General features: G+C 63.5%; 51 protein-coding genes (2 of these 51 cut by a window edge). 31 read left to right on the top strand and 20 right to left on the bottom strand.

Annotation, left to right across the window (positions count from 1 at the left end; all coding sequences use genetic code 11):
• The 8 genes from HQ354_RS07090 to HQ354_RS07055 all read left to right on the top strand — a co-directional run.
• A protein-coding gene (locus HQ354_RS07090; protein WP_222634358.1) for an MFS transporter crosses the window boundary here: on the top strand, positions 1–497 show its final stretch. The gene continues 886 nt to the left of window position 1, outside the view; 497 of the gene's 1,383 nt are visible here — the last part of the coding sequence; its start codon lies off the left edge, out of view; its stop codon occupies positions 495–497.
• On the top strand, positions 494–1,684 hold the full coding sequence (locus HQ354_RS07085) for an FAD binding domain-containing protein (RefSeq protein WP_068423372.1): 1,191 nt from the start codon (positions 494–496) through the stop codon (positions 1,682–1,684). Before HQ354_RS07090 ends, HQ354_RS07085 begins: the two co-directional genes overlap by 4 nt.
• A gap of 21 nt (positions 1,685–1,705) precedes the next feature.
• Entirely contained in the window at positions 1,706–2,143 is a 438-nt protein-coding gene (locus tag HQ354_RS07080; protein ID WP_068423373.1) for a hypothetical protein, read from the top strand.
• Positions 2,140–3,123 carry an amidohydrolase family protein gene (locus HQ354_RS07075; RefSeq protein WP_068423374.1) on the top strand — a complete coding sequence of 328 codons (984 nt, stop codon included), beginning with the start codon at positions 2,140–2,142 and terminating at the stop codon, positions 3,121–3,123. The genes HQ354_RS07080 and HQ354_RS07075 overlap by 4 nt, the downstream gene beginning before the upstream one ends.
• A 237-nt stretch (positions 3,124–3,360) precedes the next feature.
• On the top strand, positions 3,361–4,479 hold the full coding sequence (locus HQ354_RS07070) for an NADH:flavin oxidoreductase/NADH oxidase (protein WP_068423375.1): 1,119 nt from the start codon (positions 3,361–3,363) through the stop codon (positions 4,477–4,479).
• Positions 4,480–4,596: 117 nt separating this feature from the next.
• Positions 4,597–5,805, top strand: coding sequence for an NAD(P)/FAD-dependent oxidoreductase (locus tag HQ354_RS07065; protein ID WP_254303453.1), 1,209 nt, complete (start codon positions 4,597–4,599; stop codon positions 5,803–5,805).
• Positions 5,806–5,827: 22 nt separating this feature from the next.
• Complete coding sequence (locus tag HQ354_RS07060; RefSeq protein WP_068423377.1) at positions 5,828–6,886, top strand: Dyp-type peroxidase; 1,059 nt, start codon at positions 5,828–5,830, stop codon at positions 6,884–6,886.
• Entirely contained in the window at positions 6,883–7,692 is an 810-nt protein-coding gene (locus HQ354_RS07055) for a family 1 encapsulin nanocompartment shell protein (protein WP_068423378.1), read from the top strand. Before HQ354_RS07060 ends, HQ354_RS07055 begins: the two co-directional genes overlap by 4 nt.
• Here HQ354_RS07055 and HQ354_RS07050 read toward each other — a convergent pair.
• Positions 7,627–8,919: a sensor histidine kinase gene (locus tag HQ354_RS07050; RefSeq protein ID WP_261768521.1), complete on the bottom strand. Its 1,293-nt coding sequence runs from the start codon at positions 8,917–8,919 to the stop codon at positions 7,627–7,629. The two genes, HQ354_RS07055 and HQ354_RS07050, sit on opposite strands and share 66 nt — an antisense overlap.
• 162 nt (positions 8,920–9,081) lie before the next feature.
• Between HQ354_RS07050 and HQ354_RS07045 the strand changes: the two genes are divergently transcribed.
• Positions 9,082–9,468 carry a response regulator gene (locus HQ354_RS07045; RefSeq protein WP_157105252.1) on the top strand — a complete coding sequence of 129 codons (387 nt, stop codon included), beginning with the start codon at positions 9,082–9,084 and terminating at the stop codon, positions 9,466–9,468.
• Here HQ354_RS07045 and HQ354_RS07040 read toward each other — a convergent pair.
• From HQ354_RS07040 to HQ354_RS07030, 3 genes are all read right to left on the bottom strand, one after another.
• A complete protein-coding gene (locus tag HQ354_RS07040) occupies positions 9,440–10,099 on the bottom strand; it encodes a response regulator transcription factor (RefSeq protein WP_068423379.1) in 660 nt (219 codons plus the stop codon). The genes HQ354_RS07045 and HQ354_RS07040 overlap by 29 nt on opposite strands.
• A 58-nt stretch (positions 10,100–10,157) precedes the next feature.
• Entirely contained in the window at positions 10,158–11,468 is a 1,311-nt protein-coding gene (locus HQ354_RS07035; protein ID WP_068423380.1) for an MFS transporter, read from the bottom strand.
• A 99-nt stretch (positions 11,469–11,567) separates the two neighbouring features.
• On the bottom strand, positions 11,568–12,284 hold the full coding sequence (locus HQ354_RS07030; RefSeq protein WP_167674243.1) for a YoaK family protein: 717 nt from the start codon (positions 12,282–12,284) through the stop codon (positions 11,568–11,570).
• 183 nt (positions 12,285–12,467) lie between these two features.
• Between HQ354_RS07030 and HQ354_RS07025 the strand changes: the two genes are divergently transcribed.
• Positions 12,468–14,816 (top strand): FdhF/YdeP family oxidoreductase, encoded by a 2,349-nt coding sequence (locus HQ354_RS07025; protein ID WP_084423624.1) that lies wholly within the window; start codon positions 12,468–12,470, stop codon positions 14,814–14,816.
• Positions 14,817–14,859: 43 nt separating this feature from the next.
• On the opposite strand, the gene HQ354_RS07020 is transcribed toward HQ354_RS07025, so the two are convergent.
• Both HQ354_RS07020 and HQ354_RS07015 read right to left on the bottom strand, forming a co-directional pair.
• The gene (locus HQ354_RS07020) at positions 14,860–15,270 is read right to left on the bottom strand and encodes a hypothetical protein (protein WP_157105253.1); all 411 of its coding nucleotides are present in this window, start codon (positions 15,268–15,270) and stop codon (positions 14,860–14,862) included.
• 182 nt (positions 15,271–15,452) lie between these two features.
• A complete protein-coding gene (locus HQ354_RS07015) occupies positions 15,453–16,916 on the bottom strand; it encodes a DHA2 family efflux MFS transporter permease subunit (RefSeq protein WP_068423383.1) in 1,464 nt (487 codons plus the stop codon).
• A 445-nt stretch (positions 16,917–17,361) separates the two neighbouring features.
• Here HQ354_RS07015 and HQ354_RS07010 point away from each other — a divergent pair, with 445 nt between their 5' ends.
• The 6 genes from HQ354_RS07010 (at position 17,362) to HQ354_RS06985 (ending at position 22,345) form a co-directional block, all read left to right on the top strand.
• Positions 17,362–18,447: a hypothetical protein gene (locus tag HQ354_RS07010; protein ID WP_068423384.1), complete on the top strand. Its 1,086-nt coding sequence runs from the start codon at positions 17,362–17,364 to the stop codon at positions 18,445–18,447.
• Positions 18,432–19,286, top strand: coding sequence for an SDR family oxidoreductase (locus tag HQ354_RS07005; RefSeq protein WP_084423625.1), 855 nt, complete (start codon positions 18,432–18,434; stop codon positions 19,284–19,286). Before HQ354_RS07010 ends, HQ354_RS07005 begins: the two co-directional genes overlap by 16 nt.
• On the top strand, positions 19,283–19,699 hold the full coding sequence (locus tag HQ354_RS07000) for a hypothetical protein (protein ID WP_068423386.1): 417 nt from the start codon (positions 19,283–19,285) through the stop codon (positions 19,697–19,699). The genes HQ354_RS07005 and HQ354_RS07000 overlap by 4 nt, the downstream gene beginning before the upstream one ends.
• An 82-nt stretch (positions 19,700–19,781) precedes the next feature.
• Positions 19,782–20,135 (top strand): UBP-type zinc finger domain-containing protein, encoded by a 354-nt coding sequence (locus HQ354_RS06995; RefSeq protein WP_084423626.1) that lies wholly within the window; start codon positions 19,782–19,784, stop codon positions 20,133–20,135.
• Between the two features lie 35 nt (positions 20,136–20,170).
• A complete protein-coding gene (locus tag HQ354_RS06990; RefSeq protein ID WP_068423387.1) occupies positions 20,171–20,992 on the top strand; it encodes an alpha/beta fold hydrolase in 822 nt (273 codons plus the stop codon).
• Positions 20,993–21,088: 96 nt separating this feature from the next.
• Positions 21,089–22,345, top strand: a complete 1,257-nt coding sequence (locus tag HQ354_RS06985; protein ID WP_068423388.1) for an NAD(P)/FAD-dependent oxidoreductase — start codon at positions 21,089–21,091, stop codon at positions 22,343–22,345.
• Positions 22,346–22,357: 12 nt separating this feature from the next.
• Here the strand turns inward: HQ354_RS06985 and HQ354_RS06980 are convergent, their stop codons facing one another.
• Together HQ354_RS06980 and HQ354_RS06975 are read right to left on the bottom strand one after the other, a co-directional pair.
• Positions 22,358–24,970, bottom strand: coding sequence for a LuxR family transcriptional regulator (locus tag HQ354_RS06980; RefSeq protein ID WP_068423389.1), 2,613 nt, complete (start codon positions 24,968–24,970; stop codon positions 22,358–22,360).
• A gap of 180 nt (positions 24,971–25,150) precedes the next feature.
• The gene (locus tag HQ354_RS06975) at positions 25,151–28,045 is read right to left on the bottom strand and encodes an AAA family ATPase (protein ID WP_222634359.1); all 2,895 of its coding nucleotides are present in this window, start codon (positions 28,043–28,045) and stop codon (positions 25,151–25,153) included.
• Between the two features lie 452 nt (positions 28,046–28,497).
• Between HQ354_RS06975 and HQ354_RS06970 the strand changes: the two genes are divergently transcribed.
• The gene (locus HQ354_RS06970; RefSeq protein ID WP_068423391.1) at positions 28,498–29,703 is read left to right on the top strand and encodes a cupin domain-containing protein; all 1,206 of its coding nucleotides are present in this window, start codon (positions 28,498–28,500) and stop codon (positions 29,701–29,703) included.
• Between the two features lie 212 nt (positions 29,704–29,915).
• A complete protein-coding gene (locus tag HQ354_RS06965) occupies positions 29,916–30,434 on the top strand; it encodes a hypothetical protein (protein ID WP_068423392.1) in 519 nt (172 codons plus the stop codon).
• A gap of 424 nt (positions 30,435–30,858) precedes the next feature.
• On the opposite strand, the gene HQ354_RS06960 is transcribed toward HQ354_RS06965, so the two are convergent.
• Positions 30,859–31,044 (bottom strand): hypothetical protein, encoded by a 186-nt coding sequence (locus HQ354_RS06960; protein ID WP_068423393.1) that lies wholly within the window; start codon positions 31,042–31,044, stop codon positions 30,859–30,861.
• Between the two features lie 115 nt (positions 31,045–31,159).
• Here HQ354_RS06960 and HQ354_RS06955 point away from each other — a divergent pair, with 115 nt between their 5' ends.
• A complete protein-coding gene (locus HQ354_RS06955; protein ID WP_068423394.1) occupies positions 31,160–31,624 on the top strand; it encodes an SRPBCC family protein in 465 nt (154 codons plus the stop codon).
• A 7-nt stretch (positions 31,625–31,631) separates the two neighbouring features.
• Here HQ354_RS06955 and HQ354_RS06950 read toward each other — a convergent pair whose 3' ends face one another.
• The 4 genes from HQ354_RS06950 to HQ354_RS06935 form a co-directional block, all read right to left on the bottom strand.
• On the bottom strand, positions 31,632–32,570 hold the full coding sequence (locus HQ354_RS06950) for a TAXI family TRAP transporter solute-binding subunit (protein WP_068423396.1): 939 nt from the start codon (positions 32,568–32,570) through the stop codon (positions 31,632–31,634).
• Positions 32,571–32,580: 10 nt separating this feature from the next.
• Complete coding sequence (locus HQ354_RS06945) at positions 32,581–33,951, bottom strand: MFS transporter (RefSeq protein WP_068423398.1); 1,371 nt, start codon at positions 33,949–33,951, stop codon at positions 32,581–32,583.
• Positions 33,952–34,078: 127 nt separating this feature from the next.
• Complete coding sequence (locus HQ354_RS06940) at positions 34,079–35,497, bottom strand: HAMP domain-containing sensor histidine kinase (RefSeq protein ID WP_222634360.1); 1,419 nt, start codon at positions 35,495–35,497, stop codon at positions 34,079–34,081.
• A gap of 1 nt (position 35,498) precedes the next feature.
• The gene (locus HQ354_RS06935) at positions 35,499–36,158 is read right to left on the bottom strand and encodes a response regulator transcription factor (RefSeq protein WP_068423401.1); all 660 of its coding nucleotides are present in this window, start codon (positions 36,156–36,158) and stop codon (positions 35,499–35,501) included.
• 120 nt (positions 36,159–36,278) lie between these two features.
• Between HQ354_RS06935 and HQ354_RS06930 the strand changes: the two genes are divergently transcribed.
• Entirely contained in the window at positions 36,279–37,271 is a 993-nt protein-coding gene (locus HQ354_RS06930; RefSeq protein ID WP_167678204.1) for an isopenicillin N synthase family oxygenase, read from the top strand.
• Between the two features lie 36 nt (positions 37,272–37,307).
• Here the strand turns inward: HQ354_RS06930 and HQ354_RS25500 are convergent, their stop codons facing one another.
• The 3 genes from HQ354_RS25500 to HQ354_RS06915 form a co-directional block, all read right to left on the bottom strand.
• The gene (locus HQ354_RS25500) at positions 37,308–37,487 is read right to left on the bottom strand and encodes an SPW repeat protein (protein WP_308115135.1); all 180 of its coding nucleotides are present in this window, start codon (positions 37,485–37,487) and stop codon (positions 37,308–37,310) included.
• Positions 37,488–37,748: 261 nt separating this feature from the next.
• Positions 37,749–39,491, bottom strand: a complete 1,743-nt coding sequence (locus HQ354_RS06920) for a GAF domain-containing sensor histidine kinase (RefSeq protein WP_167678206.1) — start codon at positions 39,489–39,491, stop codon at positions 37,749–37,751.
• A gap of 60 nt (positions 39,492–39,551) precedes the next feature.
• The gene (locus tag HQ354_RS06915; RefSeq protein WP_068423407.1) at positions 39,552–40,181 is read right to left on the bottom strand and encodes a response regulator transcription factor; all 630 of its coding nucleotides are present in this window, start codon (positions 40,179–40,181) and stop codon (positions 39,552–39,554) included.
• Between the two features lie 188 nt (positions 40,182–40,369).
• Here HQ354_RS06915 and HQ354_RS06910 point away from each other — a divergent pair, with 188 nt between their 5' ends.
• Complete coding sequence (locus HQ354_RS06910) at positions 40,370–41,374, top strand: hypothetical protein (RefSeq protein WP_308115134.1); 1,005 nt, start codon at positions 40,370–40,372, stop codon at positions 41,372–41,374.
• Here the strand turns inward: HQ354_RS06910 and HQ354_RS06905 are convergent.
• Positions 41,371–42,276 (bottom strand): universal stress protein, encoded by a 906-nt coding sequence (locus HQ354_RS06905; protein WP_167678208.1) that lies wholly within the window; start codon positions 42,274–42,276, stop codon positions 41,371–41,373. The two genes, HQ354_RS06910 and HQ354_RS06905, sit on opposite strands and share 4 nt — an antisense overlap.
• 161 nt (positions 42,277–42,437) lie before the next feature.
• Between HQ354_RS06905 and HQ354_RS06900 the strand changes: the two genes are divergently transcribed.
• Positions 42,438–43,811, top strand: coding sequence for a serine hydrolase (locus HQ354_RS06900; RefSeq protein WP_068423411.1), 1,374 nt, complete (start codon positions 42,438–42,440; stop codon positions 43,809–43,811).
• Here the strand turns inward: HQ354_RS06900 and HQ354_RS06895 are convergent.
• Positions 43,801–45,795, bottom strand: a complete 1,995-nt coding sequence (locus HQ354_RS06895) for a hypothetical protein (protein WP_068423413.1) — start codon at positions 45,793–45,795, stop codon at positions 43,801–43,803. The genes HQ354_RS06900 and HQ354_RS06895 overlap by 11 nt on opposite strands.
• 41 nt (positions 45,796–45,836) lie before the next feature.
• Entirely contained in the window at positions 45,837–47,078 is a 1,242-nt protein-coding gene (locus HQ354_RS06890) for an acetyl-CoA carboxylase biotin carboxylase subunit family protein (RefSeq protein WP_068423415.1), read from the bottom strand.
• Positions 47,079–47,171: 93 nt separating this feature from the next.
• Between HQ354_RS06890 and HQ354_RS06885 the strand changes: the two genes are divergently transcribed.
• The 4 genes from HQ354_RS06885 to HQ354_RS06870 all read left to right on the top strand — a co-directional run bounded on the left by HQ354_RS06885 (position 47,172) and on the right by HQ354_RS06870 (position 50,710).
• On the top strand, positions 47,172–47,633 hold the full coding sequence (locus HQ354_RS06885) for an NUDIX domain-containing protein (protein ID WP_167678210.1): 462 nt from the start codon (positions 47,172–47,174) through the stop codon (positions 47,631–47,633).
• Between the two features lie 130 nt (positions 47,634–47,763).
• Entirely contained in the window at positions 47,764–48,963 is a 1,200-nt protein-coding gene (locus tag HQ354_RS06880; protein ID WP_114330346.1) for an acyl-CoA dehydrogenase family protein, read from the top strand.
• Positions 48,960–49,982 (top strand): phosphotransferase family protein, encoded by a 1,023-nt coding sequence (locus tag HQ354_RS06875; protein ID WP_068423420.1) that lies wholly within the window; start codon positions 48,960–48,962, stop codon positions 49,980–49,982. The genes HQ354_RS06880 and HQ354_RS06875 overlap by 4 nt, the downstream gene beginning before the upstream one ends.
• A complete protein-coding gene (locus HQ354_RS06870) occupies positions 49,979–50,710 on the top strand; it encodes an SDR family oxidoreductase (RefSeq protein WP_068423422.1) in 732 nt (243 codons plus the stop codon). Before HQ354_RS06875 ends, HQ354_RS06870 begins: the two co-directional genes overlap by 4 nt.
• A 73-nt stretch (positions 50,711–50,783) precedes the next feature.
• Here HQ354_RS06870 and HQ354_RS06865 read toward each other — a convergent pair whose 3' ends face one another.
• Positions 50,784–51,656 carry an LLM class F420-dependent oxidoreductase gene (locus HQ354_RS06865; protein ID WP_068423424.1) on the bottom strand — a complete coding sequence of 291 codons (873 nt, stop codon included), beginning with the start codon at positions 51,654–51,656 and terminating at the stop codon, positions 50,784–50,786.
• A gap of 240 nt (positions 51,657–51,896) precedes the next feature.
• Between HQ354_RS06865 and HQ354_RS06860 the strand changes: the two genes are divergently transcribed.
• The 5 genes from HQ354_RS06860 to lpdA all read left to right on the top strand — a co-directional run.
• Positions 51,897–52,838 carry an alpha/beta hydrolase family protein gene (locus HQ354_RS06860; RefSeq protein WP_068423426.1) on the top strand — a complete coding sequence of 314 codons (942 nt, stop codon included), beginning with the start codon at positions 51,897–51,899 and terminating at the stop codon, positions 52,836–52,838.
• A 219-nt stretch (positions 52,839–53,057) separates the two neighbouring features.
• The gene (gene pdhA, locus HQ354_RS06855; RefSeq protein ID WP_114330352.1) at positions 53,058–54,161 is read left to right on the top strand and encodes a pyruvate dehydrogenase (acetyl-transferring) E1 component subunit alpha; all 1,104 of its coding nucleotides are present in this window, start codon (positions 53,058–53,060) and stop codon (positions 54,159–54,161) included.
• A complete protein-coding gene (locus HQ354_RS06850) occupies positions 54,158–55,162 on the top strand; it encodes an alpha-ketoacid dehydrogenase subunit beta (protein ID WP_068423430.1) in 1,005 nt (334 codons plus the stop codon). The genes pdhA and HQ354_RS06850 overlap by 4 nt, the downstream gene beginning before the upstream one ends.
• Positions 55,159–56,358, top strand: a complete 1,200-nt coding sequence (locus HQ354_RS06845; RefSeq protein ID WP_167678212.1) for a dihydrolipoamide acetyltransferase family protein — start codon at positions 55,159–55,161, stop codon at positions 56,356–56,358. Before HQ354_RS06850 ends, HQ354_RS06845 begins: the two co-directional genes overlap by 4 nt.
• On the top strand, positions 56,355–57,671 hold the 5' portion of the coding sequence (lpdA, locus tag HQ354_RS06840; protein WP_167678214.1) for a dihydrolipoyl dehydrogenase. It continues 24 nt past the right edge of the window; the window shows 1,317 of its 1,341 coding nt (coding positions 1–1,317); its start codon is at positions 56,355–56,357; its stop codon lies beyond the right edge, outside the window. The genes HQ354_RS06845 and lpdA overlap by 4 nt, the downstream gene beginning before the upstream one ends.

Raw genomic sequence — 57,671 nt, 5'->3', positions numbered from 1 at the left:
TGCTGTTCAATGCCGGCGGCATCATCGGGTACGCCAGTTGGGGTTTCCTCGCCGACGCTATCGGTCGCCGCAAAGCCTTCCTCGTCAGTTTCGTGGTGTCGGGTCTCAGTATCGTTTACCTATTCCCGTTCGAGCACTCCTACACGACATACCTATTCGTCATACCCATTGTCGGTTTCGGACTTTTCGGCGCTTTGTCCGGCAACTTCGTCTACGGTCCGGAGATGTTCTCGCCGAGCATGCGGGCCAGCGGAATTGCGCTCGCCAACAGCATCGGCCGCTACATCACGGCAGCCGGCCCGCTCGTCGCGGGAGTCATTGCCACCTCGTGGTTCGGAGGCAACCTCGGGATCGCGACGGCAGTGCTCGCCTCGACGGGAATCATCGCGATCATCGGGCTGTACTTCGCTCCTGAAACTCGTGACGCAGCACTGCCTTCCGAAACGTTTCATACAGAACACCCCGCAACGACAACCGTGGAAGGAAAACCGGCATGAGCATTTACGCTGGATCGAAAGCAGTGGTCGTCGGAGGGTCGATCGGCGGCCTGACCGCGGCGCTACTCCTGAAAGATCTCGGTTTCGAGGTCGACGTGTTCGAGCGGACCCCATCCGATCTCGACGGACGCGGAGGCGGAATCGTTCTCCAACCGGACACCCTCCGCTGGTTCCGTGAACGTAGCGCGCAAAGGCCGGAGGATGTCAGCACCACCACGGATTGGGTGCAGTACATCGGCAAGGACAACGACGTGCTCGATCGTGACGAACGGTCGTGGTCACATACATCGTGGGGCACCTTCTACCGCGCGTTGCTCGCCGACTTCGGGCGCGAGCACTACCACCTCGGCGAGTTCGCCTGCGGGTTCGACCAGGACGACGATTCGGTGACAGTGAGGTTTGTCAGCGGCCGCCGCGAGAAGGCCGACCTACTCGTCATCGCAGACGGCGTGACCTCCGCGAACCGGACGCGGATCGACCCAGACGTGGAATTGATCTACTCCGGTTACATCGGCTGGCGCGGCACCGTCGACGAAGCCCTGCTGACCGCCGAGACCGCCGAGTTGCTGCGTAATTCGATCACGTACAACATCGTGCCGAACTCGCAGATCACGATGTATCCCATTCCGAGCGAGCGCGGTACTGCCGTCGGAGACAGATTGATGAATTACGTCTGGTACCGAAACGTCGCGGAAGGACCGGACCTCGACGAGATGCTGACCGACAAACGCGGATTTCAGGGCAAGGTGTCCGTTCACCCCCATCAGGTCCAGGACCGCTACGTCGACGAGATGCGCGACGCTGCATCGCGAATGCTCGCACCCGCTGCAGCGGAAGTCGTCACCTCAACCGAGGCACCGTTCATCCAGGTCGTCTGGGATTCGAGAGCGTCGAAGATGGCGGATGGCCGGGTCGCTCTCATCGGAGACGCAGCCTGCGGCGCAAGGCCACATGCGGCGGCGGGAACGGCCAAAGCGGCGGCCGACGCGTGGGCGCTGAGCGAGGCGCTGACCGCAGCGGCGGGCAACGTCGCGGAGGCTCTCGAGAAATGGGAGCCCGGCCAGCTCGAGTTGAGCAGCAACCTGTTGGCGAGGGTGAAGGCCATGGGTGAGCGATCGCAGTTCACCAACACCTGGACCCCAGGAGATCCAGATCTTCGATTCGGGCTGTACGGGCCCGGCCGGTAAGAACACACGAAAGGAATTGGCATGACCAAGAACGGCTTTCTGAGTGATCTTCCCTTGGCGGGAACCCTCGTCGGTGAGAACTTCGAGGGATGGTCCGACGAGTTGCGTGCTGAATTCGACACTCACGCTTTCGACGGCGAGGTGGGCTCGCGGTTACTGAGCGCGAACGACCGGGTTCGGGTCTGGGAGATCCGCCTGGCGCCAGGTGAGCGCTGGCATGCGCACCGGCACGTGCTGGACTACTTCTGGACGGCAGTCAACGCCGGCACCAGCAGACAGCACACCTTCGACGGAACGACACGCGACGTCTCCTACTCGGCCGGCGAGACACGCCACTTCCATTTCGCAGCAGGCGAATACCTATTGCACGACATCGAAAACATCGGCGACGGTGAACTGGTGTTCACCACCGTCGAGCATCTCGACTCCGACAACTCGCCACTGGAGGTTTCGTCGTGAGTTCGGATTTGGTCGACGTCCACGCCCATTGGTTGCCGACGGATCTTTTCGGGCTTCCACCGAACTCGCCGTTCGGCGCCATGCACGATCGCGACGGTGAACTGTTCCTCGGCGACGTGCCTCTGTCGATCCGGACGGAAGCCATGTCCGACGTGGATGCGATCGTCGCCGACATGGATGCATCGGGCATCGCTGTGCGGGCGCTGTCCCCGCCTCCGTTCGCTTTCGCGGTCGACGCCGAGGAGCCCGCCGGTGAGTACACCGATTCGTTCAATGATGCTCTCGCCCATATCGTCTCGGACTCGAATGGGCGAATCGTAGGCCTCGGCTCCATCCGGTTGGACGACGCCGAAGCAGCCGAGCAACAGATACGCGCTCTGGCAGCGCAGAACGTACTCGCCGGGATTGCCATACCCCCGGTACTGCGCGGTGCCTCCCTCGACACGGGCGTACTACGCGCAGTGTTGCAGTCGGCGTCGACACATCGGATGGCGGTGCTGGTACATCCGATGCAGCTACCCAGGCCGGAATGGGCGCGGTACTACCTGGCGAACCTTGTCGGCAATCCGGTTGAAACTGCGACAGCAGTCGCGTCGAGCATTCTCGGCGGCGTACTCGAGGAACTACCCGAACTGCGCCTGTGCTTCGTACACGGAGGCGGCTGCGCCCCAGACCTTCTGGGTCGTTGGCAGCATGCGTGGGAGGCGCGCGCCGACGTCCGGTCGGTTAGCGCTACTTCTCCCCGGGAACTGTTTCGCGCACCGTATTTCGATACCGTCACCCACGACCACGCGGCACTGGATCTCCTTCGGACACACGCGGGCGACAATCGAGTCGTGTGCGGCACCGATTACCCGTTCGACATGGCGGAGTTCGACGTCGCAGGCTTCATCGGGCGCTCGGGCCTCGATCGCTCGACGATCGCCGAGAACGGACGGGCTTTCCTCGCCGCGAAGGTGCCCGCGGATATCGCGTCGTGAGCGCGTGATTCGAGTCGAACACGGTTCCTCAGGATACCGGCTACCGGTACTACGCGGCGGCGGGAAACCTGCCCCGCAGCTGGGTGCCAGCAGCGGCGAAATTCGACCTTCCGCGGACGAGAGTCATCTATACACAGCCCGCAGGGAACGATTTTTCGGACACCCGCTTTGCGGCCCGAGGGACAAGGACATTGACATGACCGATCTGTTCATCGATCCGACCGAGGCGGTGGCGTCGTGAGCGCACTGTTCGAACCGATCACGCTCCGCGAGTTGACTGTTTCGAATCGAATCTGGATGTCGCCGATGATGCAATACGCGGCGGAACCCTCGGGACCCGCGACGGGAGCGGCCACGGACTGGCACTTCCAGCATTTTGCTGCTCGCGCCATCGGGGGAGTCGGACTGGCAATGGTCGAAGCGACTGCGGTCGCACCGGACGGCCGGGCAAGCGAGTTCGATCTCGGGTTGTGGAACGGTGTACAGGCTCGCTCTCATCGCCGTACTATCGACTTCCTGCACGCGCAGGGAGCTGCTGCGGGGATTCAGCTGGTCCATGCAGGTCGCAAAGGGTCGACGGGTCGCCCGTGGGGCGACGGTTCGCATGTGGAACAGCAGTGGGGCACCGTGGCTCCCAGTCCGGTTGCATTCGGCGACATGCCAATTCCGTCCGAGCTCTCGGTCGATGAGATCGCGGAAATCGTGGCGGCGTTCGCGTCGAGCGCTGGCCATGCGCGGGACGCCGGATTCGACGTTCTGGAATTGCATGGAGCCCACGGGTACCTGATCCACCAGTTCCTGTCACCGGCCACCAACCATCGCACGGACAGTTACGGAGGGTCGTTGCCGAACCGAATGCGGTTCGCCCTCGAAGTCGTCGACGCGGTCCGATCGAAATGGCCAGCGGAGCGTCCGTTGTTCTTTCGCGTCTCGGCCACCGATTGGTTGAGCGGAGACACCGACGATTCACGCCCAGGCTGGACGGTGGACGACACCGTTGCCCTTGTCGAGGCGCTGTCGACTCGCGGCGTCGACCTCGTCGACGTCTCCACCGGTGGAATCGTCCCGGACGCACGGATCCCCGTTGGGCCGGGCTATCAGACCCGATTCTCCGCCGAGGTGCGACGCAGAACAGCGTTGCCGACGGCCACCGTCGGTCTGATCACCGAACCGACCCAAGCTGAATCGATCATCGAGTCCGGTGACGCCGACGCGGTGTTCCTCGCGCGCGAGCTGCTTCGTGATCCGTACTGGGCACACCGCGCCGCACTCGAGTTGGGCGCGCCACTGCGCTATCCACCCAATTACGCGCGTGCGTTCTCGCGCAGACGTGTGGCTGCGACCGCTCGCAGCTGAAGACGAGGACCGTTCGTGCCTTGGGTGCGGGCTCGTAGGAATAGGAAAGCTGACATGCAGATGTCCGACCATGCGGTGAGGGTTTACGGCCGCAGTCATTCTCGACACGCTTTCGAAGTGCGAGACTTTCTCAGCCGCAGCGTCGTGCACTTCACGTGGATCCCGATCGACAGCGACGCTGCCTGCGTCTCCGCATTCGGCCGTCCCATGGAGGACGTCGAGTTTCCCGTCGTCGCGCTACCCGGCGCCGAGAACATGTACGGACCGTCGCTCACCGAGATCGCCAACCGTCTGGGTTGGGTCAAACAGCCGAGTCGGAAAGAATATGACGTCTCTATATTCGGAGCGGGACCGGCGGGCCTGTCGGCCGCGGTGTACGCGGCATCGGAGGGACTGAGCGTGGTCCTGCTCGAACGCGAGGCCGTGGGCGGGCAAGCCGGTTACAGCAGTCTTATCGAGAACTACCTCGGATTTCCCGGTGGCGTCTCGGGTGGCGAGTTGGCGGAACGGGCACGGCAACAAGCAGTCTCGTTCGGTGCGGAGCTGCTGCTCATGCGTGGCGGTGGCATCGGAGCCGAGTTCCGTGACGGGCGCATTCATGCTCAGCTCACCGACGGAACGACGATGGTCGCACGATCCAACATCTGCGCGACGGGCGTGAACTGGCGCAGGCTCGGCCTCGCCAGAGAGGGCGAGTTCATGGGCCGCGGCCTCTTCTACGGCGCAGGAACCAGTGAGGCTCCGAACTGCGCCGACCAAGAGGTGTTCGTCGTCGGAGGCGGCAACTCCGCGGGCCAAGCGGTGATGAACCTATCCGCCCATGCCCGGCACGTCACCATGCTCGTGCGGGGCCGACGGTTGGCCGATACGTTGTCGGACTATCTGGAGCAACGCATCCGAGTGCAACCGAACGTCGACATCCGCTTGTGTTCGCAGGTGTCCGCGCTCGACGGTTCCGACGGGTTACAGTCCATTCGAATCGTCGATTCGACCACCGGGCGCGTCGAATCGGCCGATACGGGACACCTGTTCGTGTGCATCGGGGGACAGCCGGATACGCACTGGGCCGAGGGCACAGGCATCGTGCGAGACTCGGCGGGTTTCCTCGTCACCGGACCCGACCTCGACGGCAACAACTCGAACTGGCCCCTCGATCGGCCGCCGTTCTACCTCGAGACGTCGGTGCCCGGCGCTTTCGCGGCAGGCGACGTGCGTCGAAATTCGGTCAAGCGTGTCGCATCGGCGGTAGGAGAAGGGGCGATGGCGGTGACCTTCGCGCACCGCTTCCTCGCCGAGCAGAGCGACTCGGTACCTGCTAGCAGGTAGTAGTGAGTTCACGGAAGCGTCAATGCCAATCACATCGCAATCTGTGAGGCTGAATCTTGTGACCCAGCAACCAGTTTTGTCCCCGCTGACCACCGCCGCGATCTTTCTCGTCGTCACCATCGACGACGGCGGTGAAGACACAGTACGAGACCTTCTCGCCGACATTCAAGGTGTGCAACGTTCGGTCGGGTTCCGGGTACCAGAGGGGAAGCTGGCGTGCGTGGTGGGGATCGGTTCGACAGCGTGGGACAGGCTGTTCGACGGCCCACGTCCTGCCGGACTGCACCCGTTCGTTCCGGTCCGCGGTGAAAAGCACAGTGCGCCCGCAACACCGGGTGATCTGCTGTTCCATTTTCGCGCACAGCAAGCCGATTTGGTCTTCGAGATGGCGACTCGAATAATGAGGGCGCTCGATGGTTCCGTCACCGTCGTCGACGAAGTGCACGGGTTCAAGTACTTCGAGATGCGCGATCTGATGGGGTTCGTCGATGGCACCGAAAATCCGACGGGCGACGACGCAGCCGAGGCCGTGACGGTCGGCGACGAAGACGCGGAGTTTCTCGGAGGCAGCTATGTCGTCGTACAGAAGTACTTGCACGACATGGATTCATGGAATTCACTGTCTACTGAAGCGCAGGAGAAGGTCATCGGGCGGAGCAAGCTCGACGACATCGAGATGGCCGACCACGTCAAACCGTCGAACTCGCACATAGCGCTCAACGTCATCGAGGACGACGACGGCAATCAGTTGCAGATCCTGCGCGACAACATGCCTTTCGGGACCATCGGGACGAAGGAATTCGGTACCTATTTCATCGGCTATTCCGCGACGCCGACCGTGATCGAGAGAATGCTGCGCAACATGTTCGTCGGGAATCCCATCGGCAACCACGATCGCATTCTCGACTTCTCCACCGCCGTGACAGGCTCGCTGTTCTTCGTCCCCACCGTGGATTTCCTCGAGAATGCGCCCACCAACCCACAAGCACCGAAATCGTCGGAGCGGGAAACTGTATCGGACGGTTCACTCGGAATCGGTAGTCTCGCAAAAATTGTCGGAAAGAAAGTAACTGTCCTATGAGTAATCTGCATCGCGAACTGGCACCCATCTCGGTATCGGCGTGGGCCGAGATCGACGAGGAAGCCAGGCGCACGTTCGAGCGCAACGTCGCGGGTCGGCGCGTGGTCGACGTCGAAGGCCCTGCGGGGCCCACGCTCGCAGCGGTGGGTACCGGACATCTACGGCGCATCGAACCGATCTTCGACGGCGTGTTCGTCCACGCGCGCGAGACGAAACCGATAGTGGAGTTGAGGGTGCCGTTCACGGTCAGCAGACAGGCCGTCGACGACGTCGAGCGCGGCGCGAGCGACTCGGACTGGCAGCCGGTGAAAGATGCTGCGACGCTGGCCGCATTCGCGGAGGATCGTGCGATCTTCGAGGGTTACGCCGCCGCGGACATCATCGGCTTGCGGGTCGCGACGGCCAACCTCGAACTCGAGCTTCCCGCCGACATTCGGGGGTATCCCGAAACCGTCAGCCGCGCAATCACGATGCTGCGTCTGACCGGAGTCAACGGCCCGTATTCACTGGTCCTCGGAGCCGATGCGTTCACTGCGATCAACGAGACCTCCGATCACGGCTACCCGATCAGCGAGCACCTTCGACGTGTGCTCGACGGCGACATCGTCTGGGCGCCTGCAGTTCCCGGTGCGTTCTTGCTGTCCACACGCGGCGGAGACTTTGCGTTGCACCTCGGGCAGGACCTGTCCATCGGTTACTCCTCCCACGACGCCGAGAAGATCGAGCTGTACTTCCAGGAGTCACTGACCTTCACCGCGTACACGAGCGAAGCCGTCGTGTCCCTCGGCGCGCCCTCTGGGAGGTGACGGAGGCCGGCCGGCTATGCGGACGGTCAAGGTGGTTCCGGAGTCCGGCGTGCTCCGCAACGTGAGTGTTCCTCCGACGGCGGCTACTCGGTCGCGTAGGCCGATCAAGCCGGAACCCGAAGTGAAGTCGGCTCCACCGCAACCGTCGTCGGAGACAATCAGGTCGAACACCGCGGTGGTTGATTCGGCCGAGATCGTCACCTCCGTCGCACCCGAGTACTTTGCGGCATTGGTCAAGGCCTCGGCGACGACGTAGTAGGCAGCAACTTCGATAGCGTCTGGCAAGCGTGCGGGAATGTCGGTGTTCAACGAGACTGGAATCGAACTCCGCCGAGCGAGAGTTTTCAACGCGGGTGCCAGGCCGCCACGGGTCAGGATCGCCGGGTGGATGCCGCGGGACAGTTCGCGTAGGTCTTCGTGTATTCGGGTGAGCGTTTCGATGCTTCCGTCAACGCGTTGTCGAAGCTCGGGCAGTTGTTCCGGTACAGCGGCCTGGACAGATCGCAGTTGCAGGCCGAGGGAGACGATATGTTGCTGTGCCCCGTCGTGCAGATCACGCTCGATTGTTCGGCGTGCGTGGTCACTTGCGGCTACCACTCGTGCCCGCGATCTAGTCAGTTCATGCCGAGTCTCCTGAGCCTGAAGTGCAGCAGTGAGAAGGGATTCGAGTGCCGGCACGATCCGGCGTACTCGCCTCGTGTCAGCAGCTTGTAGCCCTCGCGGTACGAGGAGCGCGCCGATCACAGTCGGACCGTCGGTAAGGGCGATTGCCTCCCGGTCGGCGTCGAGTGATGGCGCCGGTCCGAGCACGATGCACGTGTGCGGTCGTGGTAGATCGAGTTCGGAGGTGAGGCGCTCGCCGGCATCGTCGAGCATTTTCCTGATGTCGGAGGTCATGAGCATCGACCGCGCAAGCCGTGCGAGGAGGTCGGCTTCCTGTCTGCGTTGCTCGGATTCGACTGCACGTAGTCGTGATTGGCCGACGAGGACATTGGTGACCAGAGCGAGCACGGTGAAGACGAGCACCGCGGGGACGAGGCTGATGCTGTCCTCGGAAGCATGAATGTAGGCGTAGGCGGCAGCGCTGGCGACGGAGGTTGCAATCGAGATGCGAAAGCCCCACCCAGCCGAGACGATCAATACACCGAACATGAACACCGCACCGAACGAGTTCTCTGGCGCAATCTGCTTCAGTTGCAGGACCACTGTCACTTCGACGGCGATCAAACACAGCGAGAGAACAACACCCCAAGTTCCGGCGGGAGTGCTGGGTCGCAGCACCCTTCGAATGAGGCGTTCGTGGAATGGGACGGTCGTCACGACGATGCTCGTCTGATTTTCCGGGTAGCGGGAATGCCACCGATCTTGTCTTCTGACAGTCTCGATACCATGCTCTTCTCGGATTCTCGCTGCTTGATCGTCGACGACAGTGCTGCCTTCTGCGCTGCTGCGAAGACGGTGCTGTTCGAGGCCGGTGCCGCAGTCGTCGGGACGGCCGCGACGTCCGCGGACGCAGTGGTGGTTGCCAACACGATTTCGCCGCAACTGATTATCGTCGACATCGACTTGGGCGCAGAGAGTGGTTTCGACGTCGTAGAGATGCTGAGTACCGGTGACCGGGACCCGCAGCCGGCGATCGTGTTGGTATCCACGCATGATGAGACAGACTTCATGGATTTGATCGATGTGAGTTCGGCAGTCGGGTTTCTTCCGAAGTTCGAGTTGTCCGCGACGTCGCTTCTGCAGCTCATGAACTCACCGAGTCGAGATACATGATCACGGCGCGGACACGTCGGTGGTCGTCGGGTGCGTCGGGCAGATTCAGTTTCGTGAGAATGCTCCGAACATGCTTCTCGACGGTTCCCTCGGTGATCCACAATCGGCGCCCGATTCCGGAGTTCGACAGTCCTTCGGCCATGAGAGCGAGTACGTCGCGTTCGCGTGCGCTCAAGGCATCGAGTGGATTGTTCTTCTTGTTCGCCGACAGTAGTTCGTAGACCAGCGCCGGGTCGATGACCGAGGCTCCGCCGGCGACTCGATCGATGGCATGGAGGAAATCCTCGAGGTCGGTGACCCTGCTCTTGAGCAGGTATCCGGTCGACTTGCCGCCTTCGAGTATTTCGAGCGCGTGGTCGATTTCGACGTGCGCGGACAGTAGTAGTACTGCCACGTCGGGATGTTCCGACCGAATTCGTGCCGCGGCGTCGAGTCCTTCGGCGGTGTACGTCGGTGGCATTCGGATGTCGATGACGGCGAGCCGTGGCTGAGTTGTCTCGACTTCGCTGAGTAACTCGATCGGATCGCCAGCTTGAGCGACAACGTCGTGCCCTGCGTGTCTGAGCACGCTGACGACACCTTCGCGCAGCAGCACATCGTCGTCGGCGACGACCACGCGTACACCGGTCATGAGTTTCCTTCCACGAGTTCAGCTGGTGAAAGCGTCTCGGACGAACGCACCGCCGGCATCAGTCGTCTGACTCGAACCAGACGGATGAACCGGCAAAAGGGCCCGAAGGCGTGCTGTCGGAACTCACAGCGTGGCGTGGGACGCGGTGTCGGTTCCGAGATTCGACCGTCAGCAGGACGAAGGCGAACGTTGCCAGTAGAGCGACGACTGCAGCGAAGACGATGCCCGCCGTGATCAGACCCGACTGCGTCGCCAATGCTCCTGCGCCGATGACCGGTAGCGAGAGGGCGATGTAGACCACGACGAAGAACGCCGAGGTCACATCGGCCCGGCCGTGCTGGGGCAGCTCGCTGGTGATGCTTGCGATGCCGCTCTTGAAAATGAATCCTTGACCGGTGCCGCAGACGATCGCTGCGGCCAGTAGGAGGGTAAGCGAGCTCACCCAGAGCGACAGCGCCAGAACGGCAACGCCGACAACCAGGACGACGCAACCGCGGCGCTGCGCGGTGAGGTGGTTTCGGCCGCGCAACACGCCCTGGGCGAGCGCCGAGGATGCGAAAACGACGAAGACCACCGCTCCGGTGACTGCGTGGTTGGAGATGCCGAGCACACCTGCGACGAAGCCAGGGGAGATCGCGCTGAAGAGCCCCATGACCGCAAAGCCGGCGAATCCGGCGACCGACGCGCGGATGAAATCGCTGCGCACCGCCGACGGCACGGACAGCCACTGCAGGCGTGGCCGGACACCCGGTGCAACCACCACCGTCTCGGGCGCACGATAGACGACAAGTGCCGCTATCACGAGCAGCAGTGCGTGCACGACGTATGTCACCTGGGTCGGGTCTGGAAGATATTGCACGAGAACACCTGCCATCAACGGGCCGAGTCCGAGGCCACCGATGTTCGCTGCGGTGGCCACTGCCGGAGCAGCACTTCGCCACTTCTCCGGCGCCATTTCGAGCAAGGTTACGGTAGCGGTCCCGACAAAGGCCCCAGCCGATATCCCGGAGAGCACCCGGCCGATCAACAGTGTCGTCAGGGAATCGGCGAACACGAAAACAACCGCGCTGAGGATACCCATGATGATCGCGGCGATCAGCATCGGACGCCGGCCGACAGCGTCCGACCATCGTCCGAACGCCAGGAGCGCTCCGAGAACGCCGAGGGCATACATGGCGAATATCACCGTGATGATTAATTCCGAGAAGCCGAATTGCGCTTCGTAGAGCGAGTACTCCGGCGCAGGCATGGTTGTCCCCATCATGACTACGATGAAGGCGTAAGCGACCCCGACGAACGCCGTCGCCGACGATAACGGCTGACGTCCACGCCGGGGTCGATCGTGTTCTGCGCCTGCGAGTTCGGTCATCGTATGTCCCCTGTCATCGGCCGTCGGAGGACGGTCGAACGTAGTATCGGCGGGTGGGTTCAGCGTGGCCGACTGCGGCGGTGGCGGTATCAGGTCGAGTCATACCGTTGCCGGCGCGGTTCGTTGTATGTGTGTACCCATGTGGGCGTTCAAAGTGATCAGGTAGGCAGTCAACCCTGCCAGCGCGGGAACGAGCGGTGCGGCTATCGGAGCGACGAGCACGACGACCGCCACCACGAGCGCACCGAATACCAGGGTTGCGATCGACGCTGCCCTGATCCAGACGTACTCCCGTCGTCCGGAGGCCACGTCGTCGAGCAGCGACACCATCGTTCCGGTGACGAACGTCGTGGTCAGCGCGCCCGGAGCTTTCATACGGCGGGCGACGACGGTCTGTACCGCCATGGCCACAGCGGACAGACAGATCAACATGAGTACGACTTGCGGTCCAGCGTTGTCGTGGGCCACCGACCACGTCACCATGATCGCGATCTGAGCTGCAGCACCCACAGCCAGCAGTGAAATCGATTTACGTTCAACATGTTCTGGCGTTCCTCGGGTGCAGCGCAGTGCCCTCCACGCGGTCAGCGCGAACACCACGATCGCGAAGCTCGCTCCGATCACGACGTGCCCGTAAGCATTTCGGCCGACCATCCCGACCAGGATCAAATTTCCGGTCATGTTCGCTGTGAAAATCCCTCCGAGCAGGATGAATGCGAACGCGTCGGCACCTCCCGCGCCGAACGAGAGCAGGAGAGTGGTGGCGTGTTGCGATGCCGAAGACCGATGTATCGATTTCGCTGCGGGAGTGGACACCTCAGAAGTGTCGCCGCCGAGACCGGATTTGCGATTGAGTCGAATGACCTGAGGTCTGTGCCTCGTTCGGTCTCGCACGCGGATGGTCGAGTCATTCGACTGATGGCATAGACCGACGAAAACTCGATACTGGGCACGCGCGGGCACCGTTGTGCCGTGCCGGACCGCGATTACAGGAGCGCCATGGACACCCACGATCTCACACCTCCGGACATCGCGATCCGCAGTCAAGGCGCACCGGGTGTGCCCGCATCGGGGTGCGGACCTGGTCGAGACAAGAGGCCGAAACAGAAAGACGATCACCACCCGTCCGCTGGGTGGGGAGCGGCACGCAGCGTCGGGAAGGTGCTGTTCTCGAGCAAGGAAGTGCTGTCCGGCACACGCGCGATGGTGACGATGAACCACGAGCAGAGCGGCTTCGATTGCCCGGGATGCGCCTGGCCCGACGACCGGAACGGCCTGCACCTGGATTTGTGCGAAAACGGTATCAAGCACGTCACATGGGAGATGACCAGGAAGCGCGTCGACCGCGACTTCTTCGACCGCCACACCGTCAGCGAATTGGCCGGGTGGAGCGACTTCGCGCTCGAGGACCAGGGACGATTGACCGAACCGATGGTCTACGACCCGATCACCGACAAATATGTCCCCATCGAGTGGGACGCGGCGTTCGAGCTGGTCGGTTCCGCGCTCCGCGAGCTACGCAACCCGAACAGTGCCGCGTTCTACACTTCGGGCCGGCTCAGCAACGAAGCGACGTTCCTCTATCAGCTGTGGGCACGCGAGTTCGGTACCAACAACCTCCCCGACTGTTCGAACATGTGCCACGAGGCCAGCGGCCGCGCTTTGCAAGCTGCTCTCGGGACAGGTAAGGGCACCGCCGACATCGACGACTGGGACGAAGCGGAGGCTCTGTTCGTGATGGGCGTGAACGCCGCGTCGAACGCGCCGCGCATGTTGACCGCTCTGGCCGAAGCCCATCGACGCGGCGCGCAGATCGTGCACGTCAATCCGCTCGTCGAGGCTGCGTCACGGCGCACCATCGTCCCGCACGAGTTCGGCGCGATGGCAACCTTTCACGCCACGAAGACGGGCACCTTCGACGTGCAGCCTCGGATCGGTGGCGATCTCGCACTTCTTCGCGGCATCGCCAAGGTCCTCTTCGAGCTGCACCCCACTGACCCCTCCGTCATCGACATGGATTTCGTCGCAGCCAACACCGCAGGATTCGAGGAATACCGCGCCTGTTGCGAACGTGAGAGCTGGGCGGACATCGTTCTTCAATCCGGGGTCGACGAGCGCACGATCCGCAAGGTCGCCGATATCTACCGTCGGTCGAACAAGACGATCATCAGCTGGTGCCTCGGTCTGACCCAGCAAGAGCACGGCGTCGACACGGTCCGGGAAATCGTCAATCTTTTGCTGCTCAGGGGCAACATCGGCCGCCCGGGCACCGGGCCGTCCCCGGTGCGCGGACACAGCAACGTTCAAGGCAACCGCACCTGCGGCATCGATCACCGCCCGACACAACAGTTCCTCGACACCCTGGCCGAGGTGTGTCGTATCGCTCCGCCCCGGGCACACGGTCTCGACACGGTCGGCACCATTGCAGGGATGCACGATCGAACGGTGTCGGTGTTCGTCGGCATGGGCGGGAACTTCGCGCTCGCAACACCGGACCCGGCCTACACCTTTGAAGCGCTGCGCCGCTGCGCACTGACCGTGCAGGTCAGCACGAAACTCAATCGAAGTCACCTCGTACACGGGCGGGCAGCGCTGATTTTGCCCTGCATCGGACGCACCGAACGTGATGAACAACGAAGCGGCCTGCAGAGTGTCAGCGTCGAAGACGCGATGAGCCGAGTCCACCTGTCCAAGGGGTCACGCAAGCCGCCCTCGCCGCTACTGAAGTCCGAACCCGCAATCATCGCCGGACTAGCCCGCGCGACACTGCCGAACAGCGACACCGCCTGGGAAGAGTACGTCGACAACTACGACAGGATTCGCGACGTCATGGCGCGCGTTCTTCCTGGCTTCGAGGACTTCAACCTCCGCGTCCGTGAGCGGAACGGCTTCCGTATAACCCAACCGGCGCGCGAGCTGAACTTCCACACCCCATCCGAACGTGCCGAATTCTCCACTGCAGCAATGGGAGATGTTCTCCCGCCCACCGGATACATGATGCTGGGCACCATGCGATCACACGACCAGTGGAACACCACCGTGTACTCGGACAACGACCGCTACCGGGGAGTGAAGAATCTACGAACCCTGGTGTTCATGAACCGTCGCGACATGGAGCGCCTCGAGCTCCCGGAGTTCGCGGCCGTCGACATCACCAGCTTCGCCAAGGACGGGACTACCCGACATGTCTACGGCTACACCGCGGTCGCGTACGACATCCCCGAAGGCAATGCAGCCGGCTACATGCCCGAGCTGAACGTGTTGTGCCCGATCGGCGACTTCAGCGAGCAGAGCGACCAGCCGCTCATGAAGCATCTGACGGTGAAAATCATGGCCAGTCAGCCATAACCGGGCCGGACCGCCGAGCAGCCTGAGGTGCGGCGGCAGGTGGTCAGACGCTCGGAGAGGGCGCCACCGTAGTCGTGTGCGGCGGTGTGGACTCGACGAAGCAGCAGAAGATCACCCCGGCAAGTCCACCGATGATCGTGATCACCAGGACGGTCAACCACAGCAGCGTTGTCAGTTCGAGAACGGTCAGAACGAACAGCATCAGCACGAGCGGAGTTCCGCAGTGGATCGAGCGACGCCCAGAGGTGCCGGCGAGCCAATGAAGCGACCCGATGGTTTGCGCCGTGTCCTCGTACACGGCACCATGCGCGACGACGTCGAGTCGGGGTATCGGCTGGGTGACGGCCGGCCGGGCTGACGGCGCAGCGTCGTGCGGGGCAAGAACCGTTGTGGCGTGGCTGATCACGGATGTGTTCCGCACCCCGCCGCCTCCCGTAGGCGATGCAGTGGGCACAGTGGCTCCTCCAAGCGGGTTCGCCCTATCTCGAGGGATGTGACTTCTCCAGCAGCCCGGCGCGCCGGAGCCACTCGGCCGGACAGGTCCAGGCGTATAGAGCACGACCTCTCTGCCGCGCGAGACGACGAGCGGCGGCGCCATCGGCCGATCAGCTAGTGCAGGGGCGTGCGGGCAGAGGGTCATGAGATCGGGCGCGTTCTGGGTGCGACCACATGGTCGGTCGGTACGGGCGCAGCAAGTGAGGCCGCCGAGGACAACGCCACACTCATTACGGCGATAAGCACGCCCGCGGTCCCCAGCAGGATCCATACCGTAATGCTGGCGTGTTTCCATCCCGCAGAGAGAGAGGCGCTGGTCGAGTTCGCGGCCAGGATCGTTCCGATGACCGCGACGCCGAGTGATGCGCCGACCTGTTTCGCTGTGGAGACCATGCTGGCGGCGACTCCCGCCTGGTCGTCGGGCAGTTCCGAGACGGCCGTGTCGTTGATCGGCGCGTTGAGCAACCCATACCCCGCTCCGAACACCAGGTAGGGGGCGGCGAGCCAGTAAAGCGGTGTGCTCGCGCCGGTCAGCAGCAACAATGCCGCCCCGAGTGCCAGTGCGCTGCCCGCGACAAGCAGAGGTGTGCGTGGGCCCCGGCTACTGAGCAAACGGCCGGATATCGGTGCGGTGATGATGGTGGCGACCGCCAGCGGCAATGTCAGCAGTCCGGCCTCGGACGGACTGAGATCGCGGACAGTCTGCAGGTACAAAGTGTTGGCGAACATCAGACCGGAGAAGGCGAAAAATCCTAGGACCGACATGGCGAAGGCACTGGAGAAGGCGTAATTGGTGAACAGTTCGAGCCGTACGAGGGGCTCGGGGTGCCGCCGCTCCCACGCAATCAACACCACCAGCGACAGCGCTGCGAGTACCAGGGCGACGAGGATGGACGGGGAGGTCCAACTTCGTCGCCCGCCCTCGATGATCCCGAAGACCAACGTGATGAGGAAGAACATCACCAGAATCTGCCCGAACGGGTCGAAGCGTCTCGGCTGCAACGCTTTCGATTCTGGAACGACGTACAGCGTGGCGAGGACTGCGATGATGCCGATTGGGACGTTGAGCCAGAAGATCGACTTCCAGCCGACAGAATCGACGAGGAACCCTCCGACGAGTGGGCCGGCGGCGATGCCGACGCCGCTGGTCGCTGCCCACCATCCGATTGCTCGTGCGCGCGCTGCTGATTCGGTGAAGACGTTGGTCACGATTGCAAGTGCGACGGGGACCAGCATGGATCCGCCGACTGCTTGAACGACTCGGAACGAGACCAGCCATTGTTCGCTGGTCGATATCCCGCACATAGCCGACCCGAAAGTGAAGATAGCCAAACCAATTGCGAAGGTGCGCTTTCGACCGAAACGGTCTGCGATCGATCCCGACAGCATCAGCAAGCTGGCCAGCACCAACAGGTATGCGTCGACGGTCCATTGCAGTGTCGACAACGACGCATCCAAGTCACGGGCGATCGACGGCAGGGCAACGTTGACGATGGTGTTGTCCAAGGATGCAACGAGCACGCTGCTGCAGCAGATAGCGAGAATGGCGTAACGGGTGGCCGACGACGTGGTCGGGGACGTCGGCGGGAGGTCGGTTGAGGTCATGCGGGTCCTTCGTTTCAGCAGCGCGATCCGTAGCCGCAATCGATCCCATGAGTGGTGGTCGGTGACAACGAGTATGTCGCGCCGTCGGCGGGCCCGTCATGCGTCAATTGACGCGTCATCGGATGCGGTGTTCGATGCGAACAGTGTTGTGCGACAGTCACTTGGGTCGTTTGACGCATGACAAGGACTATCGAATCGGGCGAGCATACGACGACACGAGCTGCCGCGGGATGCGACATCCGATTCGGTCACCGGCAAACGGCTGCTTCCTGAATTCGTTTGGAAAGGGGTACACGCGATGGCAGCACAGTGGTGCTCTCACGACAATCGCGCAGTCTCCGCTCGCCGACGCCGCGACAGTCTCGGCGGTTCACCAGCCAGCTCGACTGCTTGTTCGTCCCGGTCCGATATGCCTGTCGGCTCGCGGGCCACAGGCACGGAGCTAATGGTCGTCGACGACCAGGGCGTCGACGGCGGCGCGCTTCCGGTCGGTATTCTGCACGCTTACGCCCATATTCGCCGCGCTGCCGCGTACTCGAACGGTGCCCGAGGCGTGGCGTCATTGAATATCGCCGGTGCCATCACAGCAGCTGCCAATCACGTCGTCGACGGCGATCTCGATGACCAGTTCCGCGCCGATGTGTGCCACTGCAGGAGCGTGTCCGAAGTAGGCGCGGCCGTCGATCAGATGCTCGCCGACCGTGCATCTGTCTTGCTGGGACAGACCGGTGGATCGAAGATGACTGTTCGACCTTCCGATGTATCAGCCCTACAGGATCCGTCGCACAGCTTCATGGCCGCTGCGACGATCGCGACAGCTGTCGAAGTCTCTCGAGTGCTGCTGCCCGGCGCGGTGCTGTTCCGGAACGCGATTGTGGAGTTCAGCCGGCGCCTGGACAGCGATGCGGCGCTCGATGTCGGCGATCCAGCAGCGGCAAGCGCAGCCGCCGCATGCATGAAGAGATGGGCGCGGCGCATACTGCTGACTGTCGATGCGGCACAGAAATCGACCGACCGGCCGTTGACCGTTTATCTCGGCCCCGCAGACTCCGACCCCAGTGCACCTGCACTCGACATCAACTCTGTCGCACGGTATCTCGCCGACTCGACAGGGCTCCCTCTCCAGGGGACAGGACGTAGACGGCTCGGCGACTCGAACACGATATCCGCGCTGTTCAACAGCGTCGAAGCAGTCGCCTCTGTGATCGAACAAACAACGCAGCAGATAGCTTTCGCAGGGAAGCCATATTTCGCATCGGAAAGCGCACGACGTGTGGGTGCAGCGAACGCGGTGCACACGATCTATTCGACTGCGTGCCAGAGAACAGCCGGCGTCTGCGCAAGCGTTCTCGCACCGCGCCAACGCCGCATCGAATCGGGTGACGTCGTTCCGCCGGTCCCTCTGCACGGCTGGGCCGCCGACCTGCTGACCGTGACCACGTCGTTGAGCGATGCCATCACCGAACTGAGATCCTCGGTCGTCGAGCCACTCGCTCGGCGCGCCGTCGCTCCGGCATGTCGAATCGCCTAGCAGGCACAGGAAACACGGAGAACAGCCGAACCAGCAAATGCGGGGGAAGTAGGTCGACGATGAGTGTGTGGATGTTCACCGGCCCCCAGTCCGGCGTGGTCGGCGCGTTGGTCACTCGGCTGCTGAGCGACGGGGACGACGTAGTCGAACTCGTTCCCCGAGATAGTGCCGGTAGTCCTCCATCGAGGGCTGGTGCCCGCCGCACCGCAGCAATCTCTATCGGTGACATCGGCGATCCCCGTGATGCCGATCGGGCAGTCGAGGAAGTGGTCGAGATGTTCGGCGGACTGGACTTCCTGGTCAACGGCCCTGCACCGCGCGCCGACCCGCCCGCTGGCGGCGCTACGACGTTGCACGTCAACCCATTCGGCATCGTCAACATGACACGCGCAGCGGCGCATGTGTTCCGCGCCCAAAACAGTGGGCGCGTGTTCAACATGCACACCGCACCGACCCTCCTCGGCGATCACCGGGCCCATGACGACCGGAAACCTGCACTGTTCAGTTGCACGATGTTGGGCGAAGGCCTCAGAGCTTTGCTCGAGCCGTCGGCAGATCTGACGGTGGTGCAGACGTACATGCTCGACAAGCCTGAGCGAGGCTCGTGGCACGCGGCCGCCGAGGCCCTGCATCGGGCTGCACGGTGTGGCAGGCCGCCGGCCAACCTCGAGATCCGGCCGGATCTGACGTTGTGCGGCGCGCCGACGACCATTTCGGAGCAGCTGCCACCCAGCGGGTCATTTGACTCAGGCGTTCGGTGCTGCGGTCAGAAATCATTGCGCTACAACCTGTCCGCTCCTGCCAAGGTCCATCGACACTGTCCCAAGGAACCTCCATGAAAATCTCTCGTCTCGCCACTATCGCCGGATCGGCCGTTCTGACAGTGGCCGCCAGCCTCGCTCTCGCCGGCCCTGCACTTGCCGACGACAACGCTTCCACCCACGACGTGTACGTGCACCTCCCGCGCGGGGCTCACCTCCCAGTGCCGCCTGGTTCGATTCCCGTGGGGGCTTCCACAATCCACTACCAGCCTTCCGACATCGGACGCGACATCGTCCGGGTCGAGGCGTTTCCCGGCCTCGACTACAGCAGGTTCGTCGTGATCGGTGCAAGTCAATTCACCGCTTACGGCGAGCCTTTCGCCACGGAAACCGAATGCTTCGACCTCGGGAACTTCCTGGTGAATCAGAAGGAAGAGACGAATTTCCTCTGTCAGTGGCAGCCGGGCGGCTTCCAGTTGTTCGTCGAATAGGCACTGTGAACGTCACTGCCTGCGCCGCCGATCTCACCGCAGCGCAGGGGCTGTGCGCGGACCGCCGCGAGAAAGGACATCCATGACCAGCCTTGCCGACTTCATCGATCCATCTATGCCGCCCAGCGGAACAGGTTGTGCCGAGTGCGACCAGTCGGGCAGTTGGTGGGTGCACCTGCGACGGTGCGCCAAATGCGGCCATATCGGTTGCTGTGACGATTCCCTGAACCGTCATGCCAGCGCGCACGCGGCTGCCACGGGCCACCGCATCATCCAGAGTTTCGAACCCGACGAAATGTGGTTCTGGGATTACGGATCTGCCCAGTTCGCCGACAGCGGCCCTGCCCTCGCACCTCCGCGAAGCCATCCCGACACGCAATCGGTGCCCGGACCCGCCGAACGACTACCCCGTAATTGGCCCGAAATGCTCGGCTAATTCCCCAGCCCCCAACCAACAAGGAGACAGACACCATGGCTTACTTCACCACAACCGACGGAACCGAGATCTACTACACCGAGCAGGGCACCGGAAAACCGGTACTACTCAGCCACGGCTGGCCGTTGTCCTCGGACGCGTGGCAGGTCGAGCTGAAACTGCTCGCCGACGCCGGCTACCGCGCCATCGCACACGATCGCCGCGGCCACGGCCGGTCGTCGAAAACCTACGACGGCAACGACATGGACACCTACGCGCGCGATCTCGCCGAACTCGTCGAGCACCTCGACCTGCAGGATCTGACGCTCATCGGACACTCGACCGGGGGAGGTGAAGTCGTCCGCTACGCGGCACAACACGGCGGCACGCGGGTATCGAAGGTGATCACCGCCGGTGCAGTCCCCCCGATCATGGTCAAGTCCGACGCCAACCCCGACGGCACACCCATCGAGGTGTTCGACGGTATCCGTGCTGGCGTCCTCGGTGACCGGTCGCAGTTCTACCTCGAACTCGCCGAGTCCTTCTTCGGCGCCAACCGCGACGGCTCGCACGTCTCACAGGGAGCAAAGTACGACTTCTGGCGTCAAGGCATGCTGGTCAACCTCGCGGCCGCCTACGACTGCGTCAAGGCGTTCTCCGAGACCGACTTCACCGAGGATCTCAAAGCCCTGGCCGTGCCGATCCTGATCGCCCAGGGCGACGACGATCAGATCGTTCCGGTCGCCGACGCCGCACACAAGTCCATCGAACTGGTCAAGGACGGCACCTTGAAGATCTATCCCGGTGCACCGCACGGCATCTACGGCAACTACCAGAAGGCCTTGGACGCAGACATCCTCGCGTTCATCGCCGACTAATTCTTCATGATGCCGTGGCACCGGAATTCGCGAGTTTCCGGTGCCGCGGCATCGCCGTAGTGCGCACGAACTTCGCCGACGAGAGGCAGCTCGACCATGGGACACCCCACCGAAGTCGTGCAGGTGTATGGACGAAGCCAGTGCCGCCGCGCCTTCGAAATCCGAGATTTCCTCAGCCGCAGCGTCGTTCATTTCTCCTGGACTGCAGTTGATACCGATTTCGACTGCACCCGGCTCATCGGATTGCCCCTCACGGACGCGGGCCTACCGATCGTCGATCTTCCCGGCGGGACACGCCTGCGCTCGCCGAGCGTCACCGAGATCGCGAACCGGCTCGGCTGGGTCAAACAGCCGAAACTGCGTGAATACGACGTATCGATCTACGGTGCGGGCCCGGCGGGACTATCTGCTGCGGTCTACGCGGCATCGGAAGGTCTCAGTGTGGTCGTCCTGGAGCGGGACGCGATCGGTGGCCAAGCCGGCTACAGCAGCCTGATCGAACACTACCTGGGTTTCCCTGGTGGTATATCCGGCCGAGAACTGGCAGAGCGGGCCCGTCAGCAAGCGGTATCCTTCGGAGCGGAGCTTCTGCTCATGCGAGACGGATGGCGAGCCCAGTTCGAGGACAACCGCGTTCGCACCATCCTCAACGATGGAACCACTCTGGTGGCGAGGTCCAACATCTGCGCAACCGGAGTCGAGTGGCGGCGCTTGGGTCTGGCCCGCGAGGACGAATTCATCGGCCGCGGCCTGTTCTACGGCGCCGGAACCAGCGAAGCACCGAACTGTGAAGACCTCGAGGTTTTCGTGGTCGGTGGCGGAAACTCGGCAAGTCAAGCGGCGATGAACCTGTCCGCCTACGCCAAACACGTCACCATGCTGGTTCGCGGAACGAACCTGTCGGCCACGTTGTCCGCTTACCTCGAACAACGGGTGACACAACAGCCGAACGTCACGATCCGCACGTGCAGCAGGGTCACCGAACTCGACGGCACCGGCAGCCTCACCTCCATTCGAATCGAAGACTCTCGAACCGGCGTCGCCGAATCTGTCGACACCGCTCGACTGTTCGTGTGCATCGGGGGCGAACCCGACACCGAATGGGCGGCGCAGACACCGGTTGTCCGCGATCACCACGGATTCCTCGTCACCGGCTCAGACCTCGAAGAAAGCCCCCGCAGATCCACCTGGCCGTTGGAGCGGACACCGTTTCATCTGGAAACCGCGGTGCCGGGTTCGTTCGCCGCTGGCGATGTCCGGCGCAACTCCGTCAGACAGGTCGCGTCGGCTGTCGGTGAAGGTGCCATGGCGGTGACCTTCGTCCACCACTATCTCTCGACCGTCCTCGCGTAGCCGGGCCCGCATTCACCCGGCCATCGACGATTCCTCGGGGCTCATCTGCTCGTCGTAGCGGATCAACGCATCACGCAGCGCGGAGCGTTTTGTGATTTGGAGCTTGGGAAATGCGCGATACAGATGGCCGCTGACGGTGCGGGCCGACAAGTACAACTGCAGCCCGATTTCTTTGTTGGTCAGCCCTGATGCAGCCATCGACGCGATTCGATGTTCCTGCCCAGTCAGCTCGGCGAATGTGAACCCGGTCGAATCGCGCTGCGCAGTGCCTGCCGCGCGTAGTTCCTCTTCGGCCCGTCGCGTCCATGGTTCGGCGCCGAGCCGGTCGAACAGATCCGCTGCGTGCGTCAACTGGCGGCGACTGTCGAGGATGCGATGATTGCGTCGCAGCCACTCCCCGTAGGCCAGTGCTACCCGAGGTAGATCGAACGACCAACCCACCTTTCGGATCTCTCCGAGCGCAAGCTCGAACAACGCATCGTTGTCGTTCTCGGCCAGGATTGCCTCCGCAGCCAACATCAGTGCCGCATGACGCATCGACCAGAAATTGGGCTTTCCGGCGCGCACCCCGTCGAGATACACGAGACCGTCGTGCGGTCGGCCCAGTCGTACAGAGCATTCGACGAAATCGATCATCTCCAGCGGACCGTAGGGACTACGCAGCCACCGAACTACCGACACCTCGTTGTACCGCACCTGTTCGAAGGCTGCTTCGTGTCGATTGCGCGAGACCAGGTCGATGACTGCCGCGGCACCGTAGACGTCCGCTGCGACATTGGCTACCGCGTCCATCGAACACTGATACTTCGTTGAGAGATCGCCGCGCAGAGTGGCCGTGAGCAGATCGAGTGTCTGCCTGTGCACGCCGAAAAGACCTGGTGACTGCTTCCGCTCACCAGGCGCGCCCAGGGCGTCGGTGTCGGCGGACTTGTATTGTCCCCGATCGACCGAAGCCGCTTCGTTTTTCATCGACGCAATTTCGGCAGTGATGGGACACAGACGTGTTCGCAAGTCGAAGCGCTCGTTGAGCCACCGATATTGACGAGGGTGCCACGACAGGAAAGGCAGAGCGAGATGCAGTAGCGCGGGCTTCCACGGCTCCCCGCCGCGCAACGAGGCCAACACCGCACCCTGCAGGGCACGATCGTCGAGCGCGCACGCCGCCGCAGAACCGGTCTGTGTCAAAGTTCGGCTCAGAAGGACGTTGATCGGGTCCAACGCGTGCTGGAAGGCATCGGCCATCTCAGCGGCCCGCCCGAGAGCGTCGACATCGCCGTCGGTCACCGCGTAGGCGAAGCAGGATGCGATCAACTGGTTGAGTGAATCCGGATGCGCGGGCTGCGTCAGCGCATCGACCGAGATCATGACCTCATCGAGCACCGATCGGATGTCTCCTCCGGAGACGAACTCCAGAAATGCTGTGGTGGCGGCCATGCCTGCGGCATCGGACCGGTACGAGTGACTTCTCTCCCGGGCCACGACTGCGCGCGCAAGAGACAGATACCCGGCAAATGCTGCGATCGATCCGGCTCGTGCGAGGAGCATCGATGTACGGGAGGTCTCGGCGGCGACGGCAGCCGCGCGGCACAACACCAGGACAGCAGATCGGTACCTCAGTGCTGCAACGAGATCCTCGGCGAGAAATTCGAGACGGTCTGCCAAATCGTCGTTCGAGGTGTCGGTCGCAAGGGATTGATGAAGCAAGCGAACGTGATTGGGGAGCGTACGGTCGGCGGCGAGCTCGTGGTGTGCAGTGAGTAGTTCCTCGGTGGTTGCCTCGGCATGGATGAGCAGTCGTGCGGTCGCATCGGCCGACGCGGCACCGCGTGCGCGGCGCCCGATGTCCGGCGCGACGTCACCTTCCTGAATCGCACGAACAACGTTCTGCAGAAGAACATCTCGCAGAACAGCGGTCCGCTCGGCCGGGTGGAAAGTGTCGACGACCTGCCTTCCCGCGTTCCTGAGGAGGCCGGTTACGACCGGAACGGGGGTCAGGTCGAGGTTGACACGACCGGTCTCGCTGCGCGCGAGTTCGATCGCTGCCAGTGGATTACCGCCGGCACGGGCGTGCAACTCTCGCACGTCCATCGTCCCCGCTCTAAAACCTCTGTGCTGCAGTAGTGCACCGATTTCGTCAGTGGTCATCGGTTGCAGGGTGTGCATCGAGAACTCGCGCCAGACGCACGGCGGGGTCATCTCTGTGAAGGTGGCGATGCACCGGACATCATGGTCGTACACAGCGGCTTTGATGCGAACCGCGACAATGTCGCGGTCCACCGGAGACAGATGATGGAAGTCGTCGATCAGCAGCAGTACGGGCGTGTTGCCGGGCGCAGCAGCGGAAAGACTGCCGGCGGGTGCCGGTGTACATGCCAGGTCGATCGCGCCAAGGATCTGCTCTGCGCTGTCTGTTCCGGCGCCGCAGTGCACCGCGTGTACGAGGTGACCGCGCCCGCGAGCGGCGTGACCGATTGCGTTGGCAAGCGCAGACTTTCCCATCCCTCGGCCACCGGTGATCATGATGATTCGCCGGTGGCCGGGCTCGGGTGCCAGGCACCGGCGGGATTCGTCGAGTAGACCGTCGCGTCCGATCAGCGGCTGCGCGGCGGGCTCGCGTTCCTGCATGGTTGCCCTCCTCACTCGTGCCCACTGTGTCGGCAAAACACTAAATCGAGTCAGAAGCGCGTACATCGCATGTTTGGGTCACCTACATCGCATGGTCGGGCGAAGCGGTGAACAAACTGCTGTATTACCCACCTCGGCGGGTGTTCAATCCTGCTTCAGCGGCATTCTTGGTGAGTATCGTCACGCGATAGTCGGTGGCGAGACATGCTTGCCGTTTTGTTCGGCCAAGTCTCGGAAGCGTTGGGCGACCTCTCTGCGGGTGTTGATTCCCCATTTTTCGTAAATGTGACGGATGTGGGTGACCACGGTGTGAGGAGACAGGGCCAGGTCCAGTGCGATCTGCTTGGTGGTCAAGCCGGCCGCAATTCGTTCGGCGACCTGATGCTCGCGCAGAGTCAGTCCGCTGGTGTCCTCGACTTTCGATTTCAAGCGGGTACGCACGCCCCTGTGCCGCAACGTTTGCAGAACTCGGCTGGCTGCCCGCGTTGCACCCGATCCTTCGTAGATGTCCAGCGCCCGCACCAACGCGGTGGTCATGGCTTCTTTGTCGAGCCCGTACAGGACTGCGCATTCCAGCAGCTGCGCCTCGACCAATGGCCGACCGGCAGATTGCAGCGGCACGACGGCGTTTAGCAGCTTTTTCGCGGAACGTTCGCGGATACCATCCGTAGCGGCTGCAACCGCTTGTACGAGGTCGTTCCCGGGATTTCGAGTAGCTCGGTCCTTGGTGACGTCGACGATCACGTCAAGGGGTGCTGTTTCGCCCAGTTCTGAGCAGACGTATGCCAGCGTGATGTCGTCGGCGAAGTCTGCGGGTGTGTTCATCGAGGGGATGGGGTCCGTCAACGATTCGCGCGCAAGCGCGGACAGGTCGTATGCGGTGTAGAGGTCGCCTGCAACGATTGCTTCGATGGCGAGACTCCATCGTCCGGTCCTGGTCAAACCTGTGCTGCGCGCAAGTTGTTCCACGAGCGGGCGCGTGGATTCGAGTAGTTCGTTGTCGCCTGTGTAGATCGCGACTCGGTGAAGCACGATGCCCGCGGTGGCGTTCGTGAAGTCGCCAAGACCCAGGTCCGACGCGAGGTCCAGAACCGTCTCGGCTTGTGTTCGTGCTTCTTCGAGACGTCCGAGGTCGAAAAGTGTACGTGCGCGCACCATCATCCAGTAGGCCTCGGCGATCACGTTGCTCGCTACGCTTGCCTCGATCAGCCCTGTTTCGATGATTCTCAGCGCTTCCACACCGTGGCCGAGGCTGTTTCGCATGAACGCCATCCACAGACCTTCAGGGAGCCAGAGACCGACGGCATTCCCGTCCCGGACCATGCGGTCGAGGGCTTGCCGTTGCAGCCTGTCGGCCGCGTGAAATTGGTTTTGGTTGAACAGCAGCACCGATTCGGTGGCATCGATCGTCGCGAGTGCCAGGCCGTCACGTTCGTCGTCGGCAACCTCGCGTGCTTCTTGGAGGCTTCGACGTAGCCCGACTGCATCGGCTTTGTTGGCGTAGTTCAGTGCACGAACTGCTAGGAGCTGGACTTTCGTCTCGTCGGAGACTCCTGGAATTGCCAGTGCTGCGGTCGTCTCGTCGATAGCCCTCTGGAAGTCGGACTCGGTGAGCTGGCGGGCGACGGCCAAACCCACGCGAGCGCGTGAGTCCGGGCTGAGCAGTGGCAGCAGCATGTTGCTGATCTGGCCGGCGTCGTCCGGTCGGCCCGCGGCGAGGACGAGCGGAAGCAACTCCGCGATCCGCTCGGCGTGTAATGTCCGGCCCACGGCCAGGCGTGCACCGTGGATAATCAGGTCTGCCGCGCCCTGCGTATCGGTAGTCGACAGTTTGCTCGCCGCGTCGAACAGCAACTCGATGGAATCGTCGTCCCCGGCCTCGGCGACCGAGGCAATCATCGCCGCCAGAGCGCTGACACTCTCGCCCGAGTGCAGGCGTTTGTGCAGCACTTCTCTGCCCATCGCTCGGCGCAGACTCGGTGGCAGGCTGTCGGCGGCAGCCGCCTGCACGGTGTCGTGACGAAACGCGAACTTTGTTCCCGTGTCGACGATGAATTCGTGATTGAGCAACTCCTGGATCGCCGGTGCCGCCGAGACCGCTGTCTGGTCGAGAACTTCGAGAACACCCTTGATCGTGAACTCGCGGCCGTAAAGACTGGCGACTTGGGCGATACGTAGGGCGTCCGGGCTCACATGGGTCAGACGTTCGCGTGCCGACGTCCCGAATCGGGCGGGAACGGTGTCGTCCACGATCTCGATCTGCCCGTCGACAGGAACGAGCAGTCCCTCTTCTTCGAGCCCGCGGAGCATCTCGAGAACCAGAAGCGGAAGGCCCTCCGCCTTCTTGACCGCGTCCTGCAACCCTGGTCCTGCGGCACCGCCGACTGCATCTTGTGTCATCGTTCCGACAGCCAGTTTGCTGAGCGGAGGCAATTCGAGAGGTGTTGTGAAGCTGGCGATTTGCGACATGAATCGTTGATGGGCAGCACTGTAGACGCCAGTGCGGGTAGCCAGAATCCAGTAGACGGGAACACCCTGTGTATCGCGGATCAAGGCGGTGATGGCGCCCAGGGAACCTACGTCGAGCCACTGAAGATCGTCGATGGCGACCACCACGCCGGCGTCCCTGGATGCGATTTCGAGCGCATCGGAGAACAGTCTGGTCAGCCCGTACTGCGGAGACGCGCCAGCCAACACTGATTCCAACTGATCGGGGCTGAACAGTTCACTTCGGAGCCCAGCGTCGATCAGTGCGCCCAGGGGGATGAGAGACGATTCGATCTCCGGGGCGACGACCATCGTTGAAAGTCCACGTGATGTCGCTGCCTCGAGTGCATATTGAAGCAGACGGGTTTTACCGATTCCCGGATCGCCGACCAGTACCGTCACCGACCGTCTGCCGGACAGCGTCTCGTCGATTCCTAAACCGATCGCCCCAGTTTCGCGTACGCGCCCACGAATCGGGAAGTTGAAACGTCCGGACGACTTTCCCGATGACAAGCGGACTCTGGAGGCCGGTACCTCAACGTTGACCTCGGCTGCCTGGTCCCCGGCATCCACCGTCTTCTTGGTCACCACGCACCGCCCCCACTCTCCAGAGATCCGCTGGATACACACCCGATGACTGACCACCGACCCGACCGCGAACTGTCGAGGTGATGCTCATCCGTGTCCCGATACCGTCGTCCGATTTTAGATAACAACCACGGTGGTTGCCGCATCAACCATCACGCTGGGTGCGTTCATCAGTCGAGGGACGCGTCACAGATGCGGTGACGGGGGTGAATGAGTCCTTCTTCGTGCAGATCGGGCAACTGTGCGGTGGGCATCCTCCCTGCCAGGTGGTGTGGGGACACCCAACGTCCGCGGTGCGGGTTCGCCAATATCGCCTGCCGGATCTCGACCAACCACCGGGTATTTCAGCGAGTCATTTGCATCAGGACGCACCCGCCCGCTGACCGGTCTAGTAGGGCGACAGGACGTACCCGAACGGACCTGTTCGAAGGCATTCGAAGGAGAGAGCAGCCATGGCATCGACGGACGCACCACATCATGAAGAACCCTCACTGGGTAACCCGGACCTGCCGCCGGAAGGGGTCATCAACACAGTCGGCCACCCCATGAGCACGCAGATGACCGGCCCGCGAAACCCGGTCATGGACAGCCAGTTCCCGAATCAGATTTACCCTCCAGCAACAGATGTCAGTACGCAACCGTTCTTCTGGTCTTCGTTCAACATCTCCTCGCGGCGTATTCAAGCGGGGGGATGGGCGCGCGAACTCACCAAGCAGGATTTTGCGATCTCCGACGAGATCGCCGGTGTGAACATGTACCTCGAACCGGGAGGTATACGAGAGCTCCACTGGCATCAGACCGCCGAATGGGCAGTAATGACCCGCGGAAAGTGCCGTGTGACCACGATCGGCCGTAATGGCCTCCCCAGCGTCGAGGACGTCGAAGAAGGCGATCTGTGGTTTTTCCCGGCCGGGACACCCCATTCACTGCAAGGACTCGGACCGGACGGGGCAGAATTCGTTCTCGCTTTCGACAACGGTGACCAGTCCGAAAGCAACACCCTGCTGCTGACCGAATGGTTCGCCCACACACCGCCAGAGGTGCTCGCGAAGAACTTCGGCGTCGCTCAGGAAGTATTCAAAGACATTCCCCTGCATAACCTTTGGATCTTCCCCGGTGACGAACCAGGGCCCCTAACCGACGATCAGGCCGCTGCCGGCGTCGAATGGGGAACCGAGCCAGTGATCTTCCGGCTCTCCCGGTCCAAGCCTCTGATCGAGAACAGCGGCGGGAGCATCCAGGTCGCCGACAGCACGAACTTCCCGATGTCGAGTACGGTCGCCGCGGCGCTGGTGACCGTGCAACCAGGATCGATGCGCGAGCTGCACTGGCACCCTAACGGCGACGAGTGGCAGTACTATCTCCGCGGATCGGCCCGGATGACAGTGTTCAACACCGGGCCACATGCCAACACCACCGACTTCCGTCCGGGCGACGTCGGCGTAGTTCGTAAGAACTACGGTCACTACGTCGAGAACACCGGTGACGACGTGCTGCAGTTCATCGAAGTGTTCAGGACGGACAAGTACGAAGAGGTCTCGCTCGCCAACTGGCTGAGCCATATTCCGCCTTCCTTGGTGGCTGCACACTTGAACATCGACGAAGCAACATTGGCGACATTCCCGCGCGGCGCGCAAGGAATCACACCGCTACGGTGACAGGCCATTAGGCGGGACTCCGGGTTCGTTGTCGGGGCCCACCCGGCGTCCCGCCACTCAGTCATGCCGACGAGGTGTCGCCGCAACGTACCAACGTGCATCGCTCACGAAGGCGGAGCGGTCTGACCTGTTCGAGTTGCGCCGTCGTTCGTTCCGAATTCGAGTCATTCGACCGAAGCGATATCACCGAGGTTCTGGAGAGAATCGATGGTATGGAAGATAATGGGAAAGTCGTCGCGCATGTCGTTCGGGGCGCTATCGCCGGCGCCTTGGGCACAATCGCCATGGACCTGCTGTGGTTCGAGCGCTACACACGCTCTGATGGCAAAGCGTCGTTTCTGGCGTGGGAGACGTCCGCTGGGCTGGACAGCTGGACGGATGCTCCGGCGCCGGCAGCGGTTGGCCAAATCATCGCGAAGCGAATCTTCCATCGAGACCTGGCACCGACGCATGCACGGACAGCCAGCAACGCGATGCACTGGGCAACCGGCATCGGCTGGGGCATGCTTTACAGTGTCCGAGGTCCTAACCGTCTGAACAGTCCTATTGTCGCCGGGGCGCTCTTCGGCACGATGGTGTGGCTGCAGTCCTACGCGGTGCTCGGCACACTTCGGTTGTACAAGCCAATCTGGCAGTACGACGCGAGAACACTGTGCAAAGACTTGAGTGCACACCTGGTGTACGGCGCCACCACCGGTTCGACGATCTCGATCCTCGCCGGTTATCGGTGAGTTGAATGGACTGCGTGACGCGGATCGCCGCGGCGCAGAATATCCGCGGCGTACAGCTGCCCGTGAACACTCGACTCTCGAACGGATCCGACCAAGTTTCCTCGGTCTGTCAAGACGCGATGTAGTCAAATCGGAACGGACTGCTCGCCGCCCGAACTTGCATGGACTACGTCAGACCACGGAAGTCGCTCGACCCCGGAATCGGCTCAACACTTACTCAACACTTTGGAGCCAACGCGGGTGGACCTACCCAGCCGCCGGTGGACACTCGATCCCAGGAATCGCCAGCTCAAACGGTCTATGTGGATCCAGGTTGATCCGCGAAATCCTTCGAGCTACTACCAAGAGGTTAGGGGTTCGAATCCCTTCGGGCGCACAACAGAAGCCCCCGAGCTGCCATCAGCGGCTCGGGGGCCTCTTCGTTCTATTCGTCCCGATCGTTGTTCTGGAACTCGTCGGCGACGTTCGAGACAGCCTCCGCGGGACCGGACTCGTCGTCGTCCCGTGTGTCCGGGTCGCTCTTGGACACGCTCGACTCGGGCAGCCCCTCGTCGGTGTAGCGCTTGGCTTCGTCGATGGCCTCTTGTGCTCGTTCGATCTTGTCCGTCACGGTGTTCCTCCTTCGAGTCCACGTACGTCCGAAGCGGATACCCGAAGGCGCGGTACTTATGTCTCACAGCGGCCACGCGCGTTTGCCGGAATCCCGAACCGGGCACAGTCCAGTCATGAGCGACAACACCAAAGTCACTGTCGAACGCGTCATCGAAGCGCCCGTCGACGCGGTTTTCGACGTCCTGTCCAATCCGGAGCGTCACCCGGCGCTCGACGGCTCCGGCTTCGTCCGCAGCGTCGATCACGCCGATCGGATCAAGGCCGTCGGCGAGAAGTTCACGATGAACATGCAGGGTGACCACATGGGCGGCGAATACCAGACCGACAACCACGTCACCGGTTACGCGAAGGACAAGCTGCTGGCGTGGAAGACCGCTCCTGCCGGAACCGAGCCTCCCGGTTGGGAATGGTTGTGGGAGTTGGAGTCTCAGGGACCGAACGAGACATTGGTGCGCCACACCTACGACTGGTCGAACGTGACCGACAAGAAGCTGCTCGAGCAGGTGAAGTTCCCCCTCGTCACGAAGGAGCAGCTGACGGACACCCTCGGGCGACTCGCAGCCGAAGCCACGTCCTGATACGCGCCTACCCGTGCCGCCCTCTGTACTCCGCTTCAGCGCCGGGGTGCAGGGGGACAGCGCCCGTCATGATCAACGACTGGGCGTCGAGAAACTGGCTCCCGATCGCCTGCCGAGGAACCAGAGCCGACGATCGATCGAGCAACAGATCCACCAGGCGCGCGGCCGTCCGGTCGGGAACGCTGGAACGTGCTAGCAGCAGGTTCGGTATCCCGACCGTCGTCACGGCCGCGTGCCGTCCGTAGACGTCGACGGGCACGGGAACAGCCTCGTACGCGGTACCGAACCTGCGCCTCAGATCGGCGACAACAGTGCTCAGGTCGAGCAGTCGAATGTCGATGGGCGGATCCGCGAACGCAGGGGTGGGTAGTCCACCCGCCCACATGACCGCGTCGATCTCGTTGGCGGACAAGGCTCGTGCGGCATCCTGCATCGACAGCTGAATCACCTCGACGGTGCCCGGCGCGGACAGGCCGGCCGCGTCGAGCACTCTCTCCGTCACCAGCGCGGCGCCGGATCCGACGGCCCCGCCACTGACTGTTCTGCCGCGGAGATCGCTCGCCGCGTAGACGGGTGAGTCGTGACGCACGGCGATCTGGAAGTAGTTCTCGTAGACGCAGCCGATGGCTGTGAGGTCGTCGCCGATGCTCTCGTAGGCGGTATCGGCGAGAGTCATTGCCAGATCGGCACTTCCGGACCGAAGTGCGTCGAGATTGTCGACGGAACCCGCCGTGGTGATCGGAACGATTCGTGCCGCGTTCGCTTCGGCGGCAGCGTCGGCGAGAAGGCCGGAGAATTCCCAGAAGAACCCGCCGACTTCTCCGGCGGCAAGACGTAACTCGGGAGATGACCCCGATGAGCATGCTGCGGCGGCTGCAGTCGCCGCAAGAAGCCCCGCCGCCCGCAGAGCCGTTCGGCGATCGAACAGATCTGCGGGTCGGGACATGGTCTCTACTCTAGGACTGGCTCGCGTACGCCCGACCTTGCTCTCGGTCCAGCACGGTCTCGGACTTGTTGCGCAGCACGAAGATGTACACGAGAAGCGACACGGCGATGACGACCGTCACGTAGACGATGAACCACGGAACGTGCCCGCTGTTCTTGGCGGCCTGGTAGATCAACGGAGCCGTGCCACCGAACGCGGAGTTCGCGAGGGCGTATCCGAGTCCGACGCCCAGGGCGCGAATGTGCGACGGGAACAGCTCGGCTTTCACGATCGCGTTGATCGACGTGTAACCGGTCAGGATGACGTAGCCGACGCAGACGAGTGCGAGCGATTCGACGACCGACGTGGCGGTCGGCAGGTAGGTGATCAGCACGTAGGTGTAGACGACGCCACCGATTCCGAAGAACACGAGCAGCGGCTTGCGTCCCACCTTGTCGCTGATGAGTCCGCCGATGGGTTGCAGCAGCATCAGGAAGACGAGACCGAACAGATTGATCCACGTGCCGGTCATGCCCCGGTCCTCGTACGCGGTCTTGACCATGGCAGGCGCGTTGACGCTGTAGGTGTAGAACGCGATGGTGCCACCGATCGTCACGCCGAAGCAGACCAGCAGCGGACGCCAGTACCGGACGAGCAGTTCCTTCATCGAGCCGGACGACGTGTCCTGCCCGGCCTTGACGGCGTCGAGCTGATCCTTCGTGAGCGACTCGTCCATGCTGCGACGCAGCCAGAACACCACGACCGCTGCGACACCACCGATGAGGAACGCGATTCGCCAACCGAACTCCTCGATCTGGTCGCGATCGAGGAAGACCTGCATCAGCAGCAGCGTCACCTGGGCGAGGACGTGCCCACCGATCAGGGTGACGTACTGGAACGACGAGAAGAATCCGCGGCGTTCACGCGTCGCCGCCTCGGACATGTACGTCGCCGACGCACCGTATTCGCCGCCGGTGGCGAAGCCCTGGACGAGTCTGCACAGGACGAGGATCACCGCGGCCCACACGCCGATGCTCTCACGTCCCGGCGTCAGGGCGATGACCAGCGAGCATGCCGCCATCAGAGAGACGCTGAACGTAAGGGCGGCGCGTCGACCGTTGCGGTCGGCGTAGCGTCCGAAGAACCACGATCCGACGGGTCGCATCAGGAACGTGACCGCGAAGATCGCGTACACGTACACGGTCGAGTTCTTGTCCTCCGAGTCGAAGAACTGGCTTTCGAAGTAGCTCGCGAAGACGGTGTAGACGTAGACGTCGTACCACTCGACGAGGTTGCCCGACGACCCGCGCAGTGTGTTGAACACTGCCCGCCGGGTGGCGGCTGGGGACGAGACCGGCGGGTTCGACGGTGAACCTGCGGTCGGGGTGGCCTGGTTGGCCATGAGGCGTTCCTTCCACGTGATGCGGGTGAGAGGGTGAGTTTCCGGACGAGGCCGCTAACTCAGGTGTCACCACTGTGAACGAAGCCACAGCCTCGAAGGAAATCATTCCGGCTTTCCTAACAGTCCCTTAGGAAAGTACGTCGCCGACCGGAATCTCGAGATCGATTCGCAGTCCCGACGGCTCGTTCGCGCTGACCGTCGACGTTCCGCCTGCCCGCTCGACGAGTGCATGCACGATGGCAAGCCCGAGACCTGTTCCTGAGCCATGCGCGTCGGACGACCGGTAGAAGCGGCGAAACAGCATGGGCAGTTCTGTCTCCGGCACTCCCGGTCCGGTATCGGCCACCCAGATCGAGGTGCGAGAGGTGGTGGAACGGCACCCGATCTCGACGCGCGCGCCGGCGCCGGCGTACTTCGCCGCGTTGTTCAGCAGCGCGTCGAGGATACGGACCAGGTCGTCCTCGCGGAGCGCGGCCTGGCGTGCCTCGTCGACGACGACGTGTATGTCCATGCCCGCAGAAGTCATTGTGCTCGACCAGAATTCGACGCGATCGTCGATCACTGCTGCGACATCGCACTCCACGGGCGGATCGTCGCGACGAACGGGCGCCTCGGCGGCGGCGAGTGCGAGAAGGTCCGCGACGATGGAATCGAGACGGTCGACTTCGAGCGTCGTCTTGCGATGGACGTCGGCCGCGGATTCCGGGATCTTCATGCCCAACAGGTCGAGCCGCATTCGCACCGCTGCCAACGGGTTTCGAAGTGCGTGCGCTGTGTCGGCGACGAGTCGACGCTGGGCCGCGGTTGCTGCCTCGACGTCGTCGGCCATGGCGTCGAAGGCCTCGGTCAGTTCGCGGACCTCCGGCGGTCCGAGGTAGTTCCCGGCACGAGATTCGGTGCGGTCACGAGGTAGGTCGAGCTGCGGTGGAAACTGTTCGACGAACTTGTCGCCGAACGAATGGACCCGAGTGGACAACTGGGTCAACGGCCGAATCACCCAGCGCGACAACGCCGCAGCGATGGCGGTGACGGCGACGAGTACCAGCACTGCTCCCAGCGCGATGACCAGCCAGGCGCGGGCGACGTCCTTGCGTGCGGCGTCGGTGGACGCATCGATGACGACGGCGCCGTCGACCTGTGCACCCACCCCGACCGGGGCCGCGATCAACACCGAGGATCGAGACCACGGGGTCAGACTCGACGGGACGTCTCCTCGTTGATTGCGCAGTGCCCCGGTGATGGCCTCCTGTATCTCGGGGCTGCTCACGTCGAGTCCGGACGACGCACGAACTGCCCCGGTGCGGTCGACGACGGCCGCTCCTTCGTCGTACAGATCGTGGTAACGCTCCACTGCTTCTCGCAGTCGTGGAAGCCCTGAATCACCCTCGCGTGAACTGAGATTGGCGAAGAAGGTCGCCGCCGCGTCGCGGCTCTCGCCGAACCTCTGTGCGCGTTCCTGCCCGACCAGCACTGCGAGAGGCGCGGCAAGTCCGAGGACGACGACCGTCGAGAAGATCACGAGTACCGCAAGAACACGCAGGCGCACGTCAGGTGTCCCAGCGGTAGCCGAACCCGCGGATCGTCACGATAGCGCCAGGGCGTCCGAGCTTGGAACGCAACGCCGTCATGTGAACGTCGAGCGTGCGTGAGATGGCCACGTACGCGTCGCCCCAGATGGAGTCCATCAGTTGTTCCCGGCTGACGGCTTCACCGCGCCGCGTGACGAGGTGCGCCAGGAGTTCGAATTCCTTGTTCGTCAGCGACACCGGCCGGCCGCCGACTTCGACGCCACGTCCCGCGAGATCGACGACGATGTCACCGAGAACCAGCGCGTCGGCATCGGGTTCCGTCGACGCGGCATGCTTGCGCGCTGCGACTTCGAGTCGAGCATGGAGCTCGCCCAGTCGAGCAGGCTTGACGACGTAGTCGTCGGCCCCGCCTCGCAGCGCGCGGACCACCGAGCGCTCGTCGTCGCGCGCGGTCAACACGACGACGGGCACAGCGCTCAGCGTGCGGAGCTTGCGCAAGGTCTCCAGCCCGTCCATGTCCGGGAGTCCGAGGTCGAGCAGTACGAGATCGACGGTGCGGTATCCGAGGAGCAGGTCCGCGCCGCGCCGCATCCGGGTCGGTGTGTGGCCGACTTCTCGCAGGGCATCGACCAGCGCGTCACCTACGCCGTCGTCGTCTTCCACCACCGCGATTCGCATCGGTTTCAAACTAGCTCACGCCGGACCCGCACCGATGCAGACGTAAACGCGCAACTCGACTGCGACGTGAATGGACGGCGACCGGTTGCCGTGAAACGTCACCGAGAGGACAGTGACGACATGCTCCCTGTTCTCGATCTGTCGACCGCCGATACCGACCCCGATGCGTTTCGTGTCTCGCTCCGCGAGGCAGCGCATGAGTCGGGATTCTTCTATCTCATCGGCCATGGCGTAGGCACCGACCGCATTCAGGAGGTGCTCGGACTGGCACGTGAGTTCTTCGCACTGCCGCAGGAAGCGAAAGACGAGATAAGTCAGCTGAAAAGCCCTCAGTTCAGGGGGTACTCGAGGTTGGGCGGTGAGTTGACCAACGGCCGCGTCGACTGGCGTGAACAGATCGACATCGGACCCGAACGAGACGTCGTCGTCGACGCGAAGGGCTACTGGAATCTGCAGGGCCCGAACCTGTGGCCGTCGGCGCTTCCGCGATTCCAGGCGGCGTTCGACGCGTGGAACGACACGCTGTCCGACGTCGGGCTCAGGCTCCTGCGTCACTGGGCGGTGTCACTCGGTGCCGAGGAAGGGCATTTCGACGACGCTTTCGCCGATCTACCGGCGACATTGCTGAAAGTCGTTCGCTACGAAGGCGCTTCGGACACGTCCCAGGGCGTCGGCGCACACAAGGATTCGGGCGTGCTGACGCTGTTGCTGGTCGAGCCCCGATCCGAGGGTCTGCAGGTCGAGCTCGCACCGGGCGAATGGGTCGACGTGCCGCCGGTCGACGGCGCGTTCATCGTCAACATCGGCGAACTGCTCGAGGTGGCGACCAACGGCTACCTCCGCGCTACGCAGCACCGCGTTCGCGCGCCCCGTCCGGGTACGGACCGTCTGTCGATCCCGTACTTCCTGAACCCGACGCTCGACGCGAAGATCGAGATCATCGAGCTCCCGTCGGACCTGGCAGCGCACTCGCGCGGCGTCGAGGCCGACCCGGACAATCCGATCTACGACACGTACGGCGAGAACGCGTGGAAATCGCGAACCAGGGCGCACCCCGATGTCGCGAGGCTGCACCACGGGATCGAACCCGCAGGTGCACCGTCGTCGTACTGAACGCGCGCCACCGTGGCCGACGGGAAGCGACTCACCTCACGGTTCGTGACGACGCCGTGACTCGAACAAGCGGGTCATCCCCATCGCCGTCGTGATCGCACCGAGCACGAGGACGAGGGCACCGGCGACGACGTTGGACCAGATCATTCCGGGTGTCGTCGACACGTCCGAGATGACCCAGGGGGAGACGATGAGCCAGATCCCGAGTATCGGCACGACGAACGACAAAACCCGGACAGCATCAACAGGCCGTCGGTCACCTGTCCTGTCGGCCGTCCGAATGCTTCGTCGTAGTGATCGCGCAGCGCCGCGATATCGGGATGGTTGTGCATGGATAGATTCGCCGATGTCGACATGGATCTCATCTCCTCGAGGGGGTGGAGGGTCGATCGACGTGGGTCGGCCCACACGTGTATCACGTACCGTTCAAGCCAACTCCCACAACGAGATTCGGGCTAGGGTCGAAGGTCCCGCCGGTCAGGGGAGGGGCGCCCACCATCGCAACGTCGTTCCGCCCGACTCGCTCGCCGGACCGATCGTCATGTCACCGCCGCATTCCTCGGCGCGGCGTCGTAAATTCCTCAGTCCGCTCGCGGACACGCTGTCGGGAATGCCGCGCCCGTCGTCGGTCACGTCGATAGTCAAATCGTCGCCGACCGTGATGGTGACGACGATCGTCTTGGCGTTCGCGTGTCGGACGCAGTTGCTGATCGCCTCACGGAGGACAGCCAGTGCATTGGCGGCGAGAGACGCGCCCACGACCGACAACGGGCCGCTGACCCGTACCGTGGTTCGTAAGCCGGAGTCGTCGACCATCTCGTCGATTACCTCGTTGATCTGGCGTCGAAGTACGTCGGCGCCGTGATCGACCGATTGAAGATCGAAAATCGCAGACCTGATGTCCTGCACCGTGTCCTGCAGATCGTCGATCGTGGTGGCGAGGCGGCTCTTGATTTCCGGCGAGGATGCACGCTGCGCCGTGCTCTGCAACGAAAGGCCGGCGGCGAAAATGCGTTGGATGACGTGATCGTGCAGTTCTCTCGCAATTCGTTCGCGGTCCGAGAGGACGTCGAATTCTCGCAGGCGCCGTGCCGAGTCCGCGGCCTGGACTGTCAACGCGGCTTGATCACCGAATGCGGTGATCAACTCCAGTTGCATATCGGTGAAGGGCTCCGCGTCCTGCCTGCGTAACACCACCAGAACGCCTGTCACGCGATCACGTGCCCGAAGGGGAGATATGAGGGCGGGACCGTACTTCTCCGGAACGCCCGCGGTCACATCATACTCGAGCTGCTCGGTGCGAACGGGCCGTCCCGAACTGAAGGACGCCCCGGACGACGAGCCGTGAACGGGAATAACGGTACCCAACACGTCTTCGTCGAACGTCGGTGATCGCCCCGACGCGACACGCACGATCAGCTCTGTCGTGTCTTCCGGGGCGGCATCCGAATTCGCCGGCACGGCAATGAATGCCACATCTCCCGATGTCAGATCACACGCCTTGTTCGCCACGGACTGCAGTACGATGTCCGGGTCGGTGCCCTCGAGCAATTCGGTGGCTATGTCACGCGTCGCCTCGATCCAGGATTGCCGCGTGCGTGCTTCCTCGTACAGCCGCGCATTCTCGATTGCGGTTCCGGCTGCGGACGCCAGTGCCAGTAGCACGGACTCGTCGTCATCGGTGAATTCCTGTCCGTCGTGCTTCTCCGTCAGATACAAATTGCCGAAGATTTCGTCCCGAGTTCGAATGGGAACGCCGAGGAAGGTTCTCATGGGCGGATGGTGAGCTGGGAACCCGATGGAAGACGAATGTGCCGACAGATCGCGCAGACGAAGCGGCTTCGGATCGTCGATCAGCAGCCCGAGTACGCCACCGCCGGTGGGTAGAGGTCCGATCTCGGCCGCCGTTTTTTCGTCGATGCCGTCGAAGATGAAGGAACGAAGATCGTGATTCTCACCGCGAACTCCGAGTGCGCCATATTTCGCGTCGACCAATTCGATTGCCGACTTCACGATCGCACGCAACGTTGCATCGAGATCGAGGCTCGAGGAAATGGCCAGCATGGACCGAAGCATACCGTCGAACTGCTCGCGCGCCTGCGTGATCTTGCCGATGTGGTCACCGAGTTCGCCCAGAAGTTCATGTAGACGCATCTGCGAGAGCGTGTCTTGCAGATCTTGTGCAACCGCCCGCCTGTCGGCACCCCCTGTACCCGCCATTTCTTCAGTATGCGCGTGAAGAATGACGGGCGGAACGGGGTCGGAAACAATTCTGAAAGGTCAGTCGTACATTTTCGACGCGTAGACTGCTGCCTGCGTCCTTCTCTCCATTCCGAGTTTGGCAAGGAGTCGTGAAACATAATTCTTGACAGTTTTCTCCGCCAGGAACATACGCTCGGCAATTTGACGATTGGTCAAGCCTTCACCGAGCAGTCCCAGCAGAGTCCGTTCGCGGTCGGTCAGGTCTGCCAGCGGCCCCTGCTGCTCGTCGTTCGAACGCAGCTTTTCCATCAAGACTGCGGCGGCTCTGTTGTCGAGTAGCGACTTGCCCATTCCGACGTCCTTGATCGCCGACGTCAGGTCCATCCCTTTGATGTCCTTGACGATGTATCCCTTGGCGCCGGCGAGTATCGCGTCGAGCATCGCCTGGTCCTCGGTGAACGACGTCAACATCAGACAGTTCAGATCCGGCATCGTCGACATCAGCTCGCGGCACAGCTCGACGCCGTTGCCGTCGGGCAATTGAACGTCGAGTACGGCGACATCGGGGCGTAACGCAGGGATGCGGGCGAGGGCGTTACTCATCGAACCGGCCTCACCGGTGACGGTCAGCTCCGGGTCCGAATCGATGAGGTCGATGAGGCCACGACGAACGATCTCATGATCGTCGACGAGGAATACAGTGATCACGGCTGCTCCTGAAGATTCACCTGTGGAGGAAAGCATACTGACGTACTCGGCGGTGCACGCTGGAACAAGTCCCCGAAATCGATGACGATGGCCCCTGTCGAGGTGTGCGGGCCGCGTCGACAGTGGAGAAGTCGGCGGCGCCTCGTCGCGCCGACTCGGCTGTTCGTGTCGATTCAGGGAGGCCGCCAGTGAACGTCGGACCCGATGCGGCCGTGGTCGCGATGCTCGTCGAACTCGCGTGCCGCGCACCCTCGGTACACAACAGTCAGCCATGGACGTGGAAGTACTCGAACGGGTGCCTCGATCTCTACTCCGACCGAACCAGATTGTTGGACGTGATCGATCCCATGGGTCGGCAGATGCTGATCAGTTGCGGTGCGGCGCTGGATCATCTGCAGAAGGCCGCCGAAGCATCGAGGTGGACGACGGAGATCGAGACGTTCCCGACGCCCGGTGGTTCGCGTCATCTCGCGCGGATTCGCTTCGTGCCGGGCGCTCGACCTCGTTCGCACGAGTTCGACCTCTTGACGGCGATCAACCGGCGCTACACGGACCGTCGACCGTTCGGCGCGGTGCGTCGGGATCTGGTCGTCGGCGCGGAGATGCGTCGCGCAGCCGACGTCAACCAGACGATTCTGACCGCGTTGACCGACGGTGCGAGGCAGGTTCTCGAAGGGGCGTCCAAGACCAGCGCGAACACGAGGAAGTACGACGCGACGTATCAGGCCGAACTGAAGTGGTGGTCCGGTCACTCGTTCGATGTGGACGGTGTTCCGCCCCATGCGCTTTCGGACCGTGCGACGGCGACCGCCGTGCGGATGGGCCGCGACTTCCCGGTTCGCGACGGCGGTGACCAGGTCCCGCCCGAGGACGCGTCGACCGTCTTGTTGATGGCGACCAGGGGCGACGAACCCCTCGATTGGCTGCGGTGCGGACGAGCTCTGTCCGCGGTGCTTCTCGAGGCGACCGTGCGTGGATTCGCGACGTGCTCCCTCACGCATCTGACGGAACAATCCAGCAGTAGAGCGATCGTTGCGTCGCTCGCGCCGCACGGCGGAATTCCGCAGGTCCTCGTTCGCATCGGCACTCCTACGGCGGGAACACCTGCAATTCGTACGCCGCGACAGAAGGTGTCGTCGGTTCTGTCGATCGAGGGGCCCCGTCAGCGGGTGTCCCGTACGACTCACCGTTAGTGGGCGTGGTGCAGGGAGGCGACAGGGACGACGATCGTGGGCGCCGAAGAATGATGCAACACAGCGCGACTCGTGGATCCGGTGAAGACGGAGGCCATGGCGCCCCGGCTCGGTGAGCCGACGACGATCGATTGCGCGTGCCCCGATTCCTCGATGATGGCATGCGGCGCCTTGTCCGTGACGACGGCGGGCGATACCGGGACCGACGGGTAGCGTTCCGACCACGGCGCCGTGACCTCGGTGAGCCACGACTCCACCGGCGGACCGGGATCCAGGCGATATTCGGTGTCGGCACGCGCATGGACGACCCTCAGGCCGACGCCGCCGCGCGACGCCTGATCGAACGCGACCGCCAGGATCGCGTCGTTGTTCACCGAGATGTCCAGGCCCACCACCACGGGGAGGTTCGCCGAGTCGGGTTTCGTCTGCCGATACCCCTCCGGAACGCGAACGACAGGGCAGTGTGCATGTGCGGCAACGTGATCGCACACGGAACCGAGTACGCCGCGGGCGAGGCTGCCGGCACCCCTCGAGCTGGCCGCCTTCGACCCGACGACGACCATCCACGCGTCGCGCGCGTAGTCGGTCAGAACGTCCGCAGGACGTCCTGCGGCGAGGACTTTCTCGATCGAAAGCGACTCGCCTGCAACGCTCTCCGCGGCGATACGACTTCGTTCCAGAGTGGAACGTGCGCGGGATCGTGCGCTCGCCACACGGCCGCCGCGCAAGTTGATCGCATCGGAGAACGAAACTTCGATTCCCGGGTCGGCGTGTACCAACACCAGCGTGCCTGCACGCGACGCCGAGTCCGCTGCAGCCCACCGCACTGCACCGAGACTCGCCGGAGAATCGTCGACACCGACAACAGTCGCGTTCTCTTCCGCGGCGCTCCCGTGTGTCATGGATTCATCCTGAGGCCACGCTCGCCCGGCGCGATAGGGACTTCCGACCCACCGTTCGGGACGTTCCGCCCATCGAGCTTTTCCGAACCGACCATTTCCGCCCGAAATTTCATTATGATCGAGCCGCTCGGTACCGGCGTGAGATTCGGTAAGGGGAAGCCATGCGGGGTCGTTCGAAATGGATCGTGTCGGCAGTGTCGCTCGTCCTTGTCGCCGCGACGGGGTGCAGCTCGTCGTCGGAATCCGGTGACAGCGGCGGCAATTCGACGTCCGAATCCTCGACCACCGAGTCCTCGACGGCGGAAGCCGAGCCGTCCTACGTCGCACAAGTCCAGGCGACTATCGACAAGGCAATGACCGACAACGTCATCCCCGGCGCCGTCGTGACCATCGAGTCGCCGACGCAAGGAAATTGGACGGGCACCTTCGGAACACAGGTCATCGGTGAAGATCGCCCGATGACGGCCGACGAGTACTTCCGGTTCGGAAGCAACACCAAGACCATGACGTCGACGGTCATTCTTCAACTCGCGCAGGAGGGAAAACTCGCACTCGACGACCCCATTGCCAAGTACGTGGAGAACGTCCCGAACGGTGACCGCATCACCATCGCGCAGTTGTCCGAGATGCGTAGCGGACTGTACAGCTACAGTTTCGATCCCGCGTTCAACGCGACGCTCGACAACGATCCGCAGAAAGCGTGGACGCCGGAAGAGCTGCTCGCGATCGCGTACTCGCATCCGGTGAACTTCGAACCGGGTGCCGAGTTCGAATACAGCAACACCAATATCGTCCTTCTCGGTCTCGTCATCGAGAAGCTGACCGACATGACGGCTGCAGAAGCGTTGCAGCAGAGGGTCTTCGAACCACTCGGCATGAGTCACACGTCTCTTCCCGTCGCCACGGATTCGTCGATACCCGATCCGCACCCGCAGGGCTATTCGTTCGGCACCAACGTGTCCACGATCGACACGTTCGAGCTGCCCGAACCACAGCGAACGGAAGCTCTGGAGGGAACACTGAAACCGAACGACGAGACGGACATGAACCCGTCGTGGACCTGGACGGCGGGCGGCGCGATCTCCACGGTCGGCGACATGGTCACGTACACCAAGGCTCTCGTCGACGGCGGTCTGCTGAACGACGACATGCAGAAGACGAGGCTGGACAGCATTCAGCCCATCGAGCCGCAAGCCCCGGAAACCGCCGGATACGGATTGGGCATCGCGAGATTCGGCCCTGCGCTGCTCGGCCACGACGGACAGATTCCAGGTTTCATGACGGTCGCCGTCAACGACCCGAACTCGGATCTGACCATCGTCATCGCAACCAACCTCGCCACCGTCCCGACGGGGGAGGGGTCGGCTCTCGTGTTGCTGAAAGCGATCATCCCGACGTTCTACGGTGCGGGAGCAGGCACCGGCGGCAACCCGGCGAGCGTTCCCGAGCGCACGGACGAGCAGACGCCCTCGTCCAGCACCGAAGCGCCGAGCACGTCACCGTCGACCCCGGCAGCGCCGACGCCTACTCCGTGACCTCGTCGCCGATCGGCATGCGGCCCACGCCCCAGCTGCGTTCGATGTAGCCGACGACGGACTCGATGTCGGCTGCGGGAACACTGTCGGGCTCGCCGTTCTCGAGCGGATCGGTGTGGAAGATGTAGAGCCGAGAGGCGAACTGTTCGAACGGAAGTGAGCCTTCGCCGGGTCGCTCGCCGTTCCCGGCCGTTCCGACCACGACGCCGTCGCCCCAATCCTGGCCGCTGTCGTTGTTGGGATTGAAGAAGTAGACACGCATGACGGCGTCGGGATCGAGTGCGACGCGCAGGATCGTGATGGCATGCCAGCCGACGTAGCGCCCCGCGGTGTCGGTGACTGCGACACCGGCCGGCTGTGGGTGGATCAGGCGCTGCCCGCCGTTGTAGTCCAGGTGGTACGACGCGTAGAACCGGCGCAGGAAATCCTCGACGTCGATCAGATTGCCGGTCGCCACGTCCACGTCGATGTGGAAACCGCGCGCCGACCACCACCCGTGGAACTCGGGATTGATCCAACGATGAGGGTCGCCCGGTCGGTCCGCGCACCGTCGGCCCATCTCCGCATAGATCCGGTCCAGGTGAGGCACCAACAGTTGGGACACGGGGTCGAGGTCGACCGGTGACGTCGTCGCGACTCCGCTTTCACTGTCCTTGGACGAGAGCGGTCGGCCCTCGAAATGCATGACGATCTCGTCGTCGCGTGCAGCCCAGACGACCATCTGCAGCAGGTAGTCGGGGTCGTTGTACGCCCACATCGACAGGGCGCGTGCCGACTGGCACGTCGGATTGTCACCCTGACCGATGCCGAGCGGCTGGCCCAGCATCGACAGCAACCCGCCCAGCAGCCGTGACTCCGGCTCCGGCGTCGGGCCGAAGACGTCGACGAGACGCTGTCGAACGTCGGGCGCGAGTTTCAATGCCAGCTGACGCCACAGCGACGGGACGACCGGCGGCGCGTGGAGGATGCCGCGGTCGAGCATCAGTGCGATTCCGTAGAGGCATTGCGCAGTCTCGGGGTGGACGGCCTCGCCGACGAGTGCGTGGATCAGGTCCTGATATCGCTGCAGGCAGGTTCGACCGGTCTCCGAGACGCCGAGGGCCTCGGCGAGAAGATACGGATTGTGTTCGATCAGAAAGCGCGTCAGCGTCGCGTGGTATGGCGACACGAGACCCGTGTCGTGCATTGCTCGTGCGAATCCGCGCGCCTCGAATTCGAGGCCTTCGGTGTCCATCGCGCCCAGACGGGAGCGGTAGACGTCGACGCCCGGATCCTCGCGGCACGCCTCGGTCGGGCCGAACAGAGCCGAGATCAATCGGTCTAGTCCCTGGCCCGCTGCGTTCAGTTCGACGTCGGGATCCTCGCGGTACACCGCGATCCGAGTGACCATCGCCTTGACGTGATCGACCTGAATAGGCCTCTGACGCAACATGCGCCAGATCTCCTCGGTGAGCTCACCCAGCACACTCTCGTAGCCGATCTGGTCTGCCACGTACCCGAACAGGTCGCGAATCAGATGTGCGACGCGTCCGAGCCGGACTCGCTCTGCCTCGGACGGCGGCGAGAACAGCACATCGAGATTCATCGCAAGTATCTGCGACAGAAAGCGTTTCGCGTCCTCGGCCGTGATCGCAGGATGCTCGTAGTCGCCGGCGGCGATGGCGACCAAGCGAAGTTCGCTGGCCGCTTCCAGGACCACCGTGTCGACGACGCCACTGCGCAGACTCGGTCCGACGTATGCGGGAACCAGGATGTCGGGCTGCGCCCAGTCCGTTCCGAGGAACAGCCCGGCGTCCTCGAGTCCGGCGGCACGCTCGCGCACCGCGGCGCACCCACCCGGCTGCGTCAGGACCCGGTGCAGTGCGTCGAGGACCCGGCGCACCTTCGTGGCCTTGGAGAAATCGGGCGCGGCTGCCATCGCCTCGGTCGCGTGATCGAGTTGAGCGACGCGCGACAGCAATGCCTGGTCGACGGGGGGATCCATCGTCTGCGATGGACCTTGCTCGGCGTTCCCGAAATCCTGCCTCACACGTAGAAGTCCAGTTCTTCCTGATGTTTCAGTAGGTCACGCATCCGGTACGGGTCGTCGCCGAAGAAGTACAGCAGACCCCAGTGCGTGCCGAAGGCCGTCCGCTTGGTGACGGTCTCCTCGACCGGCGCCGACAGATCGTTCGTCTCGTAGTAGTCGTGTTCGGCTGTCTCCGTGGGGATTTCCAGCTGACTGACGACGCGTCTACGCGGATAGACACCGAAACATCCGGCATGACCCGTCGCGTCGACGACCTCTTTCGGGAAGAAGGCGTCGATCTCCTCCTCGGTGGTCTTCGGGTCGAACGCCAGCGCGAGGCCCTGGTAGGCGTTGAATCCGTACGCCCGCTCGAGGAGTTCGAAAACCTTGAAACCCGGTGGTCGATAGGCAACTTCACCGAAGTACATCTCGCCGTCGCTCGTGACGAAGTACTCGGGATGGATGAATCCGAACTCGATGTCGAATGTCTTGATGAGCTTTTCGATCTGAGCGGTGATCTGCGGCCGGTACTGCTCGAGCTCCGGTGTCGCAGGTACGAACACCGAGTAACCGAGCGTCACGTACTCGGAGATGTTGAGGAACTTGATCTTTCCGTCGTGGATCCACGCTTCCACCGCGAACTCCCACCCGTCGAGGTGGGATTCCATCAGCACCGGAAACTCCTCGTCCGGGATCGCGTCGACGTCGTCGGGCGTCCTGACGACGCGGTGCCCGAGGCACCCTGCCTTGTCGAATGCCTTCAAGTGAATGGGGTCGTTGGGGTCGCCGTCGAGTTTGAGCAGTGTCTGGTTGACCCGTCGGAGGAATCGAATGACGTCCTCGCGGTCGTGCGCTTCCTCGAAGATGCCGACGCGAATGCCGCCCAGCTGAGCGCGGCGCTTCATCAGCGACTTGTCGCGCAACAACATGGCCTGGCCGAACAATCGGGGATTGCCGAGGAGCACGGAGTTGATCGCACCGGCCCATTCGACGGTCTCCTCGTACAGCGGGATCGCGACGTCGACTCCCTTGTCCTGCAGCGTCTCGGCGATCTCCAGAGAACGGTCGTTGAGCCGCTCGAAGTTCCACGGAATGTACGGGATGTCGTGTTCGGTGCAGTATTCCTCGGCCCATTCTGGGGCGACGACGACGTATCGCCGGTCGAAGGCATCGAGCGCCTCGACCGCAGCAAGACTCCAGCCCAGTAGTGCGACGTAGCCCTTCTCCGGATTCTTCTCCAGGCGGGTGGGCTGCGGCATACGAGGTCCTTTCCATCGGCGAAATCGAGTCAGGTCAGTCCGACCCACCGTACATAGCGGTGCGCGTCGTGCCGAGAGCCCTATGCTGTGTCGATGCCGAGAACGAGCGCGGGACTGTTGCCGTTCCGGCGGCGTGGCGACGTCGTCGAGGTCCTGATAGCGCATCCCGGTGGGCCGTTCTGGGCACGCAAGGACGCCGGGGCGTGGTCGGTCGTCAAAGGTGAGTACACGGACGAGGAACCGCTGGTCGCAGCGAAGCGGGAGTTCGTCGAGGAAACCGGTCTCGCGGTGCCCGTCGGCGAGTTCGTGTTGTTGCCCGAGGTGCGGCAGCGGGGCGGAAAGGTGGTGACGGTCTTCGCGATCGAAGCGGACATCGACGTCACCGATGCGGCGAGCAACACCTTCGAGATGGAGTGGCCACCGAAGTCGGGGAAGATGCAGTCGTTTCCCGAGATCGACCGCATCGAGTGGTTCGCGCTCGCGGACGCACGAGTCAAGCTGCTCGCCGCGCAGACTGTCCTGCTCGACGTGCGCTTCCCACCCGTGCGCGGATAGTTGCAACCGGCTCAAACTATCCGCGCACGGGTGCGGAGCGCCTTGACGAGGCGCGCTCGACCGTGCGAACCTGAGCGCACAGTCCGACCGAGCGATCGCTCGGTGCGTAACGAGCCCGAGGAGCACATTCGTGTCCATCGATCTGACGTACTCGCCCGAAGTCCAGACATTGATCGACAAGACACGAACCTTCGTGCGCGGCGAAGTGCTGCCCATCGAGGACAAGTTCTTCGGAAACATCGCCGACGCAGGCGGCGACGAGCTGCGCGTCCAGATGCAGCAGGCAGCGAAGGACGCCGGCGTGTTCGCCCCGCACGCGCCCGTCGAGTACGGCGGCGCCGGGCTGAACATGAGCGATCGAGCACCGCTCTTCGAGGAGGGCGGGTACTCGCTGTTCGGTCCCGTCGCGCTGAACATCGGCGCCCCGGACGAGGGCAACGTCCACATGCTCGCGCACATCGCCTCGGCCGCACAGAAGGAGCAGTTCCTCGCACCGCTCGCGGCGGGTGACATGCGCTCGGCCTTCGCCATGACAGAGCCAGCCCCGGGTGCGGGATCGGACCCGTCCGCGCTCACGACCGCTGCAGTCAAGGTCGACGGCGGCTGGAAGATCGACGGCCACAAGTGGTTCATCACCGGTGCCGACGGCGCCGGCTTCTTCATCATCATGGCCCGGACCGCGGGCAAGCCCGGTGATCGCGGCGGTGCGACGATGTTCCTCGCGCCCGCGGACACCGAGGGCATCAAGGTCGGCCGCCATATCGGCACCCTCGACAAGGCCATGATCGGTGGCCATTGCGAGGTGTACTTCGACAACGTCTTCGTGCCGGACGAGAACGTTCTCGGCGCCGTCGACGAGGGGTTCGCCTACGCGCAGGTGCGTCTCGGCCCGGCGCGCATGACGCACGTGATGCGGTGGCTCGGTGCGTCGCGTCGAGCGCACGACATCGCCGTCGCGCACGTCGCGCAGCGCGAGGGGTTCGGATCCAAGCTCGGTGACCTCGGCATGATCCAGAAGATGGTGGCCGACAACGAGATCGACATCGCCGCCACGCGCGCACTGTTGGTCCAGGCGTGCTTCGCGCTCGACCAGGGCTCGCATGCGGGCAACGAGACGTCCATCGCGAAAACGTTCGCAGCAGAGGCGATCTTCCGCATCGTCGACCGCAGCATTCAGATGTGCGGTGGACTCGGCGTGTCCGACGACCTTCCGCTCGCGCGTCTGTCGCGCGAAGTGCGTCCGTTCCGCGTGTACGACGGCCCGTCCGAGGTTCATCGTTGGGCCATCGCCAAGCGCGTCGTCGGTGCCGCCAAGAAGGCTGCGCGATGACCGAGCTTCCCGGAATGGACGTTCCGGCCCTGACGAAGTTCCTGATCGACAACGGAATTCAGCTCGTCGGTGACCTGCAGGTCGAGTTGATCAGCGGTGGCCGATCGAACCTGACGTTCAAGGCGTTCGACGAGAAATCCGCGTGGGTCGTTCGTCGACCGCCGACGAGTGGTCTGACACCGTCGGCGCACGACATGGCCCGTGAGTGGTCCGTCATGAGTGGCCTGCAGACGACCGATGTGCCGGTTCCTGTCACCGTCGCGTTCGACCCCGAAGGCACGGCACTCGGTGCGCCGACGACCGTCGTCGAATTCGACCCGGGCCGCGTGATCCGAACGCGGGAGGACCTCGAAAGCCTGTCCGACGACGAGATCGCATCCAACACATCCGAACTCGTCCGTGTCCTCGCCTCGTTGCATCGCGTCGACTACGCGTCGGTCGGTCTCGGGAGCTTCGGCAAGCCCGACGGTTTCGTGGCCCGACAGGTCAAGACCTGGGCGCGCCAGTGGGAGCAGGTCAAGACCAGGGACCTTCCCGACGTCGAGAAGCTGCGGGACAAACTGCAGGCTGCAGTCCCGGAAAGTCGAGCCGCGTCGATCGTGCACGGTGATTACCGGGTCGACAACGTCATCCTCGAGGCCGGCGATCCGGGTTCGGTTGCGGCCGTTGTCGACTGGGAGCTGTCGACGCTGGGTGATCCGCTCACCGACGTCGCGCTGATGTGTGTGTATCGACAGCCGTTCTTCGACGCGTTGCTCGGCTCGGGCGCGGCGTGGACGAGCGACAGGTACCCGTCGGCAGATGCACTCGCCGAGATGTACAGCCGCGAAGCCGACGCCGCGTTGTCCGACTGGAACTTCTACATCGCGCTCGCCAACTTCAAGCTCGGTGTCATCGGTGAGGGCATCTCGCACCGCGCGCGGGCGGGGTCGGATGCAGGATCGGGTGCCGAGCGTGCAGCCGAGGCGACGCACGAGTTCATGGCCGCGGGCCTACGAGCGATGGAGGGTAAGCAATGAAAACCGCACTGGTGACGGGTGGTTCGCGCGGAATCGGTCTCGGAATCGCGACGCGTCTCGCCGAACTCGGGTACGGACTGACCATCTCTGCGCGCAACGAGGGCACTCTGGAAGCATCGGCGAAAAGCCTCGTTGCTGCGGGCGCACCCGATGTCGCCACCGTCGCAGTCGATCTCGCCGATCGCGATGCGGCCGACACGATCGTGGACGCGCACAAGTCGCGCTTCGGGTCGATGAACGCCCTCGTGTTGAACGCGGGCGTCGGAACGGCAGGTTCGATCGCCGACTACCCGATGCGCCGATTCGACAAGACACTCGACGTCAACTTCCGCGCCCCCTTCCAGATCCTGCAGACGTCGATGCCGCTTCTACGGCAAGTCGCGCAGGAGGACCGGGAGCGAGGCGCGAAAGTCGTTGCGCTGGCGTCGCTTGCGGGCGTCTACTCCGAAGCCGGGCTCGCGGTCTACGGTGCGACGAAGGCGGCCATGCTGTCGCTCGTCGACACCCTCAACGCCGAGGAGAGTGGCAACGGCATCACTGGAACTGCCATCGCACCCGGATACGTCGACACCGACATGAGCGACTGGACCAAGGACAAGATCCCGGCCGAGTCCATGATTCGCGTCGGCGACATCGTGGAACTGGCCACCAGTGTGCTGAACCTGTCCTCGCGCGCAGTGGTACCGCGCATCGTCGTCACGAGGGCAGGGGCTGGGTTGGGGGCCTAGGACTTCCGGCATCGATGGCCCGTGGCAGCTGTCCATCGGCTGCCGAGGACCACCGATGCTGCCGGAGAATCCTCTACCACTCCGCAATCGCAGGCACGACGCGCTTGCCGAGGATCTCGAGCGGCGTGATGGTCGAAACCTGCGGCACCCACCCGTGCACATGGGTGATGCCGAGCTTCGCGAGTCCCTCCAGCTGGCCGAGCAGCTCGTCGACCTTCTCGCCGTCGGCACCCGGGTCGAGGGGGAACATGACGGTCTTCTCGATGGCGTCGTAGTCGGTGCCGACGGCGTCGCAGTGCCCCTTCAGGACCTCGAGCTTGTGCGCGACCTCGGGACCGCCGAACAGGTTGCACGCCTGGGCGTACTGCGCGACGAGCCGAAGTGTCTTCTTCTCGCCGCCGCCACCGATCAGGATCGGTGGGTGCGGACGACGCAGCGGCCGCGGCACGTTCATCGTGCGGCCGAGTGTGTAGTGCTTGCCTTCGAACGGGCCGTCGTCGTCGCTCCACATCTGCAGGCAGATCCGCAGCGTCTCCTCGAGTCGCTCGAACCGTTCGGCCGTCGGCGGGAAGTGGAGGCCGAGGCCGACGCTCTCGTCCTCGTTCCACGCCGCGCCTATGCCCAGGTAGGCCCGACCCTTCGACAGGACGTCGAGAGTCGTGACGGCTTTGGCGAGCAGGCCGGGCTCGCGGTAGACGGTTGCGGTGACCCAGGCCAGCAGATCGACCTTCGTGGTGACGGCCGCGAGGTATCCGAGGGTGGTGTACGCCTCCAGCATGTCGGTATCGATCGGTCCCACGGGCTCGATCTGCCAGAGATGGTCCATGACGCTGATCTTTGCGAACCCCACGTCCTCGGCGGTGGTGGCGATGCGGGACAGGTCGTCGGCAAGTGCGGGCGGGCCACCCGGAAAGGTGAAATCGGCGATGTGCAGTCCAAGTTCCATACCTTCACGGTAAGGGCGCTGCGCCCGCGTATTCAGGGATCGGCAGTACTACCTTGAATCGTCGACGACGTGCATCCTCGGGGCGCGAGAAACCGTCGAAGAAGCCCGTTCCCGACGCCGTATCCCACGAACGAGTCGGTTTCTCGGCGCGAGTCGCAGCGTGACTGCGCCCGCGTGCACATCCTGTGTAACACTCCCGTCAGCGCGGTCGACGGAACCGCCCTTCCTGGTGGGGGATTCATGCTCTGGTGGCGACGCGTCGTGGCCGTGTGCGGTGCCGTACTCGTGGTGACCGCCATGTCGGTGGGTGTCTCCGGGGCCCAGCAGGAGAGCAGGGTGTCGACGCTGTCGGTGTATTCGCCCAGCATGGGCCGGGACATCGCCGTCCAAGTATTGACGCCTGCCGTCGACCGAGGCCCTCGGCCCACGTTGTACATGCTGAGCGGTGTGGGTGAGGAGGATCCGTCGAACAGTATGTGGCTTCGAAAAGGCGGTGCCGCGGAGTTCTTCCGCGACAAGAATGTCACCGTCGTCCTACCGCTCGCGGGCCCAGGCAGTTTCTACGCCGACTGGCAGCGTGACGACCCGACACTCGGACGAAACAGGTGGGAGACGTTCCTGACGCAGGAGTTGCCTCCCGTGATAGACGCCCGGTTCGACGGCAACGGACGCAACGCAATCGCCGGTCTGTCGATGGGCGCGCAGTCGGCGATGATGCTGGCGTCGCAAAACCCCCAGCTCTACTCCGCTGTCGCTGCCTACAGCGGGTGTTTCGAGTCCGCCGACATCGTCGGTCAGGGGCACATGCGGGCGATCGTGTCCGCGTTCGGAGGCAATGCCGACAACATGTTCGGTGGGCCACTCGACCCGGCTTGGGCTCAGCACGACGTGCTCGCTCGGGCCGAGAATCTGCGCGGCACAGCGATCTACGTGTCCGTCGGGTCGGGAGCGCCCGGTGTCCACGAGCGTTTCGAGACGGCCGCCGACTGGGACATCGTGCTCGTCGGGGGCGCTATCGAGGTGGGCGCGAATCACTGCACGCGCAACCTGCAGAGCCGGCTCGGGCAGCTTTCGATCCCGGCGACCTTCGACTTCGAGGACACCGGCACACACTCGTGGGCGTACTGGGTCGATCAGCTGCCGAAGAGTTGGCCGACGCTGTCCGCCGGACTGGGGTTGTGACGAGCCCGTAGTCGTAACGACTGCGTGCAGCGATGCGCGACCTCCATTGCGTCCACGTCGCGATGGAGAGGCCCTCCGGAAATGAATCATCGAGCGCAGAATCGACACTGATCGACGCCCTGGACCGTGCACGCTGCTCAGTCGACGATGCATCTATTGCGCGCCGTGTTCGAAACTGATTGTGTTCCAGGTAACAGTGCAACCTGTACGGAGGCCGACATGGATACTGCATTCTCTCGAAACGACAACGACGAACTCATCCAGGTCATCACCCCCGACGGTCAGCGCGCCGAGCCGACGGAGTACAGCGAACTGGTCGCCGACATCACGGTCGACAAGCTGCAGGATCTCTACGAAGACCTGGTCGTCGTGCGGCGCATCGACGCCGAGGCAACCGCGCTCCAGCGCCAGGGCGAGCTGGGCCTGTGGGCACCGCTCCTCGGACAGGAGGCGGCGCAGGTGGGCTCCGCTCGTGCGCTGCACCGTGACGACTTCGTGTTCGCCAGTTACCGCGAGCATGGCGTCGCCTACTGCCGGGGCGTCGACCCGACGGAGATGCTGCGATTCTGGCGTGGATCGACGCAATCCGGCTGGAACCCGTACGAGTACAACATGACAACGCCTGCGATCATCGTCGGAGCGCAAGCGCTGCACGCGACGGGGTACGGCCTCGGAATGAAGTTCGACGGGGCCGAAGGCGCTGCCATCACCTACTTCGGCGACGGCGCGACGAGCCAGGGTGACATTTCCGAAGGCCTTGGATTCGCAGCGAGTTTCGCGGCTCCTGTCGTGTTCTTCTGCCAGAACAACCAGTGGGCGATCTCCGAGCCGGTGACGGTGCAGACGCACGGGTCGATCGCCGAAAGAGGCCGCGGCTTCGGCATTCCCGCGCTCCGCGTCGACGGCAACGACGTGCTCGCGGTACTCGCGGCGACGAGAACGGCGTTGTCACGGGCGCGGGAGGGGAGCGGTCCGACGTTGATCGAGGCCGTGACGTACCGGATGGGCCCGCACACGACGTCCGACGACCCTTCGCGCTATCGTCCCGCAGCCTTGGACGAGGAGTGGAAGCAGAAGGACCCGATCGATCGAATCGAGAGGCTGCTGGGGCGTGAGGGTGCCATGAACGACGCCTTCCGTGCTCGGGTGAAGGAGCGCGCCGACGCCACCGCCGCCGAACTACGACGCGGATGCCTCGGGACCGTCGAGCCGGGCCCGATGGCGTTGTTCGACAACGTCTATGCCGGCCCCCACCCGCTGATCGACGAGGAGCGCGAACGATACGCCGCGTACCTCGCCGGATTCGAAGGAGTTCAGTCATGACCGCAACGCTCGCTCCTCCCACGGCGCTGCCGCTCGGTAAAGCGCTCAACGCGGCCTTGCGCCGTGCCCTCGAGGACGACCCCAAGGTCGTCCTACTCGGAGAGGACATCGGTAAGCTCGGCGGTGTCTTCAGGATCACCGACGGGCTGCAGAAGGACTTCGGCCCCAACCGCGTCATCGACACACCACTCGCCGAGTCCGGAATCATGGGCACTGCAGTCGGTCTCGCGTTCCGTGGCTACCGACCGGTCGTCGAGATCCAGTTCGACGGTTTCATCTATCCGGCGTTCGACCAGATCGTGTCCCAGGTGGCCAAGCTGCATTACCGGACGGGTGGCAACGTGAAGATGCCTCTGACCATCCGGGTGCCCTACGGCGGCGGAATCGGTGCCGTCGAGCATCATTCGGAGTCACCCGAGGGATACTTCGCGCAGACCGCGGGCTTGCGCGTCGTCAGCTGCAGCAATGCCGCCGACGCCAATGTCATGCTGCGGCAGGCCATCGCGTCGGACGACCCGGTGCTGTTCTTCGAGCCGAAGCGCCGCTACTGGCAGAAGGGCGAGGTCGACGTCACCGCATCCCTCGACGGGGCATACCCGCTGCACAAGGCTCGTGTTGTCCGTGAGGGTCGCGATGCCACGATCGTCGCCTACGGGCCTCTGGTCGCGACGGCCGTGCAAGCCGCGGAAGTTGCAGCAGGGGAGGGGCGTTCGCTCGAAGTGATCGACCTTCGGTCACTGTCACCCCTGGACATGGACACGGTTGCGGCATCGGTACGCAAGACCGGGCGACTCGTCGTCACGCACGAAGCGGCGACCTTCATGGGCATCGGCGCCGAAATCGCTGCGCGAGTACAGGAACAGTGCTTCTACAGCCTCGAAGCACCGGTTCAGCGAGTCGGCGGTTTCGCGGTCCCGTACCCGGCGGCGAAGCTGGAGGAGTTCTTCCTCCCCGATGTGGACCGAATTCTCGACGCAGTGGACAGGAGCTTCCCGGTATGACGAAGAGCTTTCTGCTCCCGGATCTCGGCGAGGGACTCACCGAGGCCGAACTGATCACGTGGCTCGTCCAGGTCGGCGATACGGTCGAGCTCAACCAGGTGATCGCCGAGGTCGAGACGGCCAAGGCGTCCGTGGAACTTCCGTCGCCCTTCGCAGGCACGGTCCTCGCACTGCATGCCGAGGAAGGTTCGACCGTCGAGGTCGGAAGCACGATCATCGACATCGACACAGGCGAGGACGCAGTGACCGAGGAGCGAACACCGGTTCTCGTCGGCTACGGCGTCGCAGGCGAAGGAAAAAGCCGTCGTGGCGGTAGGAAAGCGGCAGCAGCACCCGCGCCGGGAGACAGGCCGCTGGCGTCGCCACCTGCTCGCTTCGTGGCACGGCAGGAAGGCGTCGACCTGGCGGATGTGCCTGCGACGGGTACACACGGTGAGGTGACGCGCGACGACATCGCGGCGTATCTGACGCGTCCGAAACCTGTCGAGGCGACGACGGACGAGACCCGCGCCCCGATCAAGGGGGTGCGCAAGCACACGGCGGCAGCGATGGTGTCGAGCGCGTTCACTGCTCCGCACGTCACCGAGTTCGTCACCGTCGACGTGACTCCGACGGTCGAGTTGGTCGAGAAGTTGCGCGCCAACAAGCACTTTCAGGACGTTCGCCTGACACCCTTGGCGCTGGTCGCCAAGGCGTTGCTGGTGGCGCTGCGCTCCAACCCGAGTCTGAACTCCGAGTGGGACGAGGCGAACCAGGAGATCGTCACGAAGAAGTACGTCAATCTCGGTATCGCGGCCGCGACTCCCCGAGGGCTCATGGTGCCGAACATCAAGGGCGCGCACGCGCTCGGGCTGAAGGATCTCGCTGTGGCACTGAACGGCCTGACGACCACGGCCAAGGAGGGCAAGACCGGACCCGAAGATCTCGCCGACGGCACCATCACCATCACCAATGTCGGTGTCTTCGGGGTCGATTCGGGAACGCCGATCCTCAACCCTGGCGAGGCAGCGATCCTCTGTTTCGGCGCAATCCGTCGTCAGCCCTGGGAATTCGAGGGTGACATCGCGTTGCGATCCGTGACGACCTTGAGTCTGTCGTTCGACCACCGACTCGTCGACGGTGAGCAGGGATCACGGTTCCTGGCCGACATCGCAGCGATTCTCGCCGATCCGATGAACCTGGTGGCTCTGGCATGAGCGACGTCGTCATCCTCGGTGGCGGTTCGGGTGGGTACGCGTGCGCGTTTCGTGCGGCACAACTCGGCCTGTCCGTCACGCTGATCGAGAAGGACAAGGTCGGCGGGACGTGCCTGCATCGCGGGTGCATTCCGACGAAGGCGCTCCTGCACGCGGCGGAAGTGGCGGACACGGCACGCGAGAGTGCTGCTGTGGGCGTCAGGAGTTCCTTCGAGGGCATCGACATGGCCGGCGTTCACGCCTACAAGGACGGCGTCGTCGCGAAGTTGTACAAGGGTTTGCAGGGTCTTGTCTCGGCGCACCAGGTCGAGATGATCAGCGGGACAGGACGATACGTCGGAGACCGCACCGTCGAGGTGGATGGGCGTCGGATCACCGGCAAGTCCGTCGTGTTGGCAACCGGGTCGCATTCGAAGGTGTTGCCGGGCATCGACCTCGGCCCCCGAGTGCTCACCAGTGATCAGGCGCTGACGCTCGACCGTGTTCCGACCCGGGCGATCGTCCTCGGCGGTGGTGTGATCGGCGTCGAATTCGCCAGTGTATGGGCGTCGTTCGGCGCAGACGTGACCATCGTCGAAGCGCTACCGAGGTTGATTGCAGGAGAGGACGAGTGGTCGTCCAAGCAGCTGACCCGCGGTCTGCGTAAGCGGGGCATCACGACCAGGACGTCGTCGCCGTTCTCCGGCGTGAAGGAGACGGACGACGGGGTGACCGTCACCTTGGAGTCGGGTGAAACCCTCGATGCCGATGTGTTGCTCGTGGCCGTCGGGCGCGGCCCCAACACAGGCGATCTCGGGGATGTGGCGTTGTCGGCGGGGTTCGTCGAGGTCGATGCGACGCTCGCCACTTCCGCGGAGGGCGTCTATGCCGTGGGAGACATCGTGCGTGGTCCGCAGTTGGCGCACCGGGGTTTCCAACACGGGATCTTCGTCGCCGAGCAGATTGCCGGGCTGAATCCGAAAGCAGTGCCGGACTCCGGGATTCCCCGTGTCACGTACTCGAATCCGGAAGTCGCGTCCGTCGGGCTGACCGAAGCCCAGGCCGTCGAGCAATTCGGGACCGTCGACACTGCGGTCTACGACCTTGCGGGCAACGGGAAGAGCCAGATCCTCGGGGCCTCGGGCGGCGTCAAGCTCGTGCGTGCCGGGGGCGCTGTGGTCGGGATCCACATGGTCGGGGCGCGGGTCGGTGAGCTGATCGGCGAGGCGCAGCTCGTCGTGAACTGGGGTGCGTACCCGGAGGAGGTCGCGCACCTGATCCGCGCGCACCCGACGCAGTCCGAGGCGTTCGGGGAAGCGCACCTCGCGCTCGCC

This window comes from Rhodococcus sp. BP-261 (genome assembly GCF_019835205.1).
Lineage (GTDB): Bacteria > Actinomycetota > Actinomycetes > Mycobacteriales > Mycobacteriaceae > Rhodococcoides > Rhodococcoides kyotonensis_B.
This window is presented reverse-complemented; position numbering and strand designations above follow the sequence as displayed.

What these genes read in the sequence shown, in the direction of transcription:
- HQ354_RS07085 (WP_068423372.1), top strand. Translation starts at nt 494, where the DNA reads ATGAGCATTTACGCTGGATCGAAAGCAGTGGTCGTCGGAGGGTCGATC.
- HQ354_RS07080 (WP_068423373.1), top strand. Translation starts at nt 1,706, where the DNA reads ATGACCAAGAACGGCTTTCTGAGTGATCTTCCCTTGGCGGGAACCCTC.
- HQ354_RS07060 (WP_068423377.1), top strand. Translation starts at nt 5,828, where the DNA reads ATGCCAATCACATCGCAATCTGTGAGGCTGAATCTTGTGACCCAGCAA.
- HQ354_RS07055 (WP_068423378.1), top strand. Translation starts at nt 6,883, where the DNA reads ATGAGTAATCTGCATCGCGAACTGGCACCCATCTCGGTATCGGCGTGG.
- HQ354_RS07045 (WP_157105252.1), top strand. Translation starts at nt 9,082, where the DNA reads ATGCTCTTCTCGGATTCTCGCTGCTTGATCGTCGACGACAGTGCTGCC.
- HQ354_RS07040 (WP_068423379.1), bottom strand. Translation starts at nt 10,099, where the DNA reads ATGACCGGTGTACGCGTGGTCGTCGCCGACGACGATGTGCTGCTGCGC.
- HQ354_RS07035 (WP_068423380.1), bottom strand. Translation starts at nt 11,468, where the DNA reads ATGACCGAACTCGCAGGCGCAGAACACGATCGACCCCGGCGTGGACGT.
- HQ354_RS07025 (WP_084423624.1), top strand. Translation starts at nt 12,468, where the DNA reads ATGGACACCCACGATCTCACACCTCCGGACATCGCGATCCGCAGTCAA.
- HQ354_RS07015 (WP_068423383.1), bottom strand. Translation starts at nt 16,916, where the DNA reads ATGACCTCAACCGACCTCCCGCCGACGTCCCCGACCACGTCGTCGGCC.
- HQ354_RS07010 (WP_068423384.1), top strand. Translation starts at nt 17,362, where the DNA reads ATGGTCGTCGACGACCAGGGCGTCGACGGCGGCGCGCTTCCGGTCGGT.
- HQ354_RS07005 (WP_084423625.1), top strand. Translation starts at nt 18,432, where the DNA reads ATGTCGAATCGCCTAGCAGGCACAGGAAACACGGAGAACAGCCGAACC.
- HQ354_RS07000 (WP_068423386.1), top strand. Translation starts at nt 19,283, where the DNA reads ATGAAAATCTCTCGTCTCGCCACTATCGCCGGATCGGCCGTTCTGACA.
- HQ354_RS06995 (WP_084423626.1), top strand. Translation starts at nt 19,782, where the DNA reads ATGACCAGCCTTGCCGACTTCATCGATCCATCTATGCCGCCCAGCGGA.
- HQ354_RS06990 (WP_068423387.1), top strand. Translation starts at nt 20,171, where the DNA reads ATGGCTTACTTCACCACAACCGACGGAACCGAGATCTACTACACCGAG.
- HQ354_RS06985 (WP_068423388.1), top strand. Translation starts at nt 21,089, where the DNA reads ATGGGACACCCCACCGAAGTCGTGCAGGTGTATGGACGAAGCCAGTGC.
- HQ354_RS06980 (WP_068423389.1), bottom strand. Translation starts at nt 24,970, where the DNA reads ATGCAGGAACGCGAGCCCGCCGCGCAGCCGCTGATCGGACGCGACGGT.
- HQ354_RS06970 (WP_068423391.1), top strand. Translation starts at nt 28,498, where the DNA reads ATGGCATCGACGGACGCACCACATCATGAAGAACCCTCACTGGGTAAC.
- HQ354_RS06965 (WP_068423392.1), top strand. Translation starts at nt 29,916, where the DNA reads ATGGAAGATAATGGGAAAGTCGTCGCGCATGTCGTTCGGGGCGCTATC.
- HQ354_RS06955 (WP_068423394.1), top strand. Translation starts at nt 31,160, where the DNA reads ATGAGCGACAACACCAAAGTCACTGTCGAACGCGTCATCGAAGCGCCC.
- HQ354_RS06950 (WP_068423396.1), bottom strand. Translation starts at nt 32,570, where the DNA reads ATGTCCCGACCCGCAGATCTGTTCGATCGCCGAACGGCTCTGCGGGCG.
- HQ354_RS06945 (WP_068423398.1), bottom strand. Translation starts at nt 33,951, where the DNA reads ATGGCCAACCAGGCCACCCCGACCGCAGGTTCACCGTCGAACCCGCCG.
- HQ354_RS06935 (WP_068423401.1), bottom strand. Translation starts at nt 36,158, where the DNA reads ATGCGAATCGCGGTGGTGGAAGACGACGACGGCGTAGGTGACGCGCTG.
- HQ354_RS06930 (WP_167678204.1), top strand. Translation starts at nt 36,279, where the DNA reads ATGCTCCCTGTTCTCGATCTGTCGACCGCCGATACCGACCCCGATGCG.
- HQ354_RS06920 (WP_167678206.1), bottom strand. Translation starts at nt 39,491, where the DNA reads ATGGCGGGTACAGGGGGTGCCGACAGGCGGGCGGTTGCACAAGATCTG.
- HQ354_RS06905 (WP_167678208.1), bottom strand. Translation starts at nt 42,276, where the DNA reads ATGACACACGGGAGCGCCGCGGAAGAGAACGCGACTGTTGTCGGTGTC.
- HQ354_RS06900 (WP_068423411.1), top strand. Translation starts at nt 42,438, where the DNA reads ATGCGGGGTCGTTCGAAATGGATCGTGTCGGCAGTGTCGCTCGTCCTT.
- HQ354_RS06895 (WP_068423413.1), bottom strand. Translation starts at nt 45,795, where the DNA reads ATGGATCCCCCCGTCGACCAGGCATTGCTGTCGCGCGTCGCTCAACTC.
- HQ354_RS06890 (WP_068423415.1), bottom strand. Translation starts at nt 47,078, where the DNA reads ATGCCGCAGCCCACCCGCCTGGAGAAGAATCCGGAGAAGGGCTACGTC.
- HQ354_RS06885 (WP_167678210.1), top strand. Translation starts at nt 47,172, where the DNA reads ATGCCGAGAACGAGCGCGGGACTGTTGCCGTTCCGGCGGCGTGGCGAC.
- HQ354_RS06875 (WP_068423420.1), top strand. Translation starts at nt 48,960, where the DNA reads ATGACCGAGCTTCCCGGAATGGACGTTCCGGCCCTGACGAAGTTCCTG.
- HQ354_RS06870 (WP_068423422.1), top strand. Translation starts at nt 49,979, where the DNA reads ATGAAAACCGCACTGGTGACGGGTGGTTCGCGCGGAATCGGTCTCGGA.
- HQ354_RS06865 (WP_068423424.1), bottom strand. Translation starts at nt 51,656, where the DNA reads ATGGAACTTGGACTGCACATCGCCGATTTCACCTTTCCGGGTGGCCCG.
- HQ354_RS06860 (WP_068423426.1), top strand. Translation starts at nt 51,897, where the DNA reads ATGCTCTGGTGGCGACGCGTCGTGGCCGTGTGCGGTGCCGTACTCGTG.
- pdhA (WP_114330352.1), top strand. Translation starts at nt 53,058, where the DNA reads ATGGATACTGCATTCTCTCGAAACGACAACGACGAACTCATCCAGGTC.
- HQ354_RS06850 (WP_068423430.1), top strand. Translation starts at nt 54,158, where the DNA reads ATGACCGCAACGCTCGCTCCTCCCACGGCGCTGCCGCTCGGTAAAGCG.
- HQ354_RS06845 (WP_167678212.1), top strand. Translation starts at nt 55,159, where the DNA reads ATGACGAAGAGCTTTCTGCTCCCGGATCTCGGCGAGGGACTCACCGAG.